The organism is Haemophilus sp. SZY H56 (assembly GCF_054332415.1).
Window position 1 is genome coordinate 1 of sequence record NZ_JBTGNX010000004.1, and the last position, 57,671, is coordinate 57,671.

Sequence of the window (57,671 nt, forward strand, 5' to 3'; positions counted from 1 at the left end):
CAAGGCATTGAGAACATTTGGTTAGAATCAGAACCGATTAAGTTGAATAAGGTTGCTGTACCAATCATACCGATCATAACACCAGCCATAATGCGCCAAGAAGCAATACGGTTGAATACAATTAACGCACCACCGATTAATAACGCAAGCGTTGAAACCTCACCCATTGAACCAGGAATATTACCGATGAATGCATCCATCCAAGTAATTGGTTGACCTGTTACAGTGTGTTGTAATGCGGCTTGACCACCTTGAGACCATTGTGAAAGTGCGGTTGCACCAGAGAAACCATCTGCAGCAGTCCATACTAAGTCACCGGAAATTTGAGCCGGATAAGCAAAGAATAAGAATGCGCGACCAGCAAGCGCAGGGTTCATAAAGTTACGACCTACACCACCGAAGATTTCTTTCGCTACTACGATACCAAAGCTGATACCAAGTGCCGCTTGCCATAATGGCAATGTTGGTGGAACGATTAACGCAAATAAAATGGTTGAAACGAACATCCCTTCATTTACTTCATGACCACGCACCACTGAGAACAATAATTCCCAAATTGTACAAACGGTAAATACCACTAAGTAAATTGGTAAGAAGAAGATCGCCCCTAATGCCATTTTTGAGCCCCAAGTTGCATTATTGGTCAAGTCTAAACCTAATGAACTTGCAAGTGCATAGTGCCAATCATTAGCAATTAATTGATCTAAATTGCCTAATTGATTTAAGGCAGGGATCGCTTGGTTACCCACATTGTACATCCCGTAGAAAATCGCAGGGAACAACGCAAGGAAAACCGTAATCATCATACGTTTTGAGTCTAACGCATCACGAACGTGTGTGTTTTTGTGCGTTACCGTACCCGGTGTATAAAGCAAGGTATAAATCGATTCAAAGATCGGATAAAGCTTGCTGTATTTACCGCCTGGTAAAAACGCGGGTTCCATTTTTTCAAAAAGATTTTTTAAACCCATTTTTAACCTTCCTTCTCAATCTTATCTAATACTTGACGCAAGATTGAACCGTATTCATATTTACCCGGGCAAACGAAAGAACATAACGCTAAGTCTTCTTCATCTAATTCAAGACAACCTAACGCTTGTGCACCATCGGTATCGCCCACGATTAAATCACGTAATAATAATGTCGGTAAAATATCCAACGGCATCACGCGCTCATAGCTACCGATTGGTACCATTGCACGCTCACCACCATTTTCTGCGGTAGTGAAGTTGAATAGTTTTTTACCAAAGTGACCCAATACGGTACGGGTAATCGAATATTTGTTCGATTGTGGTGTGATCCAACCTAAGAACTCTTTCTCATTACCTTCTGCAATCACAGAAACTTGTAATGCATAACGACCTAAATAATCGTGAGCATCTTTTGCAGTTTGACCACAAAGCACAGAACCAGAAATCACACGGTTATTACCGTCTTTCAATTCACCTGCCGTTAACTGAGAAAGGTTAGCACCGATTACTGTACGAACTAAACGAGGCTCTTTCACTTGCGGACCCGCAAGAGAAACAACACGTTCTACATAAAGTTCGCCCGTAGTGAATAATTTACCTACAGCAATCACATCTTGGTAATTGATGTGCCATACGCTTTTATGAACACCAACTGGATCGATAAAGTGAATATGTGTACCCACTAAACCAGCAGGATGAACACCACCAAAATCATGTACTTTTAGATTAGCTAAATCCACGGTTGGAATATTACTATCACCCGATTTACATAGATTTAATGGTTTATTTGGAAATAGACGACTTAATACGGTTAAACCATCAATAAAATCTTGATGATGAGCACTCAACACTACTTCTGGATTGACCGCCAAAGGATTAGTATCCATGGCATTAATAAATAAGGAGGATGGTTCTGCATCCACTGCTGGTACTTTGCTAAATGGACGAGTACGCAATGCTGTCCATAAACCAGAGTCAATAAGATTTTGTTTAACTTGCTCGGAAGAAAGCGTATTGAGTTGATCTGCGTTATATTTGGCAAAAGTAACAGACTCATTACCTTGCACATCAATAACCACAGATTGTAATACACGTTTTTCGCCACGATTAATTGCAGTGATAGTACCACTGGCTGGGGCTGTAAAAACCACACCTGGTTTTTTCTTGTCTTCAAAAAGTACTTGGCCTTTTTTCACGACATCGCCTTCACGTACCTTCATAGAAGGACGCATACCTACATACTCTTCACCAAGAATCGCAACTTGATTCACAGCGTTACCGCTGTGGATTACTTGTGCTGGCTTTCCTGCAATAGGAAGATCCAAGCCTTTTTTGATTGTAATCATACTGTTTGCACTACTTTTCTAGGTTAAAAACACGACTGCAATCAAAGCCTACGCCTTAAAAGCAATCTCACGATTGAGCGTGACAAAAATACTTTTAAAACAAAGCATTATCAACTGCCACATAAATAAAAACTCAAATCTGTTTTAATGTCTCGACAAGTTAAACAACTATTAACTTGCCCAAAATTAAAATTTAAAAGCACACTATTCTAGCGGAAAATAAGGGGTTATTCCACTTTAACCCGCACTTTTTGTAAAATATTTGTGAACTGATTTTCACAATACTCTTTAATTAGGTGGTAATGTTACAGTTAACCAAAAGACCATTCTACATTACCCGATAGTAATTTCCCTATTGACCAATCCCAAGACAATTTGGTGATTTTGGAAATGCTTCACCTTGTTTTTCCCATTCACTTTTTGTATAAAGATGAAGCGCTAATGCGTGAATGCCATTTTTTAAATCATCGGCAAAAAGTTGGTACAGTTTTTGGTGACGTTGCACCTTGCGCATACCTTCAAAAGCATCGCTGACAATTACTAATTTAAAATGAGAATCAGCTCCGCGACCGGAACTGTGCATATGGCTTTCATTTTCCACGGTGGCAAAGTGCGGTTGCAATTCGGCCTGAATTCTCTCTAATAATTCTTGCTGTTTTGACATAAATAAACTCCCTAACTTTTTGCTATACATTCAGCTTTAAGTTTGTAAGAATAACACAAATTAACCTAATTCAATGAGGAAATTATGAAAGTAACAAACAAAATCAAAGCATTATCAACAATGACGTTGGCCGCTGCGACATTATTTTTAGCGGGTTGCCAAGCGCAATCTAATACCTTAACGTTTACCCCTCAATCACCGACTGCATCAATGAATATCAACCAATCAGCAGTGGTAACAGTCAATACTCGCGATTCTCGTCCACAACAAGAAATTGCAACTTATACTAAATCAGGTGAACTGATTAAATTAAACGCCTCACCAAGCGTGACTCAACTTTTCCAACAAGTGATGCAACAAAATTTGGTCAGCAAAGGTTTCCGTATTGGACAAGCGAATAATGCGAATGCTGGCGTGACTGTTGATGTAAAAGAATTCAACACTCAAGTGGAGCAAGGCAATTTACGTTATACCTTGAACAGTAAAATTCAAGCGGTTGTTTATGTACAAGGTCCACGCGGACAATACAACAAAACCTTTAATGCGACCCGTTCACAATCTGGTGCATTTAATGCGAGCAATGATGAAATTCAAAAAGTGTTAGGCGAAACATTCAAAGATATTGTTAATAATATTTATCAAGATCAAGAGGTTACTAACGCAATTAATCAATATACCAATTAATTAAAAGTACCGTGTCCTTTTCAATAATACTTGACGAAAGTGCCTTTCAAGCGTAACATTCGCCCGATTTTTTAACGAGAAGGACACACACTTTGGACAGTCATAGTCGATACCGAATATCGCTTTAGACTCTCGCCTCTTATCAGCGAGAGTTCGCTGGTAATCAACTTACCTTTCTTCGGCATCTTTTATCGAACGAAACCCATTTTTAAAATTTTAAAACATGAAAAATTTGACCGCACTTTTCCCTAGTGCTAATTTCGTTTGATCTTTTTTGTTCACAGTTAGATCTTCATAATCCCAAAAGGAGTATGACCAATGATTAACGCTTTTGCCATTAACGATTCCCGCTTGCTTCGTATTGATGACGAGCCGGCCGACCTCAGTTCTGCCATTTGGTTGGATTTGCTTGAGCCATCAGGGGAAGAGCGTGAAATGTTGCAAGAAGGCCTAGGCCAAAGTCTCGCCTCATTCCTCGAATTAGAAGACATCGAAGCATCGGCTCGTTTCTTTGAAGACGAGGATGGTTTACACTTGCACTCATTCTTCTATTGTGAAGACGAAGAAAATTACGCTGACCTCGCAAGCGTAGCGTTTACTATTCGTGATGGGCGCTTATTTACCCTACGTGATCGTGAATTACCGGCATTCCGTTTATATCGTATGCGTTCCCGTAGCCAGCGTTTATTAGAATGTAATGCATATGAAGTTTTGCTCGACTTATTTGAAACTAAAATTGAGCAATTAGCGGATGTTATTGAAAACGTCTATGCGGATTTAGAAAAATTAAGCCGTGTAATTCTAAACGGTACACAAGATGAAGCTTTCGATGAAGCCTTAAATACGCTAACCGAACAAGAAGATACCAGTTCTAAAGTGCGTTTGTGTTTGATGGATACACAACGCGCATTGGGTTTTTTGGTGCGTAAAACTCGCTTGCCTCCAAATCAATTGGAACAAGCACGTGAAATCTTACGAGATATCGAATCCTTGCAACCGCACAATGAGTCTTTATTCCAAAAAGTAAACTTTTTAATGCAGGCGGCGATGGGTTATATTAATATCGAGCAGAATAGAATCATGAAATTCTTCTCGATAGTGTCGGTCATGTTCCTACCGGCAACCCTTGTGGCATCCACTTACGGGATGAACTTTGACTTTATGCCAGAGCTACATTTTAAATATGGCTATCCAATGGCTATCGGCTTAATGATTGGTGCGGCAATTACGCCTTATATCTATTTTAAACGGAAAGGTTGGTTATAATGGAAATTTCCCAAACTGCGTTATTTTTAGGATCGATTATCGATCTGTATTGTTTAGTGTTAATTTTACGCGTATGGCTACCATTAGCGAATGTGGATTACTACAATCCTATTTCTCAATTTACACTGAAATTTACCCAACCAGTTATTGCACCATTGCGTAAAGTTTTTCCTGTGGTGAAAAAAGTGGAAACTGCGGCACTGGTTTTAGTCTTCTTGCTTTGCGGACTAAAATCGATTCTCTTTGGCGGATTAAATCTCAGTTTCTTCTTACTATTGGGCATACTAGGGCTGATCAAAAATATCGGTGTAGCTATTTTCTATGTATTAATCGCCGGTGCAATTTTAAGTTGGTTTAATCGTGGCAATAATCCTGCATTCTATGCATTATATCAACTTACCGAACCTTTGTTGAAACCAATTAAACGCATTTTACCAACTGTGGGCGTGATTAATTTTTCACCGATGGTTATCGCCATTGTTCTATTATTTTTGAATAATCTCTTTTACGACTACTTCCAGGTTTTATGGGCAATTGCCGCTTAAAGTGCGGTCAAAAATAACATTATTTTTCGGGCTGGATTTTCCAGCCCGTATTGTAATTGTAAATGTGGTGAGTAAATTTAGTTATGTCAGCAATCGAACAAACGACTGAAGGGCTACGTCTCAAAATCATTTTGCAACCCAAAGCTAGCAAAGATCAAATCGTGGGATTACATGATGATGAACTCAAAATCACGATCACCGCGCCACCTGTTGATGGTCAAGCCAATGCTCACTTGCTGAAATTTTTGAGTAAAGCATTCAAAGTACCCAAAAGCTCGATAGTTCTTGAAAAAGGTGAATTAAACCGACATAAACAAGTTTGGATTCCTTCGCCTAAATTAATTCCATCTGAAATTCAAAATCTCTTATAAAATCAGCAAAAAAATCACCGCACTTTCTACCAATTTTCCCTGTTTTACGCTATCCTATATCACATTTTACAAATCAAAACATGCCGCAAAGTGCGGTCAAAATTTAAGGTGATTTTCTATGCAACAACATTACCGTCCCGATTTGATTGAACCTGCAGTTCAACAATATTGGGCTGAAAATAAAGTCTTCAAAGCAATCAAAGATACGTCTAAAGAAAAATATTACTGCCTTTCTATGTTCCCTTACCCATCTGGTCGTTTACACATGGGTCACGTGCGTAACTACACCATCGGTGATGTGGTTTCACGTTATCAACGTATGAACGGCAAAAACGTATTACAACCGATTGGTTGGGATGCATTCGGTTTGCCGGCTGAAGGTGCCGCAATTAAAAATAAAACTGCACCGGCAAAATGGACTTACGAAAATATCGAATACATGAAAAACCAGCTCAAAATGTTGGGCTTTGGTTATGACTGGGATCGCGAAATTGCGACTTGCCGTCCAGAATACTACAAATGGGAACAATGGTTCTTCACTGAGCTTTACAAAAAAGGCTTAGTGTACAAAAAAAACTCAACCGTAAACTGGTGTCCGAACGATGTAACTGTGTTGGCGAACGAACAAGTGCACGACGGTTGCTGCTGGCGTTGTGATACTCCGGTAGAACAAAAAGAAATCCCACAATGGTTCATTAAAATCACCGACTATGCAGAGCAATTATTAGGTGGATTAGACCAACTGCCACAATGGCCAGATATGGTTAAAACTATGCAACGCAACTGGATCGGCCGTTCTGAAGGGGTGGAGATTACTTTTGATGTAGCGGATACCGCAGAAAAAGTTGCAGTTTATACGACCCGTCCAGATACCTTCTATGGTGTAAGCTATTTAGGTATCGCGGCAGCGCATCCATTAGCCGAATTAGCGGCAGAAAAAAATCCTCAATTAGCCGAATTCATCCGTGAAGCGAAAAATGCCAAAGTGGCCGAAGCAGACCTTGCCACGATGGAGAAAAAAGGGATGGCAACCGGCTTATTCGCCATTCATCCATTAACCGGTGAAAAATTACCGATTTGGGTCGCTAACTTTGTATTAATGCATTATGGTACTGGTGCAGTAATGGCGGTTCCAGCACACGACCAACGTGACTTTGAATTTGCTCAAAAATACGATTTACCAATTAAACAAGTAATCGCACCGCTTGCCGATGAAGAAATTGATTTAACTAAACAAGCTTTCGTTGAGCACGGTAAATTAGTAAACTCTGCTGAGTTTGATGGTTTAGATTTTGATGGCGCATTCAACGGTATCGCGGACAAATTAGAAAAATTAGGCGTGGGTAAACGCCAAGTTAACTATCGTTTACGTGACTGGGGCGTTTCGCGTCAACGTTATTGGGGGGCACCAATTCCAATGCTGACCTTGCCAAACGGTGAAACCGTACCGACACCAATCGAAGATTTACCGATTATTCTACCGGAAGATGTGGTCATGGACGGTGTGAAAAGCCCAATTAAAGCCGATCCAAACTGGGCGAAAACTACCTTCAATGGTGAACCTGCGTTAAAAGAAACGGATACTTTTGACACCTTTATGGAATCATCTTGGTACTACGCACGCTACACCTCGCCAAGCTATGCGAAAGGTATGTTAGATAAAGATGAAGCTAACTACTGGTTACCAGTGGATCAATATATCGGCGGTATTGAGCACGCGACCATGCACTTGCTCTACTTCCGTTTCTTCCACAAATTATTGCGTGATGCAGGTTTCGTCACGAGTGATGAGCCAGCACAAAAATTATTATGCCAAGGCATGGTGTTAGCCGATGCATTCTACTACACTAGCCCGACCAACGAGCGTATTTGGGTAAGCCCAACGCAAGTGACCCTTGAGCGTGATGAAAAAGGTCGTATTATCAAAGCAACCGATCCAGAAGGCCGTGAATTGGTGCATACCGGTATGACCAAAATGTCGAAATCCAAAAACAACGGTATCGACCCACAAGAGATGGTGGAAAAATACGGTGCAGATACCGTTCGTCTCTTCATGATGTTCGCGTCTCCTGCAGAAATGACACTTGAATGGCAAGAATCTGGCGTAGAAGGTGCAAAACGTTTCTTAGGTCGTGTATGGAATTTAGTGTATGAATATAGCCAAAATCCTGCAAAAACCGCTTTAGATGTGACCGCACTTTCTGCAGACCAAAAAGCACTTCGCCGTGATGTCCATAAAACAATCGCGAAAGTGAGTGATGACATTGGTCGCCGTCAAACCTTCAATACCGCTATCGCGGCAGTAATGGAGTTAATGAATAAATTAACTCGTGCGCCATTAGAAAGCGAACAAGATCGTGCGGTTATGGCAGAAGCATTAAGCGCAGTCGTGCGTATGCTTTATCCTATCACACCACATATCTGCTTTGAGTTATGGAAAGCTTTAGGCAACGAAAGCAACATTGACCATGCAGAATGGGTGAAAGCTGATGAAGCGGCGATGGTAGAAGATGAAAAACTTATCGTGGTGCAAGTCAACGGTAAAGTACGCGGTAAAGTGACTGTTGCAGCTGATGCGGATGAAGAAACCGTGAAAACTGTTGCATTTGCAGATGAAAATGTGAAGAAATTTACTGACAATACACAAATCGTGAAAGTGATTTATGTACCAGGTAAATTGTTAAATGTGGTGGTTAAACCGCAATAATCCATAAAATAACCGCATTTTATTCTAAGCGTTGTATAAACGGCTCTTAAACAAAATAAAGTGCGGTGAATTTTACAGGTAATTTTTATGATGAAATCAATCAAAACGATCTGCTTAGTTGGGGCAACAGCCTTTTTAACTGCTTGTGGTTGGCACTTCGATAATGGTGCGGCAGTTCCTGCAGAATTAAAAACAATGGCCCTTGAAAGCAGCGACCCATACAGTGAAATGTCTATGGCAATGCGTAAGCAACTGCTTAGCAACAACGTAAACCTTGTTCCTGCAAAACAAGGTGTGCCAGTATTGCGTTTAAATAAACAGACTTCAAGCGATAAAGTGGCTTCAGTCTTTAAACAAGGCCGTGAAGCAGAAAAAGTATTGACCCTTGATGTTGAGGCTAGCGTGCGTTTAGCAAATGGGGAAACCTATCCAATCTCTGCAAAAATCAACCGCACTTTCTTTGATAACTCACGTGCTGCATTAGCAAAATCAGCTGAACGCGATGTAATTTGGAATGATATGCGTGAACAAGCGGCTCGCCAATTACTTAATAAAATGGCTGCCTTGCAACATCAAGTTCAAGGAAAATAATGAACCGCATTTTTCCTGAGCAACTGGCCTCTAACCTGAACAGCCATTTAGCGAAAGTCTATTTTTTGGTTGGGACAGATCCCCTGTTGCTCAGTGAAAGTGAAGATCTCATTCATCAAGCTGCCCTTCTTCAAGGTTTTGATGAAAAAAATCAAATCACCATAGATACTAATACTGACTGGTCTGCATTAATTGAGGCCAGCCAATCTATGGGGCTCTTCTTTAATAAGCAAATTTTCATTCTCAATTTACCCGAAAATTTGACCACACTTTTGCAGAAAAACCTTCAACAATTTATCAGTGGATTAAATGAAGATAGCTTACTTGTCCTCACCTTGCCTAAATTGTCTAAAGCAGCCGAAAAACAAGAGTGGTTTATTCAGGCAAATCAACTAGATCCGCAAGCTGTTATTGTTAACTGCCAAACACCGAATTCAGAACAACTTTCTCGTTGGGTGAAGCATCGTACAAAAAACATGGGATTATCAGCTGATGAGGAAGCCATTCAACTACTTTGTTACAGCTATGAAAATAATCTACTGGCATTGAAACAAGCGTTACAGATTTTAGATTTGCTTTATCCTGATCACAAACTCACGTATAACCGCGTTAAATCCGTCGTAGAGCAATCTTCTGTCTTTACCCCTTTCCAATGGATTGATGCTTTGTTATCAGGCAAGGCAAATCGCTCAAAGCGAATTTTGCGAGGTTTACAAGCTGAAGATCTGCAACCTGTCATTTTATTGCGTACTTTGCAGCGTGAACTGCTCACCTTGTTAGAATTAACAAAACCACAGCAGCGTAATCCCTCTCTTAACACGAGTTTGCCTACACAGACACTCAAAGCGGATTTTGACCGTCTCAAAATTTGGCAGAATCGTCGTCACCTTTATATGGCAGCGATACAGCGACTCACCTATCAAAAGCTCTTTGAAATATTGCAAGAGTTGGCAGATATTGAGCGCACAGCCAAGCAAGAATATAGTCAAGACGTGTGGGTAAAATTGACTGACTTATCGGTTAAATTTTGCTTATAAAAAAATCTCGGCGTTAACCGAGATTTTTTATTATTGCGCAATTTTTAAATCTTGATACAGATAATTTCGATAGCTATTCACTAAATCCATATCTGCTGCATCTTCGAGCTTACCTTGGCTTAACTGACGCATAGCGATATTCGCCCGCATAAAGTCATCTTTCGGTGATAAAGCTGCCACATCAAGTAATACGCCACCAACAAAGGCTAAATCTAAGAAATCTTGTTGTTGAACAAAGTCAGTCTTACGATTAGTTCGAACTACAAATTGAGTCACATAATCTGGATTCGCAAAGTTACCTTTTTTCGGTGGAAGCTGATTATCAAAAGCAACCTGATGATCACCAAAATAACCGAATACATAAGGTGTTTCACGTGATTTTAAATAATCATTTAGACCTTCGATCGCCTCATTAAGGCTATCAATACGATCAATATAATCGTTCAAGCAAGAAATCGCTTTTCCCCCTAAACGCTTACTCGCCAAATTAAAATGGTTTGGCATATTCGTGTTGTAAGGGCCGTGCTCTTTCATCGTGAGCACATAAACAAACATGGGCTGTTGTACATTTTCCAATGATGGATGCTGTTTCTGCAAAATCAGTTTGGTGTAATACATCATCTCTTCGCTTGTAATATGCCAGAGATTTTTGCTGATTGATGCGGGATAGCCTAAATCTTGTGGTTGCAACATCAAATCAAAACCAAAGTGGTCATAAGCAGGTTTTGCGTTGTAGTTACCTTTCGTAAAAGGCGATAACGCTACGCAAAAATAGCCTTGCTCACGGAGATTTTTAATAAAACCCGTCTGTAAGTGTGGCACAACAGAATAAAACACCCCACTTGCTAAAGCACCAAAATCGGTTGAAGGCACCCCTGCAAGGAAAGCAAATTCAGATTTCCACGTTGCACCGCCCACCGTATGTACACGCAATGGACTCATAAATACGGTATCTTCCTGCTTATTAAACATTGAAAATGGTGGGATGGTTTCTGCATCAAAATCAAATTGATGAGGATTCAAGGTTGATTCTTGTAAACAAACCACAATGTCGGACTTTTCTGCACTTTCAGTTTTACTCTCAGCCTTTTCATTTAAAAGTGCGGTCATTTTTTCTTTAAATTTTTGGCTATTACCTTCAAATTCTGGCACTTTAAAAAATACGCCACGACAAGACATAGGCAGGTTTAAGAACACATCTCGACCATCATCCGGCAATGAGTCTAACCAGACTTTTGTCGCATCTGGATCTTTAGAATAATGCCATATTAAACCAAAACTCGTTGCTGCAAGTATTGCTGCAAATACGCGAAATCCAGTTGAGGCATTTTCTACATCTGACCAGCCAAAGACGGCATAACCCAATAGACCTAATAGCCCAAATACACCGAAAATCGCCCCTTTATAATGTAAAAGGGTTTCCCAATTTCGCCAGTCTGTCACAAGCCAAAAATCTGAAATGAGTAAAGGTTGTTTGTAGTAATGAATTTTCATTCGATGGAATAGCATCAACACCACAAAAAGCACGGATGCAAAATTCAATCCGCGTTGCCATTGACCGGTTATTGCAAACATTGAGCTAAACAATAAAACGAATAATGCAATCGCAAAAAAATATGTCCAACGATAGTGCGAATTGACGATAAAAATCACCGTCGCAATAAAAAATAAACTCAGAAAAATACTTGGAATCATAATAAATAAATTTGATTAAATGTTATTTGACACTTTCAGCCACTAAACGCTGAATCAGCTTTAAATTGGCTGGCGGGAATTGTCCTGCATCAAGCTCACGTTGTTCAAGCCAAAAACCTTCCTGGCCTTCTCGTCCAAAAGGCTCGCCGATCCATTCAGTGACCAAATAAAAACTAAAATCTAAAATTTTGGTTGGATATTCAAATTGAAAACGTTCGTACAGTTCAGCATTTAAAATATGAATGCCAATCTCTTCTTCCAATTCTCTTTTTAAGGCTTCTTCAGGGGTTTCACCTGCATCAACTTTACCGCCTGGAAATTCTAATGCCTGTGCAAAATCTTGCCCTTCTAAACGCTGGGTCAAATATAGCTGCCCAAATTCATTACGAATAATCCCTGCCGCAACTTGAATGATAGGCTTACTCATCGTTTTTCCTTATCTCAAAAGTAGAAAGAGCGGTTATTTTTAGCGGTGTTTTAAAACACGCAAAAATTTAACCGCTCTTTTCCTTAACTAAGCATATCGGGCTTTACTGCCGTGACAATGCTTGTATTTTTTACCTGATCCACAAGGACAAGGTTCATTACGTCCAATATGGCGATCTGAATAGTCCTCGCTTTGAGCTTGCTCTGTGTTTTCACCTACAGGATGATGCATTTGAGCTTCACGCTCAGCCATTGCTTGACGTGCTCGCTCTGCCTCTTCTATCTCTTCCTGCGTACGAACTTTCACACGAGTAAGTGTCATAATCACATGATGTTTTAAAGAATCTAACATTTCAGTAAACATACGGAAAGATTCTTTTTTGTACTCTTGTTTTGGATCTTTTTGCGCATAACCACGTAAATGGATACCTTGACGTAAATAATCCATTGCAGCCAAGTGCTCTTTCCAAAGCTCATCAAGGGTTTGTAACATCACGCCTTTTTCGAAATGATGCATGGTTTCTTCACCAGCAAGCGTTTCTTTCGCTTTGTATTCATCTTCCGCTTCTTGAATAATGCGCTCACGCAGGTTTTCTTCGTGAAGATTATTATTTTCTTCTAACCAATGTTCAATTGGCAACTCAAGGCCAAACTCTTGCGCTAAACGCTCTTCTAAGCCTTTAATATCCCATTGTTCTTCCAACGATTGCGGTGGAATATACTGGTCAATCACATCGTTAAATACATCGCTGCGGATTGCTTTAATAGTCTCTGAAATATCATCATTATCGAGCAAGTAATTACGTTGTTCGTAAATCGCATGACGTTGGTCATTAGCCACATCATCATATTCAAGCAAGTTTTTACGACCATCAAAATGGAACGCTTCTACTTTCGCTTGCGCTGATGCGATCACTTTAGCAAGAAGCTTGGACTCCATCGCTTCGCCTGGTTGAGAGAAGGCTTTACGCATCATATTTAATTTACCTTCATTTAGATAAATGCGCATTAAGCCATCTTCTAAAGAAAGGTAGAAACGTGAAGAACCAGGGTCACCTTGACGACCTGAACGACCACGCAACTGGTTATCAATACGACGGGATTCATGACGTTCTGTCCCAATAATATGTAAACCACCGGCTTGCATCACGATCTCGTGATTTTTCTCCCACTCAGCTTTAAGTGCCTCGATTTGCTCTGGGGTTGGATTATCCAATTTTGCAGCTTTTGCTTTCCAGTTACCACCCAGGATAATATCGGTACCACGACCTGCCATATTGGTTGCAATAGTTACTGCACCTGGTGCCCCGGCTTCAGCAACAATTTCCGCTTCTTGTGCGTGGAATTTTGCATTCAATACGTTGTGTTTGATGCCCGCTTTATCTAACGCTTGAGAAAGCATTTCAGATTTTTCAACTGATACAGTACCCACAAGAACAGGTTGATTGCGAGCGACGCAGTCTTTGATATCTTCAATAATTGCATTGAATTTGTATTCTTCATTCTCAAACATAACGTCCGTACGATCATCACGAATCATTGGACGATTGGTTGGGATAACGACAGTTTCCAAACCATAAATTTGTTGGAATTCAAAGGCTTCGGTATCTGCTGTACCAGTCATACCCGCTAATTTGTCATAAAGACGGAAGTAGTTTTGGTAAGAAATCGACGCAACGGTTTGGTTTTCGCTCTTAATTTCCACCCCTTCTTTCGCTTCGATCGCTTGGTGTAAACCATCAGACCAACGACGACCCACCATAGTACGACCAGTGTGTTCATCGACGATCACGATCTCACCATCTTTCACGATATAGTCTACATCGCGCTCAAATAAGGTGTTTGCACGTAATGCCGCCATAACGTGGTGTAACAACACAATACGCGCTGGTGAATAAAGGGAATCACCTTCTGGCATTAAACCTTGTGCGATTAACCACTCTTCTACTTTTTCTTGACCGCGTTCAGTTAAATACGCTTGTTTGGTTTTAAGATCTAAGGTGTAATCGCCTTCACCGGTATATTCTTCCGTATCTTCTTTTTCTTGCTTAATTAAATTCGGAATTAATTTATTTACCGCAATATAAAGCTCAGAACTGTCTTCCGCTTGACCAGAAATAATCAACGGCGTACGTGCTTCGTCGATTAAGATAGAGTCTACCTCATCCACTAAAGCATAGCCTAAATGACGTTGGAAACGTTCTTCTTTAGAATGCGCTAAGTTATCACGAAGGTAATCGAAACCTAATTCGCTGTTTGTCGCATATGTAATATCGGCCGCATAAGCTTCACGTTTTGCTTCAGGCGGTAAGCCAGGGATATTCACCCCAACAGTCATACCTAAGAATTCAAATAACGGACGGTTGGTATCTGCGTCACGACGTGCCAAGTAATCATTCACTGTCACAACATGTACGCCTTTACCTTCCAATGCCATTAAATAACAAGGCAAGGTTGCGGTTAGGGTTTTACCTTCACCGGTACGCATCTCTGCGATACAACGATTTGTTAGCACCATACCACCAATTAATTGCACATCGAAATGGCGCATACCAAGTACACGTTTACCCGCTTCACGCACGGTAGCAAACGCTTCTGGTAAAAGTTGTTGTAAAGTTTCACCGTTAGCTAAACGGCTACGGAACTCGTCAGTTTTCGCTCTTAATTCCTCATCACTTAATGCTTCAAAAGCTGGTTCCATTTTGTTGATTTTCGCAACTTGTTTTCTTAATCTGCGTAAAATACGTTCGTTACGGCTGCCAAAAATTTTTGTTAAAAAACTCATAATTTCTCTTTCAAATAAAAAATAAAAAGGATCATCCGATTAAAAAATCGGTTCGTTCAAAGATAAAAGAAAATTAAATGATCGCTGGGCCGGCACGAATAGGGGCAAAAACAGGAAATTCCGCCGCGATAAAGTGCGGTTGAATTTTTTCGTGTTTTTGATTGGAATGGGTTTTGTGATTTGTTGGCTGAGGTTGAACCTGCAATGCTTGACGAATTTCACGCACCGCAATCAACATATGTTGTTCAGATGATGTTTGATAATTTTCGCCACTCATATTTGATGAAGGTGGCACCTCCAATCCCTGAGCAACAGGTAAAGCAAAAATCGCAATCATGCTTAACAGCAACTGCGACCAGAAATTTGTTTTACCTTTGTTTGATTTCATCATCTTATTGTCTCTGACAAAATTTGTGTGTATTGTATCGGAAATTCAACGTAAAGTCATTATTGGGGTATTTTTGTGGAAAACAAGCATGAGCGTTATCAAAAGGCCATGAATATTATTGATGTGCTAGAGGGATCACAATTTGTCAAAATCATGCAGAAAGGGTTAATGTTGAATGAACTGAACCAAAATATCAGTCGCCTTTTCCCACAAGAATTCAAAGGGCTCTTTCGGTTAGGTTCCATCACAGATGGGAAACTCTTTGTTGAAGTCAAAAGTGCGGTCGTTCGCCAAGGAATTTTATTTCGACAAACCGAATTACTCACTGCAATTCAACCGAGCTATCCCGAAGTAAAAGGATTTGAGATTAAAATCAACCCAGAATTAACCTGCTAAACTAACCTTTAAAGATAGCGATTAATTCTTTTACTTTAACTCGTTTTTCTGAAGATTGGCTAATCGAGCGCTGTACTTTAACGCGTTTAAATTTTGCCCCTTTATAAATCTCACGTGTGAATTTTGTATCATGGTTAGAAATCACGACGGAAATTTGCTTTTCTTTTTGTGCTCTCTTTGCACATTCCGCTAAATTCTTTTGATGTCCAAGACCAAAAGCATTCCCCGCATAGCCAGTAAAATTAGTATCTTGCGGAAGCGGTGCATAAGGCGGATCACAGTAGATCACGCTGTGTTTATCCGCTAATTCAAATGTCTGTTGAAAATCAGCACATAAAAAGACCGCACTTTGTGCCTTATGAGCAAAATAGCGTAATTCATCTTCTGGGAAATAATGGGTTTTATAAGCGCCAAAGGGCACATTGAACTCATTTTTACTATTATAACGGCACAAGCCGTTAAACCCAAAACGGTTCAAATAAAGGAACAACACCGAACGCACGAAAGGATCAGTGGATTGATTAAAAGCTTCACGCTGAGCGTAATAATAGTCGGCGGTATTCGCATTTTCTGCAAAGAAAACTGGCTTACAAGCCTCAATATAGGCATCCACATTGTCTTTGACGATATTAAACAAGTTAATCAAATCAGGATTAATATCTGCCAAAATATAACGTTCAAAATGGGAATTCAAAAAAACAGAACCCGCGCCAACAAAGGGTTCAATCAAACACTGTTTTCTTTTTGGAAAGACTCGGTTGAGATCGTCCGTTAAACGAAATTTACCGCCCGCCCATTTCAAAAACGGGCGGTGTTTAATTCGAGGTTTCGTTTTGTTATTTTTCGGACGCAACATGAGAGCAATGACAGTTAGTCATGTTGTGTGCAACGCTCAATGGCGTTTAGCACAAGAGATTTGTCAGTATCAGTTGCCACGTAGGCTTGACCAAGCGCTTTTAGCAACACAAGACGTAATTTACCTGCCAGAACTTTTTTATCTCGCATCATGTGCGGTAAATAATCGTCTGGTTGCATAGTATCAGGCGAAACGGTCGGCAAATTAGCACGTGCTAAAAGCTTTTCTAAACGAGCAACATCTTCAAAAGAAAGATCGCCTAATTGTTCAGATAACACCGCAGCCATCATAGCTCCTACTGCAACAGCTTCACCATGTAACCAGTTTCCGTAGCCTAAATGTGTTTCGATCGCATGCCCAAAAGTATGCCCGAGATTTAGTAATGCACGATCGCCTTTTTCGGTTTCATCACGCGCAACAACATCCGCTTTAATTTGGCAACAACGTGCAATGCAATATTGAAGTGACTGTTGATTTAACGTAACTAATTCATCAATATGTGCTTCAAGCCATTCAAAAAAGGCATAATCTAAAATCACCCCATATTTAATAACTTCCGCAAGTCCCGCATTCACTTCACGTTTTGGCAAGGTATTGAGTGTAAGGGTGTCAATGATCACCGTAGAAGGTTGATAAAACGCCCCAATCATATTTTTGCCCAACTCATGATTAACGGCTGTTTTGCCACCAACAGAAGAATCTACTTGGGCTAATAATGTGGTAGGAATTTGAATAAAACGCACGCCACGTTGATAACTTGCTGCAGCAAAACCAGCTACATCACCAATCACACCACCACCTAATGCAATGATGGTGGTATCTCGCCCATGATTATGCTTTAAAAGTGCGGTAAAAATGAGATTTAAAGAATCGAGCGTTTTATATTTTTCGCCATCAGGCAATAATACCGATTCAATCTGACAGCCGATTTTTTCTAAGGTTTGTGTAACGGTTTCAAGATAATATTGTGCGACGGTTGGATTAGTCGCGATCATCACTTTATCCCCTTTCTTCAGCGGATAACAGGTTTCATCTTTTAATAAACCTTCGCCAATATAAATGGGATAACGACGTTCTTTTAATTCAACATTTACGCACAACATTTTTAATCCTTAGAGTGAACCGTTTAAGCCGTTTAGATTATCAATTAAATCAACGATTTGATTAACCATTACTTTGGCATTTTGCTCATCTGTTGGTAAAGTAATATCCGCAATTTCTTCGTATAACGGATTACGCACTTTAGCTAAATCTTCAAGCACTTGGCGCGGGTCATCAGCCCCTTGTAATAATGGGCGCTTTTTATCACGTTGTGTACGTTGATATTGCTTATCTACCGTGGTTTCTAAATAAATGACAATACCACGAGCAGAAAGATAATTACGACTCTCTTTTGACATCACTGCGCCACCACCAGTAGAAAGCACGACGCCCTGTAATTGAGTCAATTCATTGATAATACGTTCTTCACGCTTACGAAAGCCTTCTTCACCTTCTAAATCAAAAATCCAGCTAATGTCTGCTCCCGCACGTTCCTCAATTACGGCATCTGAATCGACAAAATCCATATTCAATTGTTGCGCAAGCTGACGGCCAATGGTGCTTTTACCCGCACCCATGGGACCTACTAAAAAAATATTACGTTTTTCAGCCATTGTTATTCTTCTAACTTAAATAATGTTCAAATTAATCTTTCCTAATAAAAACTGGCCACCTGAAAAAATGGCAGCCGAAAGATCACCCAAAAAATAATGAAGATTATCGCAATAAATCCCCCTATGTTTCAACCTTTAGCGGGAATTTATTTTAAGAAGCGCAAAAGTGCGGTCAGTTTTTTAGGGATTTTAATGAATGATAAAGTCAAATAGAGCATCGAGATAAAACATCCTAAAATTCAACCGCACTTTAGAAACAAAAAAGGCTATTCAAACGAATAGCCTTTTCTTTTATCAGCAGTTAATTATAGATAACCAAACAAGCTTGTGAAAATGTAACCAAAGATACATGAAGTGATTACACCGATTAAGCCCGGTAAAATAAAGCTGTGGTTAATTACAAACTTACCGATGTGGGTTGTACCTGAACGGTCGAATTGGATTGCCGCAAGGTCGCTTGGGTAAGTTGGTAAAATGTAGTAACCGTAACAAGCTGAAGCAAAGGCTAAGATAACAGCTGGGTCAACTCCGATACCTAGAGCAAGTGGAACGAATGCAACTAATGCTGCCGCTTGTGAGTTGACGAATTTAGAAATTAATAACAACATCACGGCGTAAGTCCAAGGATGTGCTTTTACCACATCACCAAGTGCTGCTTTCATCATTGGCGTGTGAACAGTAAACATCGTTTCCGCCATCCAAGAAATCCCGAATACAGCGACTAACGCAATCATACCTGAACGGAAAATTTCATTTTTACTGATTTTGCCTGCATCAGTTTTGGTAAAGATAACAATTAATGCACCCGCTAATAACATGAAGATTTGAATAACGTGAACCATACTTAAATTGACTTTTTTCTTCGCGCTATCTTTCAATACAATTGCAGCGTTATCAATCGTTTCTGTTTTATCTCCCGCTGTAATTACAACACCGTTATCTTGAGCGGTAATTGTTTGAGCAACTTCACCTTTATCGTTATAAATCGCAACGTTGTTATAGGCTGTTTTTGCTTTTGCTTTGCTGTCTTTAACATCAAGTACTAATGTACCGTCTTTTGCTAAAGCAACGATTTTACCGTCTTTAACATTAAAGGTTTTCACTGCTTTATCAGCAGAAACGATTTCAACCACTTGAGCAGGTGCTGATTTTTCAAAGGCTGGACGTAAATCTTTAAAGTAACCTAATAGGGCAACCACTAAAATCGCACCAAAGAAGATCCACATCGCATTCCAGCTAGATTGTGGTAATTTTTTGTCCAACAATGATGTGCTATCACCATAAACATATTTTTTGAATTCGGGATCTTTTAATTTCTCTTGGAATTCTGGGTCTTTATCTAAATCTTTACCACGGAACCAGCTGAAAATACCGATAGCTAACACACCACAAAGGGTTGAAGGCACGGTAATTTTTAATAAATCTAAATAGCCATCAAAACCTGCTAATGGGGTTTTAGCATTCACTAAGAATGTGGTTAAAGTCACGACTGCCACCGAAACTGGTGACGCGATGATACCCAATTGAGAGGCAATTGAACTTGCCGCCATTGGACGTTCAGGACGAATGTCATTTTTGATCGCGATATCATAGATGATTGGTAACATGGTATAAACCACGTGTCCTGTACCACATAAAATAGTTAAGAAACAAGTGACAAATGGTGCCAAAATACTGACATATTTCGGATTACGACGAAGCATTTTCTCCGCAATTTGTAACATGACATCTAAACCACCACTGGCTTGCAATGTTGCCGATGTGACCACAACTGCAAGGATGGTCAACATTACATCGATAGCTGGCTTACCTGGTTCAATACCAAAGCCGAAAACAAGAACAATTAAGCCTACTCCACCGAGCATACCCAGTGCGATACCACCTTTTTTTGCCCCATAAAATAAACAGATAAGAACAATAGCAAGCTGAATCGCAAACTGGCTACCTTCATCTAGGTTCATTAGAAAATCCATAAGATACTCCGGAATCATTTTATGGTTAATTAGAAAAAAATTTTGATCGAATACTAGCATCAAAATTAACTCATAATAAGTACTTTTAAGGTAAATTTTGTTTTAAATCAAAAAATAGGGGAGCCAAACAATAAAAGCAAATCTGAGAAAGATTAAATAAAGGAAAGTGCGGTCGGAAATTTAAAAGATTGAGATGTATCTTGTTTTATTTGAAGATAAGTAATTTAGAAAGGAATTTAAAGAAAAAAATTAGGCGACCTAAAAGATCGCCCAACTTAAAAATTACTGATTGTTTTGAACGTAGTCAATCGCAGATTGAACAGTTGTGATTTTTTCAGCTTCTTCATCAGGAATTTCGATATCGAATTCTTCTTCTAAAGCCATTACTAATTCAACTGTATCTAAAGAGTCCGCACCTAAATCTTCAACGAAAGAAGCTTCTGGTTTTACGTCTTCTTCTTTAACACCTAATTGTTCAACGATGATTTTTTTCACGCGTTCTTCAATACTCATTTGTTTTTCCTATTGTTGTTTTAACTCATTTAAGAGCGGTTAGTGTATGCATTTTTGATAAAGTTGCAACTATTTCTTAGGTGGTCGCACCACAAAAAACAGGCAATGTAAAAACACATACAGAGAAAAAGTTACATTGCAGTTGGGATTTTATCATTAACAAAACGGCTTTGCTATATTTTATAGACAAAATCCCAGATATATATCCCCTAAAGGGCTAGCTCATATATAAGCCGCCATTCACATGCAATGTCGTACCTGTAATATAAGCCGCATCGTCAGAAGCTAAAAATGCCACTGCTTTTGCGATATCTTTTGGCTCACCTAAACGGCCAGCAGGAACATTACCAAGAATACCCGCTTTTTGTTCTTCAGTAAGCACTTCTGTCATATCCGTTGCGATGAAGCCTGGAGCCACAACGTTTACAGTAATGCCACGTGATGCCACTTCTTTCGCTAAACCTTTAGAGAAACCAATTAAGCCGGCTTTTGCGGCACAGTAGTTAGATTGACCCGGATTACCCATTGAGCCCACAACCGAGCCAATAGTAATGATACGACCGAAACGTTTTTTCATCATGGAACGTAACATCGCTTTAGAAAGATGGAATACAGAAGTTAAGTTGGTTTGCATAATATCAAACCATTCTTCATCTTTCATACGCATTAATAAGTTATCACGTGTGATACCTGCGTTATTCACGAGAATATCAATATCACCAAATTGTTCTTTAATTTGTTCTAATACGGCATCAATACTTTCTTTGTCTGCCACATTTAATACGAAACCTTTACCTTTATCGCCAAGGTAAGCTGAAATTGTATCAGCACCTTTTTCAGAGGTTGCGGTACCAATTACAAATGCACCTTTTGATGCTAATTCTTCTGCAATTGCGCGGCCAATTCCGCGTGTTGCACCTGTCACTAATGCGATTTTATTTTGCATTTTTAATCCCCCTTTTATGCTAATAATGCTTCAACAGCATCTAATGATGCCACATCGTTTACTGATGTTGCTTGTAATTCTGCCACGATACGTTTTGTTAAACCGTTTAAGACTTTACCTGGGCCGATTTCAACTAAAACTTCTACGCCATCTTGCGCCATTTTCTCAACGGTTTCAGTCCAACGAACTGGGCTATATAACTGACGAATAAGTGCGGTACGAATTTCAGCACTTTCTGTTTCCGCTTTAACATCCACGTTGTTTAATACTGGTGTTGCGGGCGCATTAAGCATAATGCCTTCAAGTGTTACGGCTAATTGTTCTGCTGCCGGTTTCATTAATGCGCAATGTGAAGGAACACTTACCGCTAATGGTAAAGCACGTTTTGCGCCCGCTTCTTTACATAATGCAGCCGCACGTTCTACCGCTTCTTTCGCTCCCGCAATGACTACTTGCCCTGGTGAGTTAAAGTTTACTGCAGATACTACTTCACCTTGCTCGGCTTGTTTACATGCATTGATAATCGCTTCATTGTCTAAACCAATAATCGCATACATTGCACCAGTACCTTCAGGTACCGCTTGCTGCATTAATTTACCGCGTAATTCGACTAATTTAATCGCATCTTTAAAATCAATGACACCTGCACAAACTAATGCTGAATATTCACCTAAACTGTGACCAGCCATCACGCTTGGTTGTAATTGAGGGTATTTTTCTTGCCATACACGGAAGATCGCAACGGATGCCGCTAATAATGCCGGCTGAGTTTGCCAAGTTTTATTTAGTTCTTCTGCTGGACCTTGTTGAACTAAGTTCCATAAATCATAGTCAAGCGCTTCAGATGCTTGTTTAAAAGTCTCAGTGACTACCGGATATTCGTTAGCAAGATCAGCTAACATGCCAACAGCTTGAGAACCTTGTCCTGGAAAAACCATTGCGAATTTTTTCATGTTTTCTTCCTATTTCTTCATCGTTTAAATGTTGAAAGTGCGGTCAAATTTAACCGCACTTTTAAAATTCTGTTGGGATTCTAACAAATTAATTAGAATCGCACCAATGCTGAACCCCAAGTCCAACCACCGCCAAAAGCTTCGAGTAAAAGCAATTGACCGCGTTGAATTCGGCCATCACGCACCGCTTCATCTAAAGCCGTTGGCACAGTCGCCGCACTGGTATTGGCTGTACGATCAAGTGTGACCACGACTTGCGACATATCCATCTCTAATTTTTTCGCTGTCGCCGTGATAATACGTAAATTCGCTTGATGTGGCACAAGCCAGTCGATATCTGTTTTTTGGAGATTATTAGCAGAAAGGGTTTCTTCCACGACATTAGAAAGCTCACGCACCGCTAATTTAAAGGTTTCATTACCTTGCATTTCAATATAGCCAGATTTCTCCACGCCACGTTCAGCTTGTGGAAGTAGTAATGCCGCATTGTTATCTGGCGACGCATGTAAATGCGTTGAAATAATGCCTTCTTGCTCTGATGCTTCTAAAATCACCGCACCGGCACCATCGCCAAATAACACAACAGTGCTACGATCGGTTTCATCTAATTTACGCGAGTTAAGATCTGCACCAATCACAAGGGCTTTTTTCACGCTACCTGAACGAATAAATTTATCCGCTACGCCTAAAGCATAAACAAAACCGGTACAAGCCGCCGCTAAATCAAAAGAAATCGCGTCTTCGATGCCTAATAAACCTTGAACTTGGCAAGCTGAACTTGGATAAGCGTGAGAACCACTGGTTGTTGCAACGATGATCAACTCAATTTCTTGAGGATCAAGATTGGCCATTTCAAGTGCTTTTTTGGCTGCTTCATATCCCATTGTTGCAACGGTTTCATCTGCTGCAGCAATACGACGTTCACGAATGCCTGAACGTGTCACGATCCATTCATCTGAAGTATCAACCATTTTTTCCAAATCCGCATTGGTACGAATATGGCTCGGCAAATAGCTACCGGTGGATAAAATTCTACTATTCATAATATCAAAACTTATTAATTAATAACGTTGTAAACCCGCCAAGATTTTTTGTGGAATTTGCAAACGAGCTTGTAAAGCTGCATCCGCAATTGCACGAGCAAATGCATCCACATTTGCGCTGCCATGGCTTTTCACCACAACAGCCGTTAATCCGAGTAAAGATGCCCCATTATATTCATCAGGGTTAATGCGTTTCAAGCGATGATAAGCATCCTTAAAGAAAAAACGCAGAATAAATTTGGCAAATGATTTAAAAATAGGCTGTTTTTCTTTTCCTTTCAGAAGAGATAACAGATTCTTAGCTGCCCCTTCAAGGGTTTTTAATGCAATATTTCCCGAAAACCCATCACTCACGATCACATCAGCCACGCCATTTAATAAAAAGTTACCTTCAATAAAGCCGGTATAATTAAGTGCGGTTGATTTTTCTAATAAATTCGCGGCTTCACGAATGGATTGATGTCCTTTAATTTCTTCCACACCAATATTGAGTAAGGCAATGCGTGGATAAACTAAGTTCAATCGGTTTTCGGCAAAGATCGAGCCCATGACGGCAAATTCATAAAGATTTTGAGCAGAACATTCTACGTTTGCGCCTAAATCTAACATCACGGTTTTATCACCCGTCATCGACGGCAATAAGGATACCAACGCTGGGCGTTGAATCCCCTCTAAAGGCTGTAAAAGTACCTTTGACAATCCCATCAATGCGCCCGTATTCCCTGCGCTGACACAACCTTGCGCCTCACCTTTCTGAACCATTTCAATAGCCAAACGCATCGACGTGCCTTTGCTATGACGCAATGCATGAGAAATACCTTGATTGTTATCAATCGTCTTAGTGCAATGATGAATTTGAATACGTTCTAAAAGAGAAGAAGGTGCATTTTCCAGTAAGGGGGAAATTTGTTGGCTATCGCCAAACAGCACTAAAGAGAGCATTGGATCTGCTTCCAATGCTGAAAGAGATGCGGGGATAGTAATACGGGGACCAATGTCCCCGCCCATCACATCTAACGCTAAGGTTAGACGGTTCAAGTGAATACCTTATAAGTAAAATTACTTATTGATCACTTTGCGACCACGGTAGTAACCGTCAGCAGTTACGTGGTGGCGTAAGTGAGTTTCACCGCTTGCTTTATCCACTGATACTGCAGCAGTAGTTAATGCATCGTGTGAACGACGCATATCACGACGTGAACGAGATTTTTTGTTTTGTTGAACAGCCATTGGCTATACTCCTAAATTTAATTTACTTTTGCTTTAAATTAGCTAATACAGCGAACGGGTTCGGTTTTTTTGCCAATTCTTCAGGCAATTCGCCAAAAACCTGTTCGTGCGCGGACACTTCACAGTGTTCAGATGAATGCATTGGAACAAGCGGTAGAGCTAAAATAAGTTCGTCTTCCACTGCACCAAGTAAATCTATTTCACCAAACTCATTAAATTCGATTGGCTCATAAATTTCCGGCAAGTCATCAGCCTGATCCCAATTAGCCACTGGACTATACATAAAATGACACTCCAATGTTTGTTTGAATGGTTCACCACAACGTTGACAGTCTAATTCGACATCAACTTGTACTTGCCCTTTCATCACCACTAATTTTTGTGGATCAATATAAAACGATAATGTTACCTGTGCATCGCTGAGCACTTTCCCCGTAGATTCAGCTAAACGCACTAACTGACTAGCGGTATAATAACCATCATAATCAATTCTTTGTTGAGCGTCTTTAACCGGATCAACGGTTAGGGGTAGTTTTACCTTTTGCATAGGGTGCGAATATTACCTGTTGTCAATAAAATAGTCAAAGGAAATTCGCACTAATTATGAGAAAAGTTCAATCTCTATCTAAACTCTCTCAAGATTTACACCTTTGCAAAGTGCGGTCATTTTTTCCTGTGTTTTACTCGGCATGCTCACTCAAGAAGCCACCACTTTGGTGTTTCCAAAGTCGAGCATAAAGGCCATTTTGTTCGAGCAACTCTGCGTGAGTCCCTTGCTCGACAATTTGTCCTTTATCTAACACAATTAAACGATCCATTGCCGCAATAGTGGATAAACGGTGAGCGATGGCAATAACTGTTTTATTTTCCATCATCTTGTCGAGACTTTCTTGAATCGCCACTTCCACTTCGGAGTCTAGTGCACTGGTCGCTTCATCCAACAGTAAAATTGGTGCATCTTTTAACATGACACGCGCAATCGCAATTCGTTGGCGTTGTCCACCCGACAGTTTCACCCCGCGTTCACCAACATGGGCATCATAGCCTTTTCTACCTTGCGCATCGCTGAGATAAGGGATGAAATCTGCCGCTTCCGCACGTTTAGCCGCATTGATCATTTCTTCATCTGTCGCGGTTGGGCGACCATAAATGATGTTATCGCGAACAGAGCGGTGTAAAAGCGAGGTATCTTGTGTTACAAGACCAATCTGACGACGAAGGCTTTCTTGGCTTACATCTAAAATATTTTGACCATCAATGGTAATTGAACCTTCTTGCGCTTCGTAGAAACGTAGAAGTAAATTCACAATGGTTGATTTACCTGCACCAGAACGACCAATTAAGCCCACTTTTTCACCCGGTTTGATGGTGAGATTAAAATGGTTAAGCAACGGTTTATTTGGATCATAGGCAAACGAAACATTGTTAAATTTGATATCACCTTGTTTTACTTCTAATGGAACACAATTTGGCTTATCAACAATAGTATGCGGTTTGGTTAGCGTTGCCATACCATCATTCACTGTCCCGATATTTTCAAATAAACGCGCTGATTCCCACATAATCCAACGAGAAAGACCATTTACACGTAATGCCATCGCAGTTGCTGTAGCCACTGCTCCCACACCGACTTGGCCGTTTTGCCACAACACCACGCCTAAAATCGCGGTGCTTAACGTTAAGAAAATATTGGTTGCGTAAGTTAAGGTATCTAATGAACTCGCCAAACGCATCTGTGCATGCACGGTGACCATAAATTCTTCCATGGAACGTTTTGCATAATTCGCTTCTCTCGCATCATGTGAAAATAGTTTCACCGTTGCAATATTTGAGTAAGCATCCGTAATACGTCCTGTCATTAAAGAGCGCGCATCAGCTTGTCGTTGTGCGGTTTTGGCTAAACGAGGAATAAGCAGACGTAAAATAGTCACAAATGCCACAATCCATAAGAAAAACGGCACTAAAAACCAGGTATCTAAAGCCGCAAGCACTAAGCCAGAAGTAATAAAATATACGGCAACATACACTAACATATCTGCTATGGTCATCACCGTATCACGTACCGCAAGGGCAGTTTGCATCACTTTTGCCGATACACGACCTGCAAATTCATCTTGGTAGAAACTTAAGCTTTGTCCCAGCATCAAACGGTGGAAATTCCAACGCAAACGCATTGGAAACACCCCTTGCAGCGTTTGTAAGCGCACATTCACGCCAACAAATGACCATACAATACTGAAAATAAGTAAGGCAGCCATGCCAGCAAGCAAGTGCCCTTTTTCTTGCCAAAGTGTAGTTGGTGAATAAGCACCCAGCCAATCCACCAATAATCCCATAAATTGGAAAAGTAAGGCTTCCATCACACCGGTACCGACCGTCAATACCGCAAGTAAAAAGATCCAGCCTTTCATGCCGTCAATGCTTGACCAAATAAAACGGAACAAGCCTTTTTCAGGCGTCGTTGGATTACTTTCCGGATAAGGATTTAAACGGTTTTCAAACCATGAAAATATTTTATTAAACATAACAATACCTTAAAAAATTAAAGGCGACAGAGCCGCCTAAAGTGCGGTCATTATAACGCAAGTTTTAAACGATGGGCTAGTTTTTGCGAAATTGGCTCGGTGAAAGCCCATAAATTGCTTTAAACGCCTTACTAAAATGTGCTTCTGATTGATACCCCACTTCAAGGGCAATCGCTAAAATAGTCTTTTGCGTATTTTTCAATAAAACAGCCGCCATTTCTAACCGCACTTGTGTGAGAAATTTTCCTGGAGGCATCCCTAATTGCTGTTGAAAGATCCGCATAAAGGTCGCACGAGACATGGATGCCAACTCTGCTAATTGCTCAATATTCCAATCTAATTGAGGTGAAAACAGGATTTTTTCAAGGACTTGATTCAGCCTTTTATCCTGCAACGCGGCTAATAAGCCTTGATTGAGCAAACCTATTTGCTGAGCATGACGCAAAATATAAATAAACAATACGTTTGATAATGCATCAATCACCGATTTTGTGCCTTGCTCCGGTTTCTCGGCTTCTTGTAAAAAAAGTGAAACCAAGGGCTGTACAGGCGTATTTTGTAGCGAAAGATGCAAATAGTCTGGTAATGAATTAATCAATAATGACGGTTTTTGATAATAAAACGTTCCACAAAACATCTTCAGATCGGGCGTACCTGCACCTATTTGATGGACATTAAAAAGTGCATTTGATTGCGCTCTCTGTAGGCTATTCTCTTTTTTTTGTTGAGAACTGCCCAAAAAGTGCGGTCGATTTTGAGGGAGAAAAAAGAGATCACCTTTTTTCAAATGAAACTGTTTTTCTGCAAAGGTTACCCAGCACTCACCTTGCTCGATTAAATGAAATAAACCTTGATACTCCGCCACATCAGGCTGATGTTCAACTTGCCAATCCCCTTGAAACAAGCAACGAATATTAATTTCCCCACGCACTTGCGCCAGCTGAGTTAATTTATCTAAATAATCCATTGTGAGATTTTCCGTCTAAAAGTTAAGACAATTTGACAAGTATCATACGCTAATCTGCTTATAATTCCTCTCGAAATTTGTACTAAATTTAAGGAGAAAAACCATGTTTGCAGATTGGAAAAATGATGTAGCACACGTTAAAAAATCATTCGGTGCATTAGGTAAAAAATACCCTAAAATGTTACAAGCTTACGGCGCATTAGGTGCGGCTGCAGCAGAAGGTAACGTATTAGATGCCAAAACCCGTGAATTAATTGCATTAGCAGTTGCCGTAACAACTCGTTGTGAAAGCTGCATTGGTGTGCACGCTGATGAAGCGGTGAAAGCAGGTGCAACTGAAGAAGAAGTGGCAGCAGCATTAGCGATGTCTATCGCATTAAATGCTGGTGCAGCTTACACCTACTCTCTTCGTGCATTAGAAGCTTACAACGCACAAAAAGGCGAATAATTCGCTAGGAACTTTATGATTCTTTTAGCCCTCATTTGAGGGCTTTTTTTATCTCTAAAATTGACCGCACTTTAAAATAAATTCAATGCTCTCATCTGAGCGACCACTTGCTCTACCTGAATTTCAGCCATTAAATTTTTACCTTTTAATTTGGTTGCCCAAGGCAATTCACTTGAAGGTTTTCCTTGTTCTTTTTGCACATTTTCTTCATATACCGACACTACATTATCCAGATTATAATAAGGTGCGGTACGTAACGGATTATGATAAGCATACAATCCAATCACTGGCGTACCTTGAGTAGTAGCAATATGGGCTGGGCCTGAATCGGGCGAGATGACTAAATTTGCTTGATGAATTAATGCAGCAAGTTGTTTCAAACTGGTTTTTCCTGAGGCATCAACCGGTTCAAAATCACAAAGTGCGATAATTTTTTTCACCATTTCTAATTCGCGTTTTGCCGGCGAGCTACAAAAAATCACATTCACATGATGTTGATGAGCAAGATTTGCCACTTCCGCATAACGCTCCACCACCCAATCTTTCTCGGCTTTACTAGAGCAAGGAGAAATAATCAGATTTTTACGCGTTGGCTCAAGAAACTGTTTGGCATATTCTCGATCTGAATCAGAAATTGCCAAGTGCCAAGAAAGTATCTCTGCCAGTGGTACACCAAGATAATCTGCAAAAGCCATAAAACCATCTAGTACATGAGGGGTGTCGGGATCTTGAACTCGACGATTCACAAACAACCACTGCCCTTCTCGAGAACGTTTTTTGCCAAACCCAATTTTATATTTCGCTTGAATACCAAGAGAGATAATAGAAGCACGAAATGCCGTCTGCATATTCAAAAGCGCATCAAATTGATTATTTTTCAAAAACATCCATAAATTCCATACGCCTTTCCAACCGCTCTTTTTATCGTAAGGAACCAGTTCCACGCCTTCAATACCAGAAAGCAAGCCCATTTCTGTTTTACCCACAATCCACGTTAATTTTGTTTGCGGCCAATAACGTTGAATATGTTGTACCACTGCAAGTGCATGGCAAACATCACCCACCGCAGACAAACGCAAAATACAAAGTGATTTAGGGGGAGAGGTAAAAAGTGGAGAATGGGACATTTGAGTTCCTCGCGCATTTAATTTCCGTCTATTTTAAAGTAGAATGAGAGCATTTTCTATTATTCGGTTCAACTAAAATGCTTGAATTCCAACAAGATAATCAATTCTTTCTTTTTCATCTCACGGAAAAACCAACGGAGCCCGCTTCATTTTTTGAGTCGGCTTTTTGGGAAAAACAACAACGTATTACCGGTTCAGCCAAAGGACGCGGCACAACCTATTTCCTGAATACAAAAGATCTGTTTGGTGTAAACACTGCACTTCGTCATTATTATCGCGGGGGGTTATGGGGAAAATTCAACAAAGATCGCTATCGTTTTCAATCATTTAGTGAAACTCGTAGCGTGGTAGAATTTCAACTTTTAAATCAACTCCATCAAGCAGGTTTAGCCGTACCCAAACCGATTGCTGCACGTGTTAAAAAAGGCAAATTAGGAATTTGCTACCAAGCGGATATCTTGATTGAAAAGATCGAAAATGCCCAAGATCTGACCGCACTTTTGCAAACCCAGAACCTGCCGAATGATATCTGGCAAGCCATTGGTAAATTAATTCATCAGCTGCATGATTTGCAAATTTGCCATACGGATCTCAATGCCCATAATATTCTCGTTCAACAACTCGAAAATGAACAAAAATGTTGGCTTATTGATTTCGATAAGTGCGATCAAAAATCAGGGGACTTTTGGAAACAAGGCAACCTGGAAAGATTACACCGCTCTTTTGTCAAAGAAGTCGGTAGAATGAATATTCAATTCCATGAAGAAAATTGGGCTGAATTATTGAAAGGATATAACGCCTAAAAACGCAGTAGAAAAAGGCAATAAAAAAGACCGCCTAATGCGATCTCTGAGAATGGTCCCCCCTACCGGACTTGAACCAGTGACCAAGCGATTATGAGTCGCCTGCTCTAACCGACTGAGCTAAGGGGGGAAAGTGCGGGTGATTATAGAGAAATAATCACTTGAAGTCTATAAAAGAAGGGATGATTGATGAAAAATCGACCACCCCTTTTTATCATTATTGAAGCACGGAAATATCAGCTACTTGTAAGAATAACCCTCGTAACGTATTTAAAATCGCTAAGCGATTTTGACGTAATGCTGGGTCTTCAGCATTTACCATTACGTTATCAAAGAAACTGTCTACTGGGGCGCGTAAGTTCGCTAATTTATCTAATACTGCGGTGTAATCGCCTTGTGCGATAAGCGGTTGTACTTCAGTGCGTAATGCAAGTACGGCTTCAGCTAGGGATTTTTCTGCAGGCTCTACGCAAGCGGTCAAATTGATCTCGCCGATTGCAGCATCCGCTTTGGCTAAGATGTTGCTGACACGTTTATTTGCTGCTGCTAACGCTTCCGCTGAATCTAATGTACGAAAGTGTGAAACCGCACGCACGCGCGCATCAAAATCAGCAGGACGAGTTGGACGACGCGCCAATACCGCTTGAATCACATCCACTGCAATGCCTTCATCTTGATACCATGCACGGAAACGACCAAGTATAAAGTCCACTACATCAGCAACCACATTTTGATTGGTGAGTTTATCACCGAAAAGTGCGGCTGATTTTTTCACTAAATCTTCTAAATCCAGCGGCAAGTTATTCTCTACGATAATACGTAACGCACCTAATGCCGCACGACGTAATGCGAACGGGTCTGCACTGCCTTTCGGCGCTTGCCCGATACCAAAGATACCCGTCAAGGTGTCAAATTTATCCGCTAAAGCGACCGAACTTGCCACCAAAGATTTTGGTAATTCATCCCCCGCAAAGCGTGGCATATATTGCTCATTTAATGCGACTGCGACTTCTTCATCTTCACCGTCATGACGAGCGTAATGCATACCCATTACGCCTTGCGTATCGGTGAATTCAAATACCATGTTGGTCATTAAGTCACATTTTGACAGTAAACCCGCACGTTTTGCTTTCGCTTCATCTGCACCAATTTGTTTTGCAATTTCGCCTGCAAGTTGCTCAATGCGGTCTGTTTTGTCTTTCAATGTACCAAGCTGTTGTTGGAACAACACGGTTTCTAAGCGTGGTAAACGATCTACCAGTTTTTGTTTTAAGTCGGTTTTGAAGAAGAATTCCGCATCGGTTAAACGTGGACGAACCACTTTTTCATTCCCCTCGATAATCGCGGTTGGATCTTCTGGGTTGATGTTCGAGACAAAAATAAAGTGCGGTAATAATTTGCCGTCTTTGTCATAAATTGGGAAATATTTTTGGTCGCCTTTCATAGTGTAAACCAAGGCTTCCGCAGGCACAGCTAAGAAACGCTCTTCAAATTTTGCCGCTAATACGTTTGGATATTCCACCAACGAAGTCACTTCTTCAAGCAAGCTTTCTTCAATATCAGCCACGCCGCCAAGTGCGGTCGCTTTTGCTTGAGATTTTGCAAGAATTTCTGCTTTACGCTCGTTGAAATCAGCCACTACAGAACCTTTTTCACGTAATAATTGCGGATATTGGTCAGCATGTTGAATTTCAAATTCTTTCTCACCTAAGAAACGGTGACCGCGAATAGTACGTGCACTAGCTACACCTAAAATTTCACCTTCGATTAACTCATCACCTAACAACATAGTCACAGTATGAACCGGGCGGATAAATTGTACGGTTTTATCAGCCCAACGCATTGGCTTTGGAATTGGCAATTTCGCCAACGCATTGGCCACAATGTCGTTTAGTAAGTTTTTGGTTGGCTGACCTTCAATTTTTGCACGGTGAACTAACCATTCACCTTTATCAGTCGCAATGCGTTCTGCTTGCTCAACGGTAATGCCACAACCTCGCGCCCAGCCTTCTGCCGCTTTAGTTGGTTTACCTTCCGCATCAAAGGCTGCTGACACTGCTGGCCCACGTTTTTCGATTTCCTTGCTTGGCTGTTGTGTGGCTAAGTTCAACACTTTCACCGCCAAACGACGCGGTGCCGCAAACCATTCGATTTTGTCAAAAGTTAAACCTGCTTGGTTTAATTCCGCCTCAACGTTATCCGCAAAAGAGGTTGCTAAGGTTTTGAGAGCTTTTGGTGGCAGCTCTTCTGTGCCGATTTCCACAAGGAAGTTTTGGGTTGTCATTTTTGTCTCTCTGGTAGGGTGCAACAAGATTGCACTTTAGTAATAGAATTAGTATTTTAATTTATCGATTTAAATACCAACTAAATTTTTCTTCATTACCTATACGAAATATTCTCACCGCATATTCATATCCATAGAATCCCGGTTCTTTTGTATTTACTATTATATTATCTATAAGTTTTGTCATACCAATAAATAAATTTGGCGCAACTTCATAAAAAGCTCTTTCATATTTAGGTTCTAGATCGATATAAATTTTTTCAACTTTACCTTTTGAGTTTGCAACCTTATTTATCAATACTTTATCTAGTATTTCCAATGCTTTTTTAGATTCTATCTGGTCAGCTTTCTTTTTCAAGATCCATTTATAGGATATAAACCATATCCAAATTGTAGGCAATACGATAGTAAAATTATGAAAACTACGATAACCTATATCACTATTATCTAAAAAAGCATATATAAAATCATTTTCTAAAAATTTTTCTAAGAATGAAGATATAATGAGTGGAAAAACTAAACTTAAAATAAAACTCCAATCCTTAATAAATAAGGAATATATGGAATATATAAATACGGCTGATCCTGCTAGCCCAAATAACCAGTCTAAATTTATAGCTGTTGAAACAAAGATAGCAATCGTAGTTACAGTTACTAAGATAAAAGCGTATTGTATTTTTTCTTTAGATTCTAAATCAAACATAACTTTCCTTTAGATATAAGTATCATGCACGAATTAGTTGAATTCACACACGAAGATGGGATATTTGATCGTGCGTGAAACTTTGTTTCACACACCCTATATTTTATTCATATTTTCAATATTTGAGACGCTGAGCGTCTCAAATATTGAAAAAAAATGTTTTGTTAAAAATCTCCCTTTCCACCGCTAAATGCAATCATTGCTCCAACCCTTCTTTTCCTGGCAACATCATCATATACTCCGCGATATGAATATCAGAATTATTTACTTCCTGATAGGTTACCGTTTTCAATACCCTCACTCAACACCTGTTGAAACCGCTCATAATCACAAAAACCATGTTCATCTTTTTCACAACCTTTGAGGGTTAATGCTGTTTGGTTTGGTGGTGTCGCTAAACTTAATGGCGTAATGTTAATCAGCTGTTCGGTGGTTTGATACACATAATCCAACTTAAATTTGAGCTTGCCACTTGGTTTGTGTTTCCACACTTCAAATAGCAACTTGCCACCGATTGGGATATTTTCTAATGAATCATTCAATTCATAAGGCTCAACACCTAGTGCTGCCAGCAGAGCGACGATATTAGAATCGTGTCCAACCAATAAGTTAATTTTGTTTTCACTATTTAGCTGTTGCTGAATAAATGCCAATAATGGGTATGAGGCATTTTGTGCTAGCGCTTCGTTGTTTTTAAATAAGGTGCGGTAATATTCGTTTTTAATTTCGTTAATCGCACGCCATTTTTCTTGGCTATCCACGCGGCCGTTTGCGATTTCTGAATCAGGCTTACCCACATAATGAGCGAGCAATAATGCACTGACAATTTTCTTTCCTTTGCTGATAGAACCAGTAATTTTGACTGACTTGCCATCTTTAATACTGTATTCACCGACTTTTCCACCTAAATCACATTCGCCTTTTTGTAAGCAATTTGGTGAGTTTTTATAATCGATGATTTCACTTAATAGCGCATAATTTGGCGCTAATTTTTGCTGTAAAGCGGTTAAATCAACGTTATTTTTTGCAGATTCAATCAAGGTTTGACTTGGATTATGCGCCTGCGTATTAAAAATCGGATCTTTTTCTGAACCAATTTTACCGTGATGTTGTAATTGAACATTACAACCTGCAAATGCGCCAGAAACAATCGCCTGACCTGTTGCAATGGTACGTTGAACACCATTTGCATAAGCGAAAATGCCTTCGCCCGATGCACAACGTTCTGTTGTTAATAACCCTTTATTTGTAAGCCATTGACCTAAATATTGTCCGAAATAGGTTTCTAGCACTGTCCCTTTTTCCGTGAGATAGCCAGATGGTACATTCCATTTTGCCCACTCATAAGGGGAATATTTCGCCATTTCTTGCGGATCTTTTTCCACGGGTGAACGCAATCCGTGTCGGCTGAAAATCAATACTTTCTCTAATTCATAATCAGAAGTTGAGGAATTTGAGCCATTTTCTGTTGCAAACACGCTAGTTGCTAAAGCTGAGCCAAGCAAAAGTGCGGTGAATTTTAGGGTTATTTTTTTCATATTCGATACCTAATCATTTAATGTTGAAATTGAGCTATAAAAATTCAAGGCATATTTGGTGCCGTAAACTAACACCATAAATACTGCAACAATATTGACTACCGCAAAAAAGATTAGTTGTTTACTGTTGCTCTCCACCCAGAGCATTTTAAATAATGCGAGCGTACCAATATTTTCATCAAGTTCGCTCTCTCCGCTTAGTGTTCTTAAGGTTTTCAGCATCTCGCGTACAAAAGCGACAGTATTGATTGCCATGACGCTGAGTGCAATAAATCCAGAAGCGAGGCATAAAAACAGCACTGGTACATCACTCCACCCCCAATGTACCCAATCTAGCTCAGAAAACATAAATAATGCCAGTGATAAAAATAACACTGCAGGCGTTAAATTTCGTAGAAACATTAAATAGTCATCGCCAATTTTAAATAAAAATTGTAAAAAACTGACTTTCTTCATTACTTTAAAAAATCTCTTTTAATTTGGCTTCATCTAAAATAACACGATCATCATCTAACAATAATGCCGGAAAGCCTGCATAGCCTTGTGCTTTTGCATCATCAAATGCGGCGTGACGATCACGCAAACGCAACCATTGTTTCAAGTTTGGAATGGAAGATAATACTTCCACCGCCTCATAATCCACGCCTAAGCGTTTTAACTCTGCGACAAATGGCGCTGTATCTGGGCAATCTGCCGCATAATAAAGAATGGGTTTCATTATTCACCTTCTTGTTCTGCTGCCGCAGTTGGGTTCAATTTCGGTTCGCCAATTTTGGTTAAGCGGTTACGATCACGATGTTCAAATGGCGCATCATAATTCGGGATAATCAGAATGGTGGTTTGATCGTATGACCAAGTGCCATCATCATGGAATTTCACCGTCATTTCAAAACTTTCCGTGGTAAATGAACGCTCTAAGAACGGATTCGAAATAATGCCATTTGTTAGTGAACCGCGTACCGCTTTTACCGTAAACTCTTTCGCATCAGCCGGTGCATTACCGACAGCAATAAACGTTTGACCACGTGGAATGCTACCTGTTAATAAAATATTGCCTGTTTCAGGTTCCCATAACCAATAACCCACTTGGTCGTGGAAGGTTTCTACTTCGCCTGGCTCTACAATATGGGTGTGATAACGTAATCCATAATAGAGTTGCGGACCATTGGGTTGACCATCAGTTGGATGAGCTTCGTAACGTTCGATATAAGGATCTTTTTCTGGTCCTTCTGCTTTCGGGTTGATATCCACACCACGCTTACCTTCCCAAACACCCGCTAATCTAGCCAATGGGCCTAAATTCGCAAGCGTATTAGGATCAATTTCTGGTTCCGTGTAGATATCGTCTGGGTATTGAAAATCTTTCATCATTTTCTCCTTATATCATTGGGTTAATGCTTAAAGTGCGGTCGTTTTTTGCCTTATTTTTTACAACCAGGGAAACCTAGGGCTTCACGGCTCGCATAGTACGCTTCCGCCACGCCTTTAGTTAATGCTCGAATGCGTAAAATATAGCGTTGACGCTCTGTGACCGAAATCGCTTTGCGTGCATCTAACAAGTTGAAGCTGTGTGCCGCTTTTAAAATGCGCTCGTAAGCCGGTAATGGTAACGGACGTTCTAATTCTAATAAACTTTTCGCTTCTTTTTCGTATTGATCAAAGCAGTAGAATAAGAAATCGGTATCCGCATATTCAAAGTTGTACGTGGATTGTTCAACTTCGTTTTGATGGAACACATCACCGTAAGTGGTTTTGCCAAGCAGGCCATCAGACCAAACTAAGTCATACACAGAATCCACGCCTTGGATGTACATGGCTAAACGCTCTAAACCGTAAGTTACTTCACCTGTTACGGGTTTACATTCTAAGCCACCCACTTGTTGGAAATAGGTAAACTGGGTGACTTCCATACCATTTAACCACACTTCCCAGCCTAAACCCCACGCCCCTAAGGTTGGGTTTTCCCAGTTATCTTCTACAAAACGAATGTCGTTTTGTGTTGGATCGAAACCGAGCATTTCAAGTGAACCTAAATAGAGTTCTTGAATGTTATCTGGAGACGGTTTAATCACCACTTGGAATTGGTAGTAATGTTGTAAGCGGTTTGGGTTTTCGCCATAGCGACCATCGGTCGGACGACGTGAAGGTTGCACATAAGCAAATGCCATCGGCTCAGGGCCTAATGCGCGTAATGCAGTCATTGGGTGAGAAGTCCCTGCGCCCACTTCCATATCAAAAGGTTGCACAACGGTACAGCCTTGATTTGCCCAATATTCTTGCAAGGCTAAAATCATGCCTTGGAATGTTTTTACGTTGAATTTTGTACTCATAATTTTTTTAATAACAATGTGATGAAAAATACAGGCATTATACTTGAAACTATAAGGCGGATAAAGGCGAAAAAGTGCGGTCAGAAAAATCCTTAAATTTTTTATTTCTCTTAAATTTCATTCATTTTCATGATGAGTTATTTTCATCATGAGAGATTTGCTTGCCAAGCCTCAAATGTGTAAACTGCTGGCGCTTTTATACAGACTTTTATCCTAGGGATTTTAAAATGAAAAAAAATGTGATTACTTCAGCGATTTTATTAGCGATTCCAGCATTAGCTGCGGCTGAAGACGTGGCAAAATTAGATGTGATTAACGTCTATTCTGCATCAGCCACGCCAACTAGCCTTCATCAAACCGCCTCATCTGTTACTGTTTTAACTGAAAAAGATTTTGCACAACGTGGTGCGACTTATGTCAGTGACGTATTGAAAACGGTACCGAGTTTAGCCGTGAGTACTTCAGGCGGTCGTGGCACATTAACTAATGTATTCTTACGTGGTGCGGATGCAAACCACACTGCAGTGATTATTGATGGCGTGAAAGTGAACCCAGTTTCTGGTTATGGCTTTGATTTCGGTGGCTTAGCATTAAGCAATATTGACCGCATCGAAGTATTGCGCGGGGAGCAATCCGCTCTTTGGGGAAGTGATGCGATGGGTGGTGTGATTTATATCACCACGAAGAAAGGCTTAGAAAAAGGTAAAACCTTCAACGTCGATTACGATTTCGGCACAGGCTCTAATCGTACAGTAGATGGTTCATTAACCCTTTCAGGCTCAAATAATGGTTTCTATTACGCTTTACACGGTGACAGCCACCATACCAAAGGCATTTCAGCACTCAGCAAAAACCGCTTTAACTACACTGCGCAAGATGGCACAGCGGTAAGTACCGGTGGTTCAAGCGAACGCGATAAATTCCACCGTGATAATGCTTCTCTTCGTTTCGGCTATGACGATAACCAAAAAGGTTTTGATTTCTTAACCTCTCACAGCAGCCAAACTGCTAACTTTGATAACAGTGCAACAGATGAAAAAGGCCACTACACTCGCACACGTGACACCTTGTTCAAATTAAGTGGTTTCTTGGGTAGCGATGATGAATTGCTTAAACATAAGGTTGGTGTAAGCCATCTCAAAACTGACAGCAATACCGTTGGCTATACATCGGCTTACGATGCGAAAAAACTCAACGCAAACTATCAATTAGATGTCAATTTCGATCGTGAAGGCACTCTCACGCAAGGTTTAAGCTTCTTAACTGACTATCAAAAAACAGATTTCAACTCGTCTTATTTCAATAATGCAGGTAATAAAAAACTTGTTGAGAAAAGCTTAGCGGCAGAATATCGCTTATTGCACGATGCAGATCATAGCTTAAATATTAGTGGTCGTTACACTGACAGCTCTGAATACGAAAACTCATGGACTGGCCGTATCGCGGGCGCTTACCGTTTACACAATAATGTGAAAGCCCACGCAAGTTTCGGTTCAGCGATTCAAAACCCGACAATCACTGAATATTACGGCTACAACGCGCGCTATATCGGCAACCCGAATTTGCAACCAGAGAAAAGTTTAGGCGGTGATGTTGGTTTCTTATTTGAAACAGATGATAACCGTCACAGCCTTGATGCGACTTATTTCGCTCGCAACGTGAAAAATGCGATTAGCAGCGAAGTCATCAACTTCACTACCTATGCAAGCCGTGCAGTGAACCTTGAAGGTAAGAGCAAAGTGAAAGGTGTTGAAGTAGCATACAACGGTAAAGTTACCGATGCATTAACTGCTTATGCAAACTACACTTACACTCAAACTCGAGATAGTAAAGGTGCTGAATTGGCACGTCGTCCAAAACATTTAGCGAACGCGGGCTTAGCATACCAAATCACTGAAAAATTGGGTGCGGATGTAAATGTATCTTACACAGGCAAACGTATGGATACCTACTACTCACCAACTTACAGCACACATAAAGTAAAATTGCCATCTTACACCTTGGCAAACTTAGGCGTGAACTACAAAGTAGCGGATAGCTTGACGATTTATGCAAATCTTAACAACGTATTCAATAAAAAATACGAAAACGTACTGGGCTATGGCCAAGAAGGTCGCAATGTTTACGTTGGGTTGAAAGGATCGTTCTAATTATTACTCACTCATAAGGGCGTGCTTAGCACGCCTTTTTACATTCTTGATGGCGTAGCGTATCATTATCTATATGCAAAAAACTCGCTTAATTTTAACCGCACTTTTCCTTCCGTTTACCGCTCAGTCTTCGGAACAATTTGTCTCACTTACGCTTTGCAGTGACAGACTGCTTATCGAACTGGCTGAACCTTCGCAAATTGCTGCACAGTCACCTTATTCGAAAAATCCGTTGATGATGTTAGACAAAATCAATACCAACAAACCTGTGCTGGAACCCCAATTAACGGAATTATTGCCCTATTTGGATAAAACCATTCTGATTAATGAAACCTTTTATCCACAATTAGTCGCAGAACTGAAAAAACTCGGTGTGAAGATTATCCCCATTAACGACAGCCCGCAAACGCCTGATGAATTATTTGCGCTGATTCTAGACTTAGGCAAGCAACTGGGTAATGAGCAAAAGGCGGCTGATTTAGTAACAAAACTCAAATCACAAAACTTTCACTTAAATCGACCGCTTACCGATACGCTGATTTTATCGGAAACAGGCGTAGTGGAAAGTTACTATCCGCAATATCCTGTGCTGTTAAATTTACTCGGATTAACGCCACTAAAAACACCACTTACCGCACAAAATTTCTCATTAGAAAAAGTGATTTTAAGCCAACCGAATGTACTGATTTCTCTGACTGACAAACAAGGTTACAATGCACAAGCTGAGTTACTGCACCACCCTATGTTGCAAGATTTTTTCAAAAACCAACCGCTTGTCAGCATCCCGATGAAATATACCTATTGCTTCGATCACGGTGTGTGGCAAGGTGCGGAGAAGATTTATCAACAGTTAAAATAATGTAGCTGACAAATCTCCCCTAACCCCTCTTTGCTAAAGAGGGGGAATTTCATTATTAAATTAACCCTAGATGACATATTTATATGTCTTTATGTATAAATGATTAGAATAAAACATCAGAATTATAAATCCCGACACTATAATCCCTTTCCTCTTTACTGAAGAGAGGAATTTCATGATTAAATTAACCAAAAATGACGAATTTACAGTCTTTATGTATAAATAATTAGAAGAAAACATCAGAATTATAAAGCTTGACACTATAATCCCACTCTCTCTACTAAAGAGAGAAATTGCATGATTAGATTAGCCCAAGATAATGTATTTACAGCTTTTATGTATAAATGATTAGAATAAAACATCAGAATTATAAATCCCTACACTATAATCCCCCTCTTTAGCAAAGAGGGGTTAGGGGAGATTTGACAAAATAAAATTAACAAATGATATTTGGATTACATAGGAAATTGATCATTGACCAAAACACTAAAATTAAATACCGCACTTTTCTTCGCGTTGCTGTTGATTAGCGGATTTGCAGTTTATCATCAGCTCGGTGATTTCGCGCATCTCAAAAATGCGGATGGCGTACTCACCGATATGCGTTCAATGGTGCTGTGGGATATTCGTTTTCCGCGCATTGGTTTAGCTTTATTGACAGGCGCTAGCCTAGCAATAGCGGGCAATGCGATGCAAGGTATTTTCCAAAACCCATTAGCGAGTCCAGGCTTACTCGGCAGTAGCGCTGGGGCAACAGCCGCTAGTGTATTTATCCTCTATTATTTTGCCGTGCCATTTTCACTGCTCTTAGCCGGTGGTGTGATTGGTGCGCTTTTAAGCTTTTTAATCGTGTATTTGATTGCTAAAAACTACGGCACCACGATGATGATTCTAAGCGGGCTAGCGGTCAATATGTTACTTGGTTCAGCAATTGCATTACTGCTATCCAACGCAGAAAGCCCATGGGCATTAGCTGAACTTTATCGTTGGCTACAAGGCTCGTTGATGTGGGCGAAATTAGATACCCTGCTTATTTCACTCCCGATTGTTCTGGCAGGGGTTTTCTGCTTATACCACACTCGTCGATACTTAGATTTACTCACCTTTGGTGAAGAAACTGCGAGCACCATGGGCGTAGATCCGAAACGTAGCTTTTTCATCAGCACCTTTGGTGTGGCCTTATTAGTCGGTGCAACCATTCCACAAACCGGTACCATCGGTTTTATCGGCTTAATCGCGCCACACTTCGCCCGTATTTTACTGAAAGCACGTCCATCGCAACTTTACCTTACGAGTGCGTTAATCGGGGCATTATTGCTGTTACTGGCCGATTTAGCCATTTTATATATCCCGCTGTTCTCACATATTTACATCGGCACATTGACTGCACTTATCGGTGCACCTTGCTTGATTTGGATGTTATTAACGCAACAGAGAAAAATCTATGATTAGAATTGAAAAACTCACCCAATCTTATTGCTTAAATGATATCTACTGTACGCTTCCATCAGGTAAATTGATTGGCATTATGGGTGCCAATGGGGCGGGAAAATCCACCTTATTGAAAACCATTGCGGGTATCCTGCCCCTCAAACAAGGGGAGGTTTGGTTTGATGATCAGCCATTAAGTAAGATGAACGCAACCGAAAAAAGCCAACACATTGCTTACCTTGCACAAAATACGCAAATTCATTGGGATTTATCCGTTTATGATGTGATTGCATTAGGTTTAGCTGCGACCTTACCAAAAGAAAAAGAGCGGTCAAAAATTCAAGCGTTTTCAGAAAAATTTGCCGTAACCCATTTACTCGACAAACCTTTCCAACAACTTTCTGGAGGCGAAAAAGCACGTGTACAACTCGCCCGCTGCTGCATTAAAGAATCTCCTGTTTTATTGGTCGATGAGCCGATTGCACCACTCGACCCTTATTATCAAATTGATATGATGGAACAACTTCAATCACTCACACCACAACATACGTGTGTTGTTGCCATTCATCACCTTTCATTGGCTTATCAATTTTGTGATGAAATTGTTCTATTAGATAAAGGAAAATTGTTAGCTGTAGGTGAAACGCAAGCTGTGTTAAATGCAGAGAATTTGGCAAAAGCCTTTCATATTCGGGCTGAAATTGATCCACTGAAAAAGACTATCTCAAAAATTGAAAAGCAATAAAATAAAAGCACTTAGCGATTCACTAAGTGCTTTTTATCGAAATGAATTATGGTTGGATTTCTGAATCTACGAAGAAATAAGCAATTTCTCGTTTTGCGCTTTCAACGCTATCAGAACCATGGACTGAGTTTTCTCGCTGACTTAACGCGAAGTCTTTGCGGATAGTACCCTCTGCTGCCTCAGCCGGATTCGTTGCGCCAATCAAAGTGCGGTAATCTTTTACGGCATTTTCTTTTTCCAATACAGAAACCACTATCGGGCCAGAGAGCATATACTCCACCAACGGTTCAAAAAATGGTTTACCTTGGTGTTCCGCATAGAAACCTTCCGCTTGTTCTTTGGTTAATTGCACCATTTTAAGCGCAACGACACGGAATCCTTGTGATTCAAAACGCCCTAAAATAGCACCAATTAAATGACGCTTTACTGCATCAGGTTTGATAATTGAAAAAGTACGTTCTGTCATAAAATCCTACTTAACTTGCTTTCGTTACTAATAAATTTGCTAAAGTTTTCACACCAATTCCGGTTGCGCCCACCGCCCATAAATCACTACCAGATTTACGATAAGTGGCCGAACAATCAATATGCAACCAACGTTGTTGATAGTTCTTCACAAAATACGATAAAAATGCCGTTGCAGTACTTGCGCCAGCGACAACCGGCGCTGTACCTGTATTTGCAATATCCGCAAAAGAAGAGGTAATTTGGCTACGATGAAATTCTTCAAAAGGCAAACGCCAGAACGGTTCATTTTCTTCTTTGGCAGCTTGGAATAAGCTATTTACTAACGCATCATCCATAGAAAGCACGCTGTGGTAATCATTACCTACTGCTACTTTCGCCGCACCGGTTAAAGTTGCACAATCTACGATAAATTGTGGATTTTGACTATCGGCTTCAATTAAACCGTCTGCTAATACTAAACGTCCTTCTGCATCAGTATTTAGAATTTCAGCTGTTACACCATTTTTATACGTGATGATATCACCCAGTTTGAATGCATTACCGCTCACCAAGTTTTCCGCACAGCATAGATAGAGTTTTACTCGTTGATTTAAACCGTGTGCAATAGCAAATCCTAATGCACCCGTTAATAACGCTGCGCCGCCCATATCAGTACGCATAGTGCTCATGCCATCACTTGGTTTGATGCTATAACCGCCACTATCAAAAGTAATACCTTTACCAACCAAGCACGCTAATACTGGCGCATTTGAGTCATTAGTCGGGTTAAAATCTAATTGCAACATAGCGGGCGGATTAATAGAACCACGACCCACAGTAAAGATCCCGTGGTAATCTTGCTCTTTTAACGCTTCACCAGAAATAATCTGAAAACTGACCGCACTTTTATCGGCATAATTTTCGGCTTGTTTAGAAATAAACTCAGCCGCGCGTTCTGCTAATTTAACTGGCGTGAGTGTTTCGGCTGGTTCATTAATAATTCCACGTACAAAATCACCACATTCAATACGCGCTAATAACTCATCTTGCGGCTCATCATCTAAATGAGGAAATTCAATCGAATAATCTTGCTTCGCCGAGTAAAAACCTTGATAAAATACCCAGCAATTTTCTAACTCCCATGTATCCCCTACAAGTTCAACATCTTTAATACCTTGCCCACGTAATTTACGTGCCGCTTTTTGCACTAAAACAAGATTTGATTTTTCATCATCTTTAAGATGAATCACGGCTTGATCTTGATTAAAACTTAAAATGGCATTTTTACCCCAACTCTCCGAAGCGGGAGTCGTTGATAGTGTAATTTGCATGTGGTTCTTCTCCTTTATTTATCTATTATTCTCTAGGTACCATTTTACCGTCTGACGAAGTCCTTGTTCAAAGGTTATTTGTGGTTGCCAACCTAATTCTGCATGAATTTTAGAACAATCCAATGAATATCGCACATCGTGGCCAGGTCGGTCTTTTACAAAAGTCATTAAATCTTCGTAATACTTAATGTGATTAGGCTTATTTAGCGCAAGTTCTTCGAGTAATTGGCAAATTGTTTTAACCACTTCAAGGTTTGTTTTTTCACAATTTCCACCGATATTATAGTTTTCTCCGACTCGACCTTTTGTTAAAACTAAATATAAAGCTTGAACATGATCTTCCATAAATAACCAATCACGAATTTGCTGCCCATCACCATAAATTGGCAAAGGCTTTCCCTCTATCGCATTTGAAATCATTAAAGGAATGAGTTTTTCAGCATGTTGATAAGCTCCATAGTTATTGGAACTGTTTGTGATAATCACCGGCAAACCATAAGTACGATGCCAAGCCTGTACCAAATGATCACTTGCTGCTTTTGAGGCAGAATAAGGACTACTCGGATGATAAGGGGAATGTTCAGTAAAGGCGGGATCAGAAAGGGATAAATCCCCATACACTTCATCAGTAGAAATATGATGGAATCGAAAGGCTGATTTCTTATCCTCATCTAAGGTATGCCAATAATTCTTAGCAACCTCTAACAACGTATAAGTACCAACAATATTGGTTTGAATAAAATCAGTAGCTCCCGTAATAGAACGATCAACATGACTTTCTGCTGCCAAATGCATCACCGCATCTGGCTGATATTTTTCGAAAACGCTTTCTATTGCCTTAAGATCACAAATATCAACTTGCTCAAAAGTATAACGAGGATTATTTTCTACCTCTTTCAAAGCTGATTGATTTGCCGCATAGGTCAGTTTATCAATATTGATAACAGAATCTTGAGTATGGCTAATGATATATCGAATAAGGGCAGAACCGATGAAGCCAGAACCGCCGGTGATTAAAACATTCATTTTGTTGGGTTAAAAAATTTGAGATAATGCAAATAGAAGAAATCTCACTTTAGAAATAATTAAATAAAACATCAATAAGCACCATCTCGTTTTAAAACTACATTTACAGTTTTAAACAAAATGGCAATATCATTCCAAAGTGACCAATTTTTTACATACCAAGAATCAAAATAAACGCGAGTATTATAATCTACATCATTACGCCCGCTTACTTGCCATAACCCTGTCATTCCTGGTTTAGCCATAAGGTAATACTCAACATCATCCTGATAACGTTCTAGCTCATCAGCTACAATTGGGCGAGGCCCAACTAAACTCATTTCACCTTTTAAAACATTAAATAATTGAGGTAATTCATCTAAACTTGTCTTGCGAATAAAGGCACCGATTTTAGTAATGCGAGGGTCATTCTTTAATTTAAAATCTTTTTCCCATTCAGCTCTAGCTTCAGGATCTGTTCTTAGCAATTCATCTAGCACTTCTTTAGAGTTCACAACCATTGATCTAAATTTCAAACAGTTAAATGTTTTTCCATTACGACCAATTCGAGGATGTCCATAAATTGCATTACCGCCATCTTTTTTTACTGAAAAATAAAGATAAAGCAATACTGGAGAAAGTAAAGTAATAATAGTTAAAGAACCAACAATATCCATTGTTCTTTTCATAATTCGTGATGATCTTTTAGCTAAGTTATTGTTTATTCTCATAAACAACATTTCATGGCTAAACAAAAGAGACATATCTGTTCCGTATAATGGAATACCAGATATATTAGGAATAACTGAGATTGAACGGCAATTATTTTTTGCTAGATATCTTAACCAAGCATATAATTTATCTTCATCATTTAAAGCAAGAACAAACTGAACGGTTTCTTTATCTAAGGATAAATACGAAATTACATCCAAATCATCAGACATAACTTCCACTTGCCCTGTTTCTTTATTAATTATTAAGTTAGGAGAAATAATATATTTAATATCGAACCCTAGATAGGATTCTGTGATTAATGCTCGATAAACTTCTCTTAACTTTTCTCCATCGCCAATAATAATAGTTTCTTTTATATAAATTCCCCACTTTAGCAAGAGTTTTTTCATTGAAACTCTAGCTATTGGGAATAGAATAAAAATGATTAACCAAGTAAATACCCAAAATGTTCGGGAAACATAGAGTTTAGAGAGCGCAACAATGGCAAGTTCGATGATAAAGAAGATGATTAGTGTTCGAATCACTTCCTTTAATTCAAACCAGAAGGGCTTACGGTAAGTATAATGTCTTAATCGCAACCAGAACCAAGAAACACAACAAAGTGACATAACCAAATGAATATAAATATATTCATCTGATTGTTCGCTAGGAAAATAATTATGCCCTGCTCCAAAGAAGTTAAGCAGTGGGAAAATTAATAAAATAGGTAAAAATAAAGATAAAAAATCGCTACCTAACAGGATTATTTTACTTACAGTAATTTGAGTCCATCTATTCATAATTATTATATCTCTAATAGTTTTCTCCACTTATCTAAGATGCTGCCAGATGTATATTTTTCTGAAGCTATCTTAGCATTTATAGAATAACTAGCTCTCAACTCAGGATCTAATATTAATTTTTTTATGGCTGATGCAAGAGCATCTATATCTCCATTCTCAACTAAGATACCATTATCGTTGGCTATAATTTCTTTTGGTCCACAAGGACAATCAAAAGATACTATGGGTAGTCCAAAAGAAATAGCTTCAACTAACACCATTGGTAAACCTTCGTAAAGTGAAGACATAACAAGAAATGAAGATGAGCGATATATTTCACTCATATTTGAAGATGTTCCCTTTAAATAAAGGCTTTTTATATTATTATCTTTTATAAATTTTTCTAGTTCAGCTTTTAGTTCCCCATCTCCCCATATCTCAAGACTCCACTCTTGTGAAATATCTTTTTGTATTCTGGACCACGCTGTCATTAAAGCCTTAAAATTTTTCTGTTCCGTTAATCTACCTATTGCTATTATTTTTTTACTAGATATATCATATTTATTATTTATACCTTCATAAGGTGAAATATTAGGTATAACTTTAATTTTATTTTTATTTACAGGGTAAGAAATTGCATCACTTTCAGTTAAACAGACTAAGTTATCAAATTTATGGTAAAGAAACCTTATTAGAATCTTCAGGTACCATTTTCTACTCAAAAAACTAACATGTTCTAAAGAAATAAATCTAGCATTCCCTTTTAATAAAGTCGACATAATGAGAGACAATCTCCCCATATTATGAAAAATAACATATGAAGGTTTTTCTTTAGATATGAAGCATTGAAGATAATTTCTAAACTCAAATGCATTTACATCTACTTTATTCCATTTTATATTATCACATAGTTCATAGGCTGGTTTTGCATCTATACGATCACGAGAGAAAATATAAATATCCCCCCCCCAAAATTTAGAAAAGAGATTAGCCAACAAAACAGCCACTCTTTCAGTTCCTCCCTTGTTAGAAAGAGAGTTGATCACAAAAAACAAATTCATAATACAACACTTATTTTTTACATCTTATGTTTTAAAAAAGCATTAAATGCATAATTAACAAAACAATACAATGATTTTATTAAACCAAGTTTTTCATAATTAAAATAAATATTAAATGTCCACAAAGCACTTTTAATTTTATTTGAGGATACGCTAGCTCTCCCAATTCGAACATGAGAGTCTATACTATGGCTATATAAGAAAGACTTCTTAGTTATTTTTAAACAATCTAAGAAAAAAGCATAATCTTCATGCTTTACCTGTGGGAAACGAATATTTTTTATTACATCCCTGTTAATTAAAACAGTCATTATTTTAAATTGATTTCCTTTTAATAAAATGTCATAATCAACAAACTCACTTGTAGTAATTTTTTTAATTATATTACCAGATAAATCACTAAAGCTATAACAACCATGAGTCATTATTAAGTTATTTGCTAACATATACTGAATTTGTCTTTCCAATTTATTTTTATCAATGAAATCATCGCTATCTAAAAATGTCACATACTCTCCTTTAGCTTTATCTAAGCCAATATTTCTTGCAATTGCCGGCCCATTATTTTTTCCTGAAAATAATAATATTACCCTTGAATCAACTAACATTATATCTTTTACAATATCAACACTAGTATCTGTTGAGCCATCATCAATAATAATAAGTTCTATATTTTTATAAGTCTGATTGAGACATGAATATATTGCTTCTTTTAAATACTTTTCCGAATTATACATCGGCATAATAATACTTATAAGAGGAGTGTTCATTATTTACCTTTAATAAAATTAATACTGAAAATTATTGAATAACCAACTTTTTATCATTCTTTTAAACATATTTTCTAGATCGACTAAAGGTTCCCAACCTAAAGACTTAAGTTTATTTGAATTTAATTTTAACTTAACATCAGGGGCATAACCTAAATTATTTAAATTATCAGGAATACAAACTTCCACTTTAATTTTATTATGAGCGATTTTATCCGCGACCATTTTTGCCATATTTAAAATAGTACTATGATTGCGTGCGACATTATAACTTTGACCTTTCGCACCTCTTTGTAGAAGTAGAAAAATGCCATAGACAGCATCAATAGTGTAGCAATAGTTCCCTTCAGAGTGCCCCGTTGTATGTAGAATAATATCGGAATTATTAACCGCACTTTTAGCGAACTGTGCAAATACGCGATTATCTGAAAAGGATACACCCGCACCAAAAGTTTGTGCTAATCTTGCGCTACATACGTTTAAGCCATATTGTGCTACGTAAGCATTACATAACGCTTCACAAACACGCTTACTCTCAGGGTAACAACTACGAGGCTTACTCAAATCAATGTAGCCCAATTTTTCTTCGGTAACATCGTTATATCCATCGCTAACTTGTCCATAGTATTCCATTGAAGATATGTATACCATTTTACAAGTCGGATTATATTTTACATACTGCAATAGATTTTTGGTACTTTCGAATGCGGTTAGTAACACACCAGACGGATTTTCAACCATTTCTTTTGAAGCGGTAATGCTTGCAGTATGTATAATAAAATCTACTGCTGTATCAAGTTGAATAGGGGTAAGTAAACTATCAGTAACAAACCTCAGATTTTTATCTGGAAAATCACAAAAAATATCTTTTGCTTTTTCTAAACTTCTCACACTTGCTAAAATTGTGATATGACAATCTAGCATTTGATTGGCATATAACATACTTTTCACAATTAAAGAACCTATAAGCCCTGTTGCACCAGTAACAAGCACTGTTGAATGATTAAATGTACCTGTTTTAAAAATTTTATTAGCAACAAAAGCCAGATCTTCTTGTAGTACTAAATCTTTCATTATTTTTTCTCATCACCGCGTTTAAAACCATAAAGCTGCTCATCTTCTTCTAATGAGAACATTGCTTTTGCCAAATAAAAATCTTCTTGTGTGGTAATTTTAATATTTTCAGAACCACACTCTACAATATTTAAATCTAATTCCGGAAAATAATGTTTTACAATCGCTGATGAATCAACGAAGGAAAAATCATTATCTTCAATTGCTTTTTGATGAGCTGATTTTAATAGCTCGACATCAAAAGTTTGAGGTGCTCTAGCCATATAAGATACTTCGCGTTTAAGTACACCATTAATTTTATTATCTTCAACCGATACAAGTGTTTCTTTGGCTTTAACACAAGTAATGGCTATTTTTTTCTTTTTAGCCAATTCAATATTGGCTTTTATAAGTTGATTTGTAATAAATGGTCTCACCCCATCGTGAATTAATACAATACCATTCTTGACTTCTCTCAGCCCATTATAAATAGATTGCTGACCTGTTTCTCCTCCGGAAACCACTTTTTTTACTTTTGTAATATGGTATTGATTTAACAAATCCAGAAGGTATTCTTCCCATCCTTTTAAAATAACTACTACAATTTCATTAATTTCATTACAGTATTCAAAAACTTCTAAGGTATGAATAATCACAGGTTTACCATAAATTTTCAAAAATTGTTTTGGTAGAACTTTAGAATTCATGCGAGATCCAGTTCCCCCTGCAAAAATAACAGCTGAATTCATAATAATCTCCTAATTTTTTATTAACCTTGCTCTAATTTGATTTAAAACTGAATAAATAAAAGGCTCTTTTAATAATAACAACACACTAAAATAACATATAAAAAACAAAGTTGAATTTATGATAAAAACAACATATTCATTATAATTTAACACTATATTCAACCATATAGACAAACCCGTAGATAATATTAAAGATGTAATGATTTTTAAGTAGCTAATATTAGAAAATAATATTCTAGAAAATGTTCTTAAAATATAGATTTGATAAACTAAAATGCTTACTTCGGCTATCATAACAGAGATTGCCGCACCAACAGCAGCATACCTTGGGATAAGCAATAAATTAAGAACCATATTTATAACAGCAGCAATAACAACTGAGTAACACAAATATTTTTCTTTTTTCAATGGAATAAGCATTTGTATACCAGTTAAGTTAGATAAGCCAACTATAAAAATTATTATAGATAAAATTTGTAGTGGCAAAATAGAACCATAATAAGAAGAACCAGCCAAAATTAAGACGGCTTGCTTCGCAAATAAAATACAAAAAACGACTAAAGGAAAAGATAAAATAAAGATAAATTGAGTCGATTTTGATACTATATCATTAAATTTATCTTGCATGTTATTTTCAATATAAAAACTCAACCGAGGTAATAAAACAGCACCTAAAGAAGTAATAATACTAACCATCACATCTCTTATACGATAAGCCGCATTATAATAACCAACCTCTTCATTTCCGTGAATAAATCCAAGTAATGCAACACTAACATTTACATAAAAAGCAACAGCAATAGTAGTTATAAAAAAGGTCATCATTGGTCTAAGGTGACGTTTAAAATTATAATTATTAAAATATTTAATTGAGATTAAATTATGAAGATTATATAAATTAACAATACCAGAACCAACAGTAGCAAAGATAATAATGAAGGCATAAATAGTATAATCTTCCGAATCATTAACAAAAGTAAATGTTAATACAAAGGCGATAACTTTGAAGATAATTGAACGAATCGTTATGTAAAAATATTGCTCAACCCCCTTATAGAGCCATTCCACACTAATAATAGAAAACAAAATATTTAATCCAGAAATGAAAAACAGTGTCTTTTCTGTATTTAATTCTGGAATAAGCATAATTCCAAGAAAATAAAAAACATATATAAAACTCATCAACACTATATTAATGCATAATATTTCTTGTACAACTTTTGATAATTCTTCTTTATTATCTCGAACCTGTGCACAAGCTCTAATGCCATAATTCGCTACACCAAAGGCTGCAAAAATACTAAAGTAGGAAACAATAGAATAAGCAAAAGCCACCTTACCAGTCCCTATTGGGCTTAAAACTCTTGACACATAAGGAAATGTAATCAACGGAAACAAAAAATTTGAAACTGTTAACAACATATTCATTATAAAATTAAATTTAACAGAATGTATTTTCATAGATTATTTAAATAAATTATCCCGATATTTCTCTAGCCCATAATATCCTAAACAAAGTAAAAAAGGATTAAATTCAGGAGACATTAATTGCGGATCGGTTATAGAGTGAACAAAAAGAAATATTAGTACCAATCCAAAATATTTCTCATTTTTTAAGACAATCCTACCACCAATTCTTGTATAAGAAATAATTACTAAGGAAAATATAATTACTCCATAAACAATAAGCAAATGAGCATAAGCTGAATCTATATAGAAAAATTTATTCTCTTTTGTGACATTCAACATTGTCACAAACTCAACTAAGCTACCAAAAGGTTTTATACCATAAAGTTCAAATCCACGATGCCCTAATTCTAATCTACCACTGAGAGTATGATTAAGGTTTGCCATCCAATCTATTAAAGGATCATAAACATATTGAAAATATATTGCTATTCCTGCGAATAAAATAAAACCATATGTTGTTAATAACTTATAAAGCCTTCCTATAAAAAATGTAGAATATTCAACATTTACATACTTAATAAAAAAAGTTGAAAAACAAATAGCTATAACTAGCAAAAAAACTGCTCTTGTATCAGTAAATGAATAAATTGGATAATTCAACAATAAAATAAATAGTAACTCACACAAAGTTATTCTTTCTTTTCTCAGAAAAATCCAACATAGAACAATATGAAAGAAATAATTTGGAACAAAAGTTGGAAATCTATACCCCAATAAATATCTATATGTCCCATCACTACGAAATAAATCTAAAGTGCTTTCAGGATAAAGATTAAATAAATAAGTAAATAAGACAAAAAGCCCACCAGCAGCACTAGCCAATAAGAAAACCTTAACAATTGATGAGAAATGAATATTGCGGCACAGAATTATAAATAAATATACTGATACACCTTGCTTAAAATGAAAAAAACCTATAAAAAATACTATCGTAATAAAAATATCAAAAAATGAAGAATAATTTATTTTATAACTAATAAGTAGATAGAAACACAATACCAACATTACACCGACATTAAATAATTTTGGTAATAGTTCTCTATCAAATAATGTAAAATATTGACTTCCACCTATATGGATAAAAAAAACCCACAAAAAATAAGCAAAAAGAAATACTTTTCTTGATTCTTTTTGAGCAATAACCATTAAACTTCCCTACAAAAAATTCAACTTAATCAAACATTAAAGGAAATTAATTTTCATTAAACCAAACTTTCATACTATGTGTAATTTGTTTTTCTTTTGGGGGCAAACTCATATAATCACCATATAAACTTTTAAGATAAGAATCCCAACAACCAAAAGTATAGAACTCACGTCCTTCAAACTCCACCAAAGCAGAATTTTCAACTTCTGATTTTAGCATTCTTTCCGAAACGCCATATAAACCAAAAGAAACTGCTCCTATATATTTTGATGACTCATAATCATAAATCATTGATAATTTATTCAGATTCTTAATAGCCCTTTCTTTTCCATATAATATAGATATAGGCTTTAATATATATTTAGCATATTTTTTTAAAATACTATTTCCCTCCCCAAGCTTTGCATCACATAATTTAATTATTGTTCTATATCTTTTAGCTTTCTTATAAATCTTTTCAACTAAAATATTATCTTCCGGTAATCCATCCATAGGCATAATATCAACCCATAAGTGCTTTGACATTTCGCCATCAATAAATTGAGATTCTACAAATATATCCTTATTTATTAATTTTCCATAAGGGAATTGACAACCCGAATCACTAAAAAACAAAAACTCATATTTGTCATCATTTAAACTTTTACTAATCTCAACTAATTTCACATAATCATTTCTAGGCATAGCTACATCTATATCATCATCCCAAGGGATAAAGCCTTTATGTCTAATTGCTCCCAATAATGTCCCGCCAGATAAATAATATTTCAAATTATATTCTTTACATATTTCTACAAATTTATGAAGAATATCTAACTCTTTTAGCTGAATTTCTCTTTTACTTAAATATTTCATTTTATTTCTCAATATTATACTTTAATTTTTATTTTTTGCTCTTGATAAAATAAAAGCACTAATCAATACATATAAAGATGCTAAAACACTTCCCAAAAAACCACCTGCAACAATTAGAATTAGACGCTTTGGCCAATCTCGTTTTACAGGATAATCCGGCGAACTTAAATAATAATACGATTTTACCTCTTGAACAGATTCTAATTGTGGTGCTAACTGTGTTAATTTAGCAAGCTGTCTTTCTGTGCTGTAATAGTTTGTTGGGTAAACAATAGGACTATTTTTAGCAATATCCAATTGTGCCTGTAAATATTTCTCTCCCAACATAAATAGGTAGGTTCCATCAGCTAATTTAGAGTCAGAGATATTTAAACGTCCCTCACCTAACATATATTCAGGCACCGATAAACTATTTGTATTTGCTTTAGAAAAGTCTGTAATACCTGCCTTTTTAGCTATATTCAACGCATTAGTTAAATTCTCTATTTGAACCTTTTTAGCCTCAGTTAAGCTTTCTTCAATTTGCAATTTAGTAAACTTTAAAGCATCTAAGCGTAAATTAAACCCTAGCTTAAATTCTTTATTAGTTTGATTTAAGACATATTTATTCACAAAATTAATATAATCAATCAATACTGATTGAGCTAATTTAGGCGTTTCAGCTGAAAAAGTAAGCTTTAATCCAATTTTATCTAATTCAGTCAAATCCTTCTTCTTTGGATCAACTTCATGAACTACGAGATAGTTTGAAATTGCAGTCTCAATGTAATTATCTCTTTGTTCATCTGTCATTTCTTTAGTGTAATCTTTAACTAAAGTCGATTGTGACAAAAACTCTCTTTTTAAATCGCTTGATAAAAGAAAATGTTTAAATTGTTCATAAAGAGAATTTGATAATTTACCAGTTGAAAATTCACTATCACCCACAATACGAGCATATTCTGCACGCACAGGCAAAAGACTTCCTAAATCAGTTGAGCGGGGAGCAGCAACAATAGCTGTAGATGTCCATTGCTCTTTAGCTGTAAAGGCATAGCCTGCTGCGATGATAGTAAAAACGAAAGCAGACAAAATAATCCATAGTTTTTTCTTCCATAAGGTTCTTATTAATTCAATTAAGTCAACCTCATCAGTTTCATTTATTTTTTGCGAATAAACATTAGCCATCATCAATTCCTTTAAGTACTTCGATATGTTATAGACTACCTCATTTTACCTAAATTCCCCTACTCTAACAAGGGAACTAATCTCTACTCCATTTTATACTTCATTTATGTTAATAATAAAATAAAAAGGTATCATCAAAATTTGATAATACCTTTTATAAATAGAATCAGTTAATTATACGTGCACTAGGCATAATACATCTCAAACTCAACCGGATGTGGTGTCATATTTAAACGTTCTACTTCTTTACGTTTAATATTAATAAATGCTTCGATAAAATCTTTCGTAAACACACCACCTTGCGTTAAGAACTCATAGTCTTTTTCTAATGAATTCAACGCTTCTTCTAGCGAGCTCGCGACTGCTGGAATATCTTTTAATTCTTCTGGTGGAAGATCATAAAGATTTTTATCCATTGCATCACCTGGATGAATTTTGTTCACCACGCCATCAAGACCTGCCATTAATAATGCAGCGAAAGCCAGATATGGGTTTGCCATTGGATCTGGGAAACGCGCTTCAATACGGATTGCTTTCGGACTAGTTACTGCTGGAATACGAATTGACGCAGAACGGTTACTTGCCGAGTAAGCCAATAATACTGGTGCTTCAAAACCAGGTACTAAACGTTTGTATGAGTTAGTACTTGGGTTGGTAAACGCATTTAATGCTTTAGCATGCTTAATGATACCGCCGATGTAATAAAGCGCGGTTTCAGAAAGGCCTGCATACTTATCACCTTGGAAAATGTTTTTGCCATCTTTGCTTAATGACATATTACAGTGCATGCCTGAACCATTATCACCCGTAATTGGTTTCGGCATAAAGCAAGCGGTTTTACCATGTTCTAATGCAACGTTTTGCACCACATATTTATAGATTTGTGTTTCATCTGCTTTTAAGGTTAAGCTATTGAATTTCGTTGCAATTTCGTTTTGACCTGCTGTTGCCACTTCATGGTGATGAGCTTCGATGACTAAGCCCATTTCTTCTAAAATTAAACACATTTCAGAACGAATATCATGAGCTGTATCAATTGGTGCCACCGCACAATAACCACCTTTCTTCAATGGACGATAAGCATTGTTACCGCCTTCATATTTTTTATTGGTGTTCCAAGCGGCTTCAATGTCATCAATGGCGAAAGAAGCACGATTCATTGATACATCAAAACGCACATCATCAAATAAGAAGAACTCAGGTTCTGGACCAAAGAATGCCTGATCTGCAACACCTGTTGAACGCATATAGTTTTCCGCACGAATAGCGATTGAACGCGGATCACGATCATAGCTTTGCATGGTTGTTGGCTCGTAAACGCTACAACGAATTGAAAGTGTTGGGATCTGCGCAAATGGATCGACTACTGCAGTTTCAGCAATTGGCATTAAAAGCATATCGGCTTTGTTAATGGTTTTCCAACCTTCAACAGAAGAGCCATCGAACATTTTGCCATCTTCAAACATATCTTCATCGACAAGGCTAACCGGGATGGAAACACCGTGTTCTTTACCTTTAATGTCGGTGAAACGAAGTAGCACGAACTTAATATCGTTCTCTTCGATCAGTTTGAATACGTTGGCAATTGCATTTGCATTTGGCATAAGGAGTCCTCTATTTTGCTATGTGTATAATCTTTAATAAAATTAAAAGAGCATTATAACGCAATCGCTTGCTTTTTTCATAAGATTTATTTTATGTCCTGGCATAGCAGAGCAGCGAAATATCGTGTATAATTTTTGCCCTTTCGAGATTCTCGTAGAGTGAGTTTACTCACTAATTCAAACTACTTGGACTATTCGGTGGCATTAAAATTCCACCCTACAAAACTTAAACTTTAAGAACGTAATAAATGAAAAACGACATTGATATTAATAAATTGCGTAATATCGCAATTATCGCTCACGTTGACCATGGTAAAACCACCCTCGTTGACAAACTCCTTCAACAATCTGGTACATTTGAATCAACTCGTGGTGATGTTGATGAACGCGTAATGGACTCAAACGATCTTGAAAAAGAACGTGGTATTACCATTCTTGCAAAAAATACCGCAATTAACTGGAATGGTTATCGCATTAACATCGTAGATACCCCAGGACACGCCGACTTCGGTGGTGAAGTAGAACGTGTACTTTCTATGGTGGATTCTGTACTTTTAGTGGTAGA

At 38.2% G+C, this 57,671-nt stretch carries 56 protein-coding genes and 1 tRNA gene (1 of these 57 running past the window's edge); 15 read left to right on the forward strand and 42 right to left on the reverse strand.

The window, feature by feature from the left end; translation table 11 throughout:
• The 3 genes from nqrB to ACXVWP_RS03910 form a co-directional block, all read right to left on the reverse strand.
• On the reverse strand, window positions 1-971 hold a 971-nt coding region (gene nqrB, locus ACXVWP_RS03900; RefSeq protein ID WP_369866731.1), incomplete at its 3' end, for an NADH:ubiquinone reductase (Na(+)-transporting) subunit B.
• Between the two features lie 2 nt (window positions 972-973).
• Window positions 974-2,317: a Na(+)-translocating NADH-quinone reductase subunit A gene (locus ACXVWP_RS03905; RefSeq protein ID WP_289902236.1), complete on the reverse strand. Its 1,344-nt coding sequence runs from the start codon at window positions 2,315-2,317 to the stop codon at window positions 974-976.
• A 352-nt stretch (window positions 2,318-2,669) separates the two neighbouring features.
• The gene (locus ACXVWP_RS03910; protein ID WP_049358018.1) at window positions 2,670-2,981 is read right to left on the reverse strand and encodes a BolA family protein; all 312 of its coding nucleotides are present in this window, start codon (window positions 2,979-2,981) and stop codon (window positions 2,670-2,672) included.
• 84 nt (window positions 2,982-3,065) lie between these two features.
• Between ACXVWP_RS03910 and ACXVWP_RS03915 the strand changes: the two genes are divergently transcribed.
• From ACXVWP_RS03915 to holA, 7 genes are all read left to right on the forward strand, one after another.
• Window positions 3,066-3,665: a YajG family lipoprotein gene (locus ACXVWP_RS03915; RefSeq protein WP_289902235.1), complete on the forward strand. Its 600-nt coding sequence runs from the start codon at window positions 3,066-3,068 to the stop codon at window positions 3,663-3,665.
• 318 nt (window positions 3,666-3,983) lie between these two features.
• A complete protein-coding gene (gene corA / locus ACXVWP_RS03920) occupies window positions 3,984-4,931 on the forward strand; it encodes a magnesium/cobalt transporter CorA (RefSeq protein WP_297569409.1) in 948 nt (315 codons plus the stop codon).
• Window positions 4,931-5,476 carry a YggT family protein gene (locus ACXVWP_RS03925; RefSeq protein WP_297569406.1) on the forward strand — a complete coding sequence of 182 codons (546 nt, stop codon included), beginning with the start codon at window positions 4,931-4,933 and terminating at the stop codon, window positions 5,474-5,476. Before corA ends, ACXVWP_RS03925 begins: the two co-directional genes overlap by 1 nt.
• Before the next feature lie 83 nt (window positions 5,477-5,559).
• Window positions 5,560-5,847: a DUF167 family protein YggU gene (gene yggU / locus ACXVWP_RS03930; protein ID WP_128786903.1), complete on the forward strand. Its 288-nt coding sequence runs from the start codon at window positions 5,560-5,562 to the stop codon at window positions 5,845-5,847.
• A 118-nt stretch (window positions 5,848-5,965) separates the two neighbouring features.
• Window positions 5,966-8,554, forward strand: a complete 2,589-nt coding sequence (leuS, locus tag ACXVWP_RS03935) for a leucine--tRNA ligase (RefSeq protein ID WP_289902233.1) — start codon at window positions 5,966-5,968, stop codon at window positions 8,552-8,554.
• Between the two features lie 87 nt (window positions 8,555-8,641).
• Entirely contained in the window at window positions 8,642-9,145 is a 504-nt protein-coding gene (locus ACXVWP_RS03940; protein ID WP_289902232.1) for an LPS-assembly lipoprotein LptE, read from the forward strand.
• A complete protein-coding gene (gene holA, locus ACXVWP_RS03945) occupies window positions 9,145-10,182 on the forward strand; it encodes a DNA polymerase III subunit delta (RefSeq protein ID WP_297569401.1) in 1,038 nt (345 codons plus the stop codon). Before ACXVWP_RS03940 ends, holA begins: the two co-directional genes overlap by 1 nt.
• A 30-nt stretch (window positions 10,183-10,212) precedes the next feature.
• On the opposite strand, the gene ACXVWP_RS03950 is transcribed toward holA, so the two are convergent.
• The 4 genes from ACXVWP_RS03950 to secM all read right to left on the reverse strand — a co-directional run bounded on the left by ACXVWP_RS03950 (window position 10,213) and on the right by secM (window position 15,479).
• Entirely contained in the window at window positions 10,213-11,877 is a 1,665-nt protein-coding gene (locus tag ACXVWP_RS03950; RefSeq protein WP_289902230.1) for a sulfatase-like hydrolase/transferase, read from the reverse strand.
• Window positions 11,878-11,899: 22 nt separating this feature from the next.
• Window positions 11,900-12,304, reverse strand: coding sequence for an 8-oxo-dGTP diphosphatase MutT (gene mutT / locus ACXVWP_RS03955; protein ID WP_065244539.1), 405 nt, complete (start codon window positions 12,302-12,304; stop codon window positions 11,900-11,902).
• Window positions 12,305-12,391: 87 nt separating this feature from the next.
• Window positions 12,392-15,088, reverse strand: coding sequence for a preprotein translocase subunit SecA (gene secA, locus ACXVWP_RS03960; RefSeq protein WP_297569396.1), 2,697 nt, complete (start codon window positions 15,086-15,088; stop codon window positions 12,392-12,394).
• Between the two features lie 73 nt (window positions 15,089-15,161).
• Window positions 15,162-15,479: a secA translation cis-regulator SecM gene (gene secM, locus ACXVWP_RS03965; protein WP_070776156.1), complete on the reverse strand. Its 318-nt coding sequence runs from the start codon at window positions 15,477-15,479 to the stop codon at window positions 15,162-15,164.
• Between the two features lie 72 nt (window positions 15,480-15,551).
• On the opposite strand from secM, the gene ACXVWP_RS03970 reads away from it, so the two are divergent.
• Window positions 15,552-15,872 (forward strand): DciA family protein, encoded by a 321-nt coding sequence (locus tag ACXVWP_RS03970; protein ID WP_297569393.1) that lies wholly within the window; start codon window positions 15,552-15,554, stop codon window positions 15,870-15,872.
• Window position 15,873: 1 nt separating this feature from the next.
• Here ACXVWP_RS03970 and ACXVWP_RS03975 read toward each other — a convergent pair whose 3' ends face one another.
• The 13 genes from ACXVWP_RS03975 to ACXVWP_RS04035 form a co-directional block, all read right to left on the reverse strand.
• Window positions 15,874-16,728 (reverse strand): Dam family site-specific DNA-(adenine-N6)-methyltransferase, encoded by an 855-nt coding sequence (locus ACXVWP_RS03975; RefSeq protein ID WP_128786897.1) that lies wholly within the window; start codon window positions 16,726-16,728, stop codon window positions 15,874-15,876.
• A 14-nt stretch (window positions 16,729-16,742) separates the two neighbouring features.
• Window positions 16,743-17,831, reverse strand: coding sequence for a 3-dehydroquinate synthase (gene aroB / locus ACXVWP_RS03980; protein WP_289902226.1), 1,089 nt, complete (start codon window positions 17,829-17,831; stop codon window positions 16,743-16,745).
• Window positions 17,832-17,840: 9 nt separating this feature from the next.
• Window positions 17,841-18,383: a shikimate kinase AroK gene (gene aroK, locus ACXVWP_RS03985; RefSeq protein WP_005698062.1), complete on the reverse strand. Its 543-nt coding sequence runs from the start codon at window positions 18,381-18,383 to the stop codon at window positions 17,841-17,843.
• Window positions 18,384-18,688: 305 nt separating this feature from the next.
• On the reverse strand, window positions 18,689-20,356 hold the full coding sequence (locus ACXVWP_RS03990) for an anaerobic C4-dicarboxylate transporter (protein WP_289902225.1): 1,668 nt from the start codon (window positions 20,354-20,356) through the stop codon (window positions 18,689-18,691).
• 282 nt (window positions 20,357-20,638) lie between these two features.
• Complete coding sequence (gene acpP / locus ACXVWP_RS03995) at window positions 20,639-20,869, reverse strand: acyl carrier protein (protein ID WP_005544465.1); 231 nt, start codon at window positions 20,867-20,869, stop codon at window positions 20,639-20,641.
• Between the two features lie 217 nt (window positions 20,870-21,086).
• Window positions 21,087-21,815 carry a 3-oxoacyl-ACP reductase FabG gene (fabG, locus tag ACXVWP_RS04000; RefSeq protein WP_289902224.1) on the reverse strand — a complete coding sequence of 243 codons (729 nt, stop codon included), beginning with the start codon at window positions 21,813-21,815 and terminating at the stop codon, window positions 21,087-21,089.
• Window positions 21,816-21,829: 14 nt separating this feature from the next.
• Window positions 21,830-22,768: an ACP S-malonyltransferase gene (gene fabD / locus ACXVWP_RS04005; protein WP_289902223.1), complete on the reverse strand. Its 939-nt coding sequence runs from the start codon at window positions 22,766-22,768 to the stop codon at window positions 21,830-21,832.
• Between the two features lie 92 nt (window positions 22,769-22,860).
• A complete protein-coding gene (locus tag ACXVWP_RS04010) occupies window positions 22,861-23,811 on the reverse strand; it encodes a beta-ketoacyl-ACP synthase III (protein ID WP_177992184.1) in 951 nt (316 codons plus the stop codon).
• A gap of 18 nt (window positions 23,812-23,829) precedes the next feature.
• On the reverse strand, window positions 23,830-24,849 hold the full coding sequence (gene plsX, locus ACXVWP_RS04015; protein ID WP_054420303.1) for a phosphate acyltransferase PlsX: 1,020 nt from the start codon (window positions 24,847-24,849) through the stop codon (window positions 23,830-23,832).
• 21 nt (window positions 24,850-24,870) lie between these two features.
• Entirely contained in the window at window positions 24,871-25,041 is a 171-nt protein-coding gene (gene rpmF, locus ACXVWP_RS04020) for a 50S ribosomal protein L32 (protein WP_005544470.1), read from the reverse strand.
• Window positions 25,042-25,063: 22 nt separating this feature from the next.
• On the reverse strand, window positions 25,064-25,588 hold the full coding sequence (gene yceD / locus ACXVWP_RS04025; protein ID WP_049357999.1) for a 23S rRNA accumulation protein YceD: 525 nt from the start codon (window positions 25,586-25,588) through the stop codon (window positions 25,064-25,066).
• A gap of 133 nt (window positions 25,589-25,721) precedes the next feature.
• Complete coding sequence (locus tag ACXVWP_RS04030) at window positions 25,722-27,566, reverse strand: ABC transporter ATP-binding protein (RefSeq protein ID WP_289902222.1); 1,845 nt, start codon at window positions 27,564-27,566, stop codon at window positions 25,722-25,724.
• A 76-nt stretch (window positions 27,567-27,642) separates the two neighbouring features.
• On the reverse strand, window positions 27,643-28,533 hold the full coding sequence (locus ACXVWP_RS04035; RefSeq protein ID WP_289902221.1) for an AraC family transcriptional regulator: 891 nt from the start codon (window positions 28,531-28,533) through the stop codon (window positions 27,643-27,645).
• A 103-nt stretch (window positions 28,534-28,636) separates the two neighbouring features.
• Between ACXVWP_RS04035 and ACXVWP_RS04040 the strand changes: the two genes are divergently transcribed.
• Window positions 28,637-28,981, forward strand: coding sequence for a carboxymuconolactone decarboxylase family protein (locus tag ACXVWP_RS04040; protein ID WP_005698020.1), 345 nt, complete (start codon window positions 28,637-28,639; stop codon window positions 28,979-28,981).
• 71 nt (window positions 28,982-29,052) lie between these two features.
• Here ACXVWP_RS04040 and ACXVWP_RS04045 read toward each other — a convergent pair whose 3' ends face one another.
• Window positions 29,053-30,108 carry a glycosyltransferase family 9 protein gene (locus tag ACXVWP_RS04045; RefSeq protein ID WP_297569381.1) on the reverse strand — a complete coding sequence of 352 codons (1,056 nt, stop codon included), beginning with the start codon at window positions 30,106-30,108 and terminating at the stop codon, window positions 29,053-29,055.
• Between the two features lie 77 nt (window positions 30,109-30,185).
• On the opposite strand from ACXVWP_RS04045, the gene ACXVWP_RS04050 reads away from it, so the two are divergent.
• Window positions 30,186-30,911, forward strand: coding sequence for a 3-deoxy-D-manno-octulosonic acid kinase (locus ACXVWP_RS04050; RefSeq protein ID WP_297569379.1), 726 nt, complete (start codon window positions 30,186-30,188; stop codon window positions 30,909-30,911).
• 53 nt (window positions 30,912-30,964) lie between these two features.
• Here the strand turns inward: ACXVWP_RS04050 and ACXVWP_RS04055 are convergent.
• From ACXVWP_RS04055 to glyQ, 8 genes are all read right to left on the reverse strand, one after another.
• A tRNA-Ile gene (locus ACXVWP_RS04055) sits at window positions 30,965-31,041 on the reverse strand.
• Between the two features lie 87 nt (window positions 31,042-31,128).
• The gene (glyS, locus tag ACXVWP_RS04060; protein WP_297569376.1) at window positions 31,129-33,195 is read right to left on the reverse strand and encodes a glycine--tRNA ligase subunit beta; all 2,067 of its coding nucleotides are present in this window, start codon (window positions 33,193-33,195) and stop codon (window positions 31,129-31,131) included.
• 61 nt (window positions 33,196-33,256) lie between these two features.
• Window positions 33,257-33,898, reverse strand: a complete 642-nt coding sequence (locus ACXVWP_RS04065) for a hypothetical protein (protein WP_118861610.1) — start codon at window positions 33,896-33,898, stop codon at window positions 33,257-33,259.
• Window positions 33,899-34,158: 260 nt separating this feature from the next.
• A complete protein-coding gene (locus ACXVWP_RS04070) occupies window positions 34,159-35,436 on the reverse strand; it encodes a histidine-type phosphatase (protein WP_140523970.1) in 1,278 nt (425 codons plus the stop codon).
• 9 nt (window positions 35,437-35,445) lie between these two features.
• On the reverse strand, window positions 35,446-35,892 hold the full coding sequence (locus ACXVWP_RS04075; protein ID WP_046939701.1) for a hypothetical protein: 447 nt from the start codon (window positions 35,890-35,892) through the stop codon (window positions 35,446-35,448).
• A gap of 4 nt (window positions 35,893-35,896) precedes the next feature.
• Entirely contained in the window at window positions 35,897-36,154 is a 258-nt protein-coding gene (locus ACXVWP_RS04080; protein WP_049357988.1) for a hypothetical protein, read from the reverse strand.
• Window positions 36,154-36,804, reverse strand: a complete 651-nt coding sequence (locus ACXVWP_RS04085; protein WP_297569365.1) for an FABP family protein — start codon at window positions 36,802-36,804, stop codon at window positions 36,154-36,156. Before ACXVWP_RS04085 ends, ACXVWP_RS04080 begins: the two co-directional genes overlap by 1 nt.
• A gap of 53 nt (window positions 36,805-36,857) precedes the next feature.
• Window positions 36,858-37,766 (reverse strand): glycine--tRNA ligase subunit alpha, encoded by a 909-nt coding sequence (glyQ, locus tag ACXVWP_RS04090; RefSeq protein WP_297569362.1) that lies wholly within the window; start codon window positions 37,764-37,766, stop codon window positions 36,858-36,860.
• 227 nt (window positions 37,767-37,993) lie between these two features.
• Between glyQ and ACXVWP_RS04095 the strand changes: the two genes are divergently transcribed.
• The 4 genes from ACXVWP_RS04095 to ACXVWP_RS04110 all read left to right on the forward strand — a co-directional run bounded on the left by ACXVWP_RS04095 (window position 37,994) and on the right by ACXVWP_RS04110 (window position 42,951).
• Entirely contained in the window at window positions 37,994-39,916 is a 1,923-nt protein-coding gene (locus ACXVWP_RS04095; protein ID WP_369866732.1) for a TonB-dependent receptor plug domain-containing protein, read from the forward strand.
• A 73-nt stretch (window positions 39,917-39,989) separates the two neighbouring features.
• A complete protein-coding gene (locus ACXVWP_RS04100; RefSeq protein ID WP_297569357.1) occupies window positions 39,990-40,775 on the forward strand; it encodes a substrate-binding domain-containing protein in 786 nt (261 codons plus the stop codon).
• A gap of 474 nt (window positions 40,776-41,249) precedes the next feature.
• Window positions 41,250-42,227, forward strand: a complete 978-nt coding sequence (locus ACXVWP_RS04105) for a FecCD family ABC transporter permease (RefSeq protein WP_297569354.1) — start codon at window positions 41,250-41,252, stop codon at window positions 42,225-42,227.
• Window positions 42,220-42,951 (forward strand): ABC transporter ATP-binding protein, encoded by a 732-nt coding sequence (locus ACXVWP_RS04110; RefSeq protein WP_297569351.1) that lies wholly within the window; start codon window positions 42,220-42,222, stop codon window positions 42,949-42,951. Before ACXVWP_RS04105 ends, ACXVWP_RS04110 begins: the two co-directional genes overlap by 8 nt.
• A 46-nt stretch (window positions 42,952-42,997) precedes the next feature.
• Here the strand turns inward: ACXVWP_RS04110 and ndk are convergent, their stop codons facing one another.
• The 13 genes from ndk to glnA form a co-directional block, all read right to left on the reverse strand.
• Complete coding sequence (ndk, locus tag ACXVWP_RS04115; protein ID WP_295651090.1) at window positions 42,998-43,417, reverse strand: nucleoside-diphosphate kinase; 420 nt, start codon at window positions 43,415-43,417, stop codon at window positions 42,998-43,000.
• A 10-nt stretch (window positions 43,418-43,427) separates the two neighbouring features.
• Window positions 43,428-44,729, reverse strand: coding sequence for an aminopeptidase PepB (gene pepB, locus ACXVWP_RS04120; RefSeq protein ID WP_297569348.1), 1,302 nt, complete (start codon window positions 44,727-44,729; stop codon window positions 43,428-43,430).
• 18 nt (window positions 44,730-44,747) lie between these two features.
• Entirely contained in the window at window positions 44,748-45,755 is a 1,008-nt protein-coding gene (rfbB, locus tag ACXVWP_RS04125) for a dTDP-glucose 4,6-dehydratase (RefSeq protein WP_297569346.1), read from the reverse strand.
• 71 nt (window positions 45,756-45,826) lie between these two features.
• A complete protein-coding gene (gene wbaP, locus ACXVWP_RS04130; RefSeq protein ID WP_369866733.1) occupies window positions 45,827-47,248 on the reverse strand; it encodes an undecaprenyl-phosphate galactose phosphotransferase WbaP in 1,422 nt (473 codons plus the stop codon).
• A gap of 5 nt (window positions 47,249-47,253) precedes the next feature.
• The gene (locus ACXVWP_RS04135; RefSeq protein ID WP_297569340.1) at window positions 47,254-48,237 is read right to left on the reverse strand and encodes a glycosyltransferase family 4 protein; all 984 of its coding nucleotides are present in this window, start codon (window positions 48,235-48,237) and stop codon (window positions 47,254-47,256) included.
• A 71-nt stretch (window positions 48,238-48,308) separates the two neighbouring features.
• Complete coding sequence (locus tag ACXVWP_RS04140) at window positions 48,309-49,061, reverse strand: glycosyltransferase family 2 protein (protein WP_297569338.1); 753 nt, start codon at window positions 49,059-49,061, stop codon at window positions 48,309-48,311.
• A gap of 18 nt (window positions 49,062-49,079) precedes the next feature.
• Window positions 49,080-50,135 carry an NAD-dependent epimerase/dehydratase family protein gene (locus ACXVWP_RS04145; RefSeq protein WP_297569335.1) on the reverse strand — a complete coding sequence of 352 codons (1,056 nt, stop codon included), beginning with the start codon at window positions 50,133-50,135 and terminating at the stop codon, window positions 49,080-49,082.
• Window positions 50,135-50,863: a 2-C-methyl-D-erythritol 4-phosphate cytidylyltransferase gene (gene ispD, locus ACXVWP_RS04150; protein ID WP_297569332.1), complete on the reverse strand. Its 729-nt coding sequence runs from the start codon at window positions 50,861-50,863 to the stop codon at window positions 50,135-50,137. The genes ACXVWP_RS04145 and ispD overlap by 1 nt, the downstream gene beginning before the upstream one ends.
• 9 nt (window positions 50,864-50,872) lie before the next feature.
• Entirely contained in the window at window positions 50,873-52,324 is a 1,452-nt protein-coding gene (locus ACXVWP_RS04155) for a flippase (protein WP_369866734.1), read from the reverse strand.
• Window positions 52,325-52,327: 3 nt separating this feature from the next.
• Window positions 52,328-53,479 carry a hypothetical protein gene (locus ACXVWP_RS04160; RefSeq protein WP_369866735.1) on the reverse strand — a complete coding sequence of 384 codons (1,152 nt, stop codon included), beginning with the start codon at window positions 53,477-53,479 and terminating at the stop codon, window positions 52,328-52,330.
• 46 nt (window positions 53,480-53,525) lie between these two features.
• Window positions 53,526-54,335 (reverse strand): LicD family protein, encoded by an 810-nt coding sequence (locus ACXVWP_RS04165; RefSeq protein WP_297568169.1) that lies wholly within the window; start codon window positions 54,333-54,335, stop codon window positions 53,526-53,528.
• A 21-nt stretch (window positions 54,336-54,356) separates the two neighbouring features.
• Window positions 54,357-55,502 carry an LPS O-antigen chain length determinant protein WzzB gene (locus tag ACXVWP_RS04170; protein ID WP_297568171.1) on the reverse strand — a complete coding sequence of 382 codons (1,146 nt, stop codon included), beginning with the start codon at window positions 55,500-55,502 and terminating at the stop codon, window positions 54,357-54,359.
• 185 nt (window positions 55,503-55,687) lie between these two features.
• Window positions 55,688-57,106 carry a glutamate--ammonia ligase gene (gene glnA, locus ACXVWP_RS04175; protein WP_005695276.1) on the reverse strand — a complete coding sequence of 473 codons (1,419 nt, stop codon included), beginning with the start codon at window positions 57,104-57,106 and terminating at the stop codon, window positions 55,688-55,690.
• Between the two features lie 248 nt (window positions 57,107-57,354).
• Between glnA and typA the strand changes: the two genes are divergently transcribed.
• Window positions 57,355-57,671: the beginning of a translational GTPase TypA gene (typA, locus tag ACXVWP_RS04180; RefSeq protein WP_289902199.1), read on the forward strand. The gene runs 1,534 nt beyond the window's last position; the window shows 317 of its 1,851 coding nt (coding positions 1-317); its start codon is at window positions 57,355-57,357; its stop codon lies off the right edge, out of view.

Coding starts and splice junctions, on each gene's coding strand:
- ACXVWP_RS03905 (WP_289902236.1), bottom strand. CDS start 2,317: ATGATTACAATCAAAAAAGGCTTGGATCTTCCTATTGCAGGAAAGCCA.
- ACXVWP_RS03910 (WP_049358018.1), bottom strand. CDS start 2,981: ATGTCAAAACAGCAAGAATTATTAGAGAGAATTCAGGCCGAATTGCAA.
- ACXVWP_RS03915 (WP_289902235.1), top strand. CDS start 3,066: ATGAAAGTAACAAACAAAATCAAAGCATTATCAACAATGACGTTGGCC.
- corA (WP_297569409.1), top strand. CDS start 3,984: ATGATTAACGCTTTTGCCATTAACGATTCCCGCTTGCTTCGTATTGAT.
- ACXVWP_RS03925 (WP_297569406.1), top strand. CDS start 4,931: ATGGAAATTTCCCAAACTGCGTTATTTTTAGGATCGATTATCGATCTG.
- yggU (WP_128786903.1), top strand. CDS start 5,560: ATGTCAGCAATCGAACAAACGACTGAAGGGCTACGTCTCAAAATCATT.
- leuS (WP_289902233.1), top strand. CDS start 5,966: ATGCAACAACATTACCGTCCCGATTTGATTGAACCTGCAGTTCAACAA.
- ACXVWP_RS03940 (WP_289902232.1), top strand. CDS start 8,642: ATGATGAAATCAATCAAAACGATCTGCTTAGTTGGGGCAACAGCCTTT.
- holA (WP_297569401.1), top strand. CDS start 9,145: ATGAACCGCATTTTTCCTGAGCAACTGGCCTCTAACCTGAACAGCCAT.
- ACXVWP_RS03950 (WP_289902230.1), bottom strand. CDS start 11,877: ATGATTCCAAGTATTTTTCTGAGTTTATTTTTTATTGCGACGGTGATT.
- mutT (WP_065244539.1), bottom strand. CDS start 12,304: ATGAGTAAGCCTATCATTCAAGTTGCGGCAGGGATTATTCGTAATGAA.
- secA (WP_297569396.1), bottom strand. CDS start 15,088: ATGAGTTTTTTAACAAAAATTTTTGGCAGCCGTAACGAACGTATTTTA.
- secM (WP_070776156.1), bottom strand. CDS start 15,479: ATGATGAAATCAAACAAAGGTAAAACAAATTTCTGGTCGCAGTTGCTG.
- ACXVWP_RS03975 (WP_128786897.1), bottom strand. CDS start 16,728: ATGTTGCGTCCGAAAAATAACAAAACGAAACCTCGAATTAAACACCGC.
- aroB (WP_289902226.1), bottom strand. CDS start 17,831: ATGTTGTGCGTAAATGTTGAATTAAAAGAACGTCGTTATCCCATTTAT.
- aroK (WP_005698062.1), bottom strand. CDS start 18,383: ATGGCTGAAAAACGTAATATTTTTTTAGTAGGTCCCATGGGTGCGGGT.
- ACXVWP_RS03990 (WP_289902225.1), bottom strand. CDS start 20,356: ATGGATTTTCTAATGAACCTAGATGAAGGTAGCCAGTTTGCGATTCAG.
- acpP (WP_005544465.1), bottom strand. CDS start 20,869: ATGAGTATTGAAGAACGCGTGAAAAAAATCATCGTTGAACAATTAGGT.
- fabG (WP_289902224.1), bottom strand. CDS start 21,815: ATGCAAAATAAAATCGCATTAGTGACAGGTGCAACACGCGGAATTGGC.
- fabD (WP_289902223.1), bottom strand. CDS start 22,768: ATGAAAAAATTCGCAATGGTTTTTCCAGGACAAGGTTCTCAAGCTGTT.
- ACXVWP_RS04010 (WP_177992184.1), bottom strand. CDS start 23,811: ATGAATAGTAGAATTTTATCCACCGGTAGCTATTTGCCGAGCCATATT.
- rpmF (WP_005544470.1), bottom strand. CDS start 25,041: ATGGCTGTTCAACAAAACAAAAAATCTCGTTCACGTCGTGATATGCGT.
- yceD (WP_049357999.1), bottom strand. CDS start 25,588: ATGCAAAAGGTAAAACTACCCCTAACCGTTGATCCGGTTAAAGACGCT.
- ACXVWP_RS04030 (WP_289902222.1), bottom strand. CDS start 27,566: ATGTTTAATAAAATATTTTCATGGTTTGAAAACCGTTTAAATCCTTAT.
- ACXVWP_RS04035 (WP_289902221.1), bottom strand. CDS start 28,533: ATGGATTATTTAGATAAATTAACTCAGCTGGCGCAAGTGCGTGGGGAA.
- ACXVWP_RS04040 (WP_005698020.1), top strand. CDS start 28,637: ATGTTTGCAGATTGGAAAAATGATGTAGCACACGTTAAAAAATCATTC.
- ACXVWP_RS04045 (WP_297569381.1), bottom strand. CDS start 30,108: ATGTCCCATTCTCCACTTTTTACCTCTCCCCCTAAATCACTTTGTATT.
- ACXVWP_RS04050 (WP_297569379.1), top strand. CDS start 30,186: ATGCTTGAATTCCAACAAGATAATCAATTCTTTCTTTTTCATCTCACG.
- glyS (WP_297569376.1), bottom strand. CDS start 33,195: ATGACAACCCAAAACTTCCTTGTGGAAATCGGCACAGAAGAGCTGCCA.
- ACXVWP_RS04065 (WP_118861610.1), bottom strand. CDS start 33,898: ATGTTTGATTTAGAATCTAAAGAAAAAATACAATACGCTTTTATCTTA.
- ACXVWP_RS04070 (WP_140523970.1), bottom strand. CDS start 35,436: ATGAAAAAAATAACCCTAAAATTCACCGCACTTTTGCTTGGCTCAGCT.
- ACXVWP_RS04075 (WP_046939701.1), bottom strand. CDS start 35,892: ATGAAGAAAGTCAGTTTTTTACAATTTTTATTTAAAATTGGCGATGAC.
- ACXVWP_RS04080 (WP_049357988.1), bottom strand. CDS start 36,154: ATGAAACCCATTCTTTATTATGCGGCAGATTGCCCAGATACAGCGCCA.
- ACXVWP_RS04085 (WP_297569365.1), bottom strand. CDS start 36,804: ATGAAAGATTTTCAATACCCAGACGATATCTACACGGAACCAGAAATT.
- glyQ (WP_297569362.1), bottom strand. CDS start 37,766: ATGAGTACAAAATTCAACGTAAAAACATTCCAAGGCATGATTTTAGCC.
- ACXVWP_RS04095 (WP_369866732.1), top strand. CDS start 37,994: ATGAAAAAAAATGTGATTACTTCAGCGATTTTATTAGCGATTCCAGCA.
- ACXVWP_RS04100 (WP_297569357.1), top strand. CDS start 39,990: ATGCAAAAAACTCGCTTAATTTTAACCGCACTTTTCCTTCCGTTTACC.
- ACXVWP_RS04110 (WP_297569351.1), top strand. CDS start 42,220: ATGATTAGAATTGAAAAACTCACCCAATCTTATTGCTTAAATGATATC.
- ndk (WP_295651090.1), bottom strand. CDS start 43,417: ATGACAGAACGTACTTTTTCAATTATCAAACCTGATGCAGTAAAGCGT.
- pepB (WP_297569348.1), bottom strand. CDS start 44,729: ATGCAAATTACACTATCAACGACTCCCGCTTCGGAGAGTTGGGGTAAA.
- rfbB (WP_297569346.1), bottom strand. CDS start 45,755: ATGAATGTTTTAATCACCGGCGGTTCTGGCTTCATCGGTTCTGCCCTT.
- wbaP (WP_369866733.1), bottom strand. CDS start 47,248: ATGAATAGATGGACTCAAATTACTGTAAGTAAAATAATCCTGTTAGGT.
- ACXVWP_RS04140 (WP_297569338.1), bottom strand. CDS start 49,061: ATGAACACTCCTCTTATAAGTATTATTATGCCGATGTATAATTCGGAA.
- ACXVWP_RS04145 (WP_297569335.1), bottom strand. CDS start 50,135: ATGAAAGATTTAGTACTACAAGAAGATCTGGCTTTTGTTGCTAATAAA.
- ispD (WP_297569332.1), bottom strand. CDS start 50,863: ATGAATTCAGCTGTTATTTTTGCAGGGGGAACTGGATCTCGCATGAAT.
- ACXVWP_RS04155 (WP_369866734.1), bottom strand. CDS start 52,324: ATGAAAATACATTCTGTTAAATTTAATTTTATAATGAATATGTTGTTA.
- ACXVWP_RS04160 (WP_369866735.1), bottom strand. CDS start 53,479: ATGGTTATTGCTCAAAAAGAATCAAGAAAAGTATTTCTTTTTGCTTAT.
- ACXVWP_RS04165 (WP_297568169.1), bottom strand. CDS start 54,335: ATGAAATATTTAAGTAAAAGAGAAATTCAGCTAAAAGAGTTAGATATT.
- ACXVWP_RS04170 (WP_297568171.1), bottom strand. CDS start 55,502: ATGGCTAATGTTTATTCGCAAAAAATAAATGAAACTGATGAGGTTGAC.
- glnA (WP_005695276.1), bottom strand. CDS start 57,106: ATGCCAAATGCAAATGCAATTGCCAACGTATTCAAACTGATCGAAGAG.